The sequence below is a fragment of the Lentzea alba genome, from assembly GCF_047445655.1.
Classification (GTDB): Bacteria; Actinomycetota; Actinomycetes; order Mycobacteriales; family Pseudonocardiaceae; genus Lentzea; species Lentzea alba_A.
This window is the reverse complement of sequence record NZ_JAJAEG010000003.1, coordinates 158,625-203,385: the sequence shown is the minus strand read 5'-3', so window position 1 is coordinate 203,385 and position 44,761 is coordinate 158,625. Positions and strand designations below refer to the sequence as shown.

The 44,761-nt window shown below is 69.3% G+C and carries 41 protein-coding genes; 11 read left to right on the top strand and 30 right to left on the bottom strand.

Going from position 1 to position 44,761, the window contains the following annotated elements:
* Positions 1-31 precede the first annotated feature (31 nt).
* The 9 genes from LFM09_RS06475 to mptB all read right to left on the bottom strand — a co-directional run bounded on the left by LFM09_RS06475 (position 32) and on the right by mptB (position 11,467).
* Positions 32-1,255: an ATP-grasp domain-containing protein gene (locus LFM09_RS06475; protein ID WP_414095353.1), complete on the bottom strand. Its 1,224-nt coding sequence runs from the start codon at positions 1,253-1,255 to the stop codon at positions 32-34.
* Positions 1,256-1,266: 11 nt separating this feature from the next.
* Positions 1,267-2,265 (bottom strand): EamA family transporter, encoded by a 999-nt coding sequence (locus tag LFM09_RS06470; RefSeq protein ID WP_414095352.1) that lies wholly within the window; start codon positions 2,263-2,265, stop codon positions 1,267-1,269.
* Positions 2,266-2,338: 73 nt separating this feature from the next.
* On the bottom strand, positions 2,339-3,487 hold the full coding sequence (locus tag LFM09_RS06465) for a saccharopine dehydrogenase family protein (RefSeq protein ID WP_414095351.1): 1,149 nt from the start codon (positions 3,485-3,487) through the stop codon (positions 2,339-2,341).
* 9 nt (positions 3,488-3,496) lie between these two features.
* Complete coding sequence (locus LFM09_RS06460; protein WP_414095350.1) at positions 3,497-4,531, bottom strand: saccharopine dehydrogenase; 1,035 nt, start codon at positions 4,529-4,531, stop codon at positions 3,497-3,499.
* 28 nt (positions 4,532-4,559) lie between these two features.
* A complete protein-coding gene (locus tag LFM09_RS06455) occupies positions 4,560-6,338 on the bottom strand; it encodes a thiamine pyrophosphate-binding protein (RefSeq protein ID WP_414095349.1) in 1,779 nt (592 codons plus the stop codon).
* The gene (locus tag LFM09_RS06450; RefSeq protein ID WP_414095348.1) at positions 6,338-7,021 is read right to left on the bottom strand and encodes a class I SAM-dependent methyltransferase; all 684 of its coding nucleotides are present in this window, start codon (positions 7,019-7,021) and stop codon (positions 6,338-6,340) included. Before LFM09_RS06450 ends, LFM09_RS06455 begins: the two co-directional genes overlap by 1 nt.
* A gap of 349 nt (positions 7,022-7,370) precedes the next feature.
* Positions 7,371-8,597 (bottom strand): glycosyltransferase 87 family protein, encoded by a 1,227-nt coding sequence (locus LFM09_RS06445; RefSeq protein WP_414095347.1) that lies wholly within the window; start codon positions 8,595-8,597, stop codon positions 7,371-7,373.
* A gap of 25 nt (positions 8,598-8,622) precedes the next feature.
* Positions 8,623-9,843 (bottom strand): glycosyltransferase 87 family protein, encoded by a 1,221-nt coding sequence (locus LFM09_RS06440; RefSeq protein ID WP_414095346.1) that lies wholly within the window; start codon positions 9,841-9,843, stop codon positions 8,623-8,625.
* Positions 9,836-11,467 (bottom strand): polyprenol phosphomannose-dependent alpha 1,6 mannosyltransferase MptB, encoded by a 1,632-nt coding sequence (gene mptB / locus LFM09_RS06435; protein ID WP_414095345.1) that lies wholly within the window; start codon positions 11,465-11,467, stop codon positions 9,836-9,838. Before mptB ends, LFM09_RS06440 begins: the two co-directional genes overlap by 8 nt.
* Before the next feature lie 222 nt (positions 11,468-11,689).
* Here mptB and LFM09_RS06430 point away from each other — a divergent pair, with 222 nt between their 5' ends.
* The 3 genes from LFM09_RS06430 to LFM09_RS06420 are packed head-to-tail and all read left to right on the top strand — an operon-like array spanning position 11,690 to position 14,062.
* A complete protein-coding gene (locus LFM09_RS06430) occupies positions 11,690-12,250 on the top strand; it encodes a VanZ family protein (RefSeq protein WP_414095344.1) in 561 nt (186 codons plus the stop codon).
* 10 nt (positions 12,251-12,260) lie between these two features.
* Positions 12,261-12,923, top strand: a complete 663-nt coding sequence (locus tag LFM09_RS06425) for a response regulator transcription factor (protein ID WP_414095343.1) — start codon at positions 12,261-12,263, stop codon at positions 12,921-12,923.
* A 20-nt stretch (positions 12,924-12,943) separates the two neighbouring features.
* A complete protein-coding gene (locus LFM09_RS06420; RefSeq protein WP_414095342.1) occupies positions 12,944-14,062 on the top strand; it encodes a sensor histidine kinase in 1,119 nt (372 codons plus the stop codon).
* A gap of 3 nt (positions 14,063-14,065) precedes the next feature.
* On the opposite strand, the gene LFM09_RS06415 is transcribed toward LFM09_RS06420, so the two are convergent.
* From LFM09_RS06415 to LFM09_RS06400, 4 genes are read right to left on the bottom strand one after another with little or no spacing between them, the layout of a single operon-like run.
* On the bottom strand, positions 14,066-14,731 hold the full coding sequence (locus tag LFM09_RS06415) for an ABC transporter ATP-binding protein (protein WP_414095341.1): 666 nt from the start codon (positions 14,729-14,731) through the stop codon (positions 14,066-14,068).
* Positions 14,728-15,864: an efflux RND transporter periplasmic adaptor subunit gene (locus tag LFM09_RS06410; protein WP_414095340.1), complete on the bottom strand. Its 1,137-nt coding sequence runs from the start codon at positions 15,862-15,864 to the stop codon at positions 14,728-14,730. Before LFM09_RS06410 ends, LFM09_RS06415 begins: the two co-directional genes overlap by 4 nt.
* Before the next feature lie 12 nt (positions 15,865-15,876).
* A complete protein-coding gene (locus tag LFM09_RS06405) occupies positions 15,877-16,737 on the bottom strand; it encodes a hypothetical protein (RefSeq protein ID WP_414095338.1) in 861 nt (286 codons plus the stop codon).
* Entirely contained in the window at positions 16,734-17,306 is a 573-nt protein-coding gene (locus LFM09_RS06400; protein WP_414095337.1) for an RNA polymerase sigma factor, read from the bottom strand. The genes LFM09_RS06405 and LFM09_RS06400 overlap by 4 nt, the downstream gene beginning before the upstream one ends.
* Before the next feature lie 152 nt (positions 17,307-17,458).
* Here LFM09_RS06400 and LFM09_RS06395 point away from each other — a divergent pair, with 152 nt between their 5' ends.
* On the top strand, positions 17,459-18,019 hold the full coding sequence (locus LFM09_RS06395; RefSeq protein WP_414095336.1) for a response regulator transcription factor: 561 nt from the start codon (positions 17,459-17,461) through the stop codon (positions 18,017-18,019).
* Positions 18,020-18,022: 3 nt separating this feature from the next.
* On the opposite strand, the gene LFM09_RS06390 is transcribed toward LFM09_RS06395, so the two are convergent.
* Together LFM09_RS06390 and LFM09_RS06385 are read right to left on the bottom strand one after the other, a co-directional pair.
* On the bottom strand, positions 18,023-19,216 hold the full coding sequence (locus tag LFM09_RS06390; protein ID WP_414095335.1) for an ABC transporter permease: 1,194 nt from the start codon (positions 19,214-19,216) through the stop codon (positions 18,023-18,025).
* The gene (locus LFM09_RS06385) at positions 19,213-19,719 is read right to left on the bottom strand and encodes a hypothetical protein (RefSeq protein WP_414095334.1); all 507 of its coding nucleotides are present in this window, start codon (positions 19,717-19,719) and stop codon (positions 19,213-19,215) included. The genes LFM09_RS06390 and LFM09_RS06385 overlap by 4 nt, the downstream gene beginning before the upstream one ends.
* Before the next feature lie 238 nt (positions 19,720-19,957).
* Between LFM09_RS06385 and LFM09_RS06380 the strand changes: the two genes are divergently transcribed.
* On the top strand, positions 19,958-20,215 hold the full coding sequence (locus tag LFM09_RS06380) for a hypothetical protein (RefSeq protein WP_414095333.1): 258 nt from the start codon (positions 19,958-19,960) through the stop codon (positions 20,213-20,215).
* A gap of 58 nt (positions 20,216-20,273) precedes the next feature.
* On the opposite strand, the gene LFM09_RS06375 is transcribed toward LFM09_RS06380, so the two are convergent.
* From LFM09_RS06375 to LFM09_RS06355, 5 genes are all read right to left on the bottom strand, one after another.
* The gene (locus LFM09_RS06375) at positions 20,274-21,506 is read right to left on the bottom strand and encodes a GDSL-type esterase/lipase family protein (RefSeq protein WP_414095332.1); all 1,233 of its coding nucleotides are present in this window, start codon (positions 21,504-21,506) and stop codon (positions 20,274-20,276) included.
* Between the two features lie 95 nt (positions 21,507-21,601).
* A complete protein-coding gene (locus LFM09_RS06370; protein ID WP_414095331.1) occupies positions 21,602-22,117 on the bottom strand; it encodes a hypothetical protein in 516 nt (171 codons plus the stop codon).
* Complete coding sequence (locus tag LFM09_RS06365; RefSeq protein ID WP_414095330.1) at positions 22,110-23,207, bottom strand: hypothetical protein; 1,098 nt, start codon at positions 23,205-23,207, stop codon at positions 22,110-22,112. Before LFM09_RS06365 ends, LFM09_RS06370 begins: the two co-directional genes overlap by 8 nt.
* A gap of 13 nt (positions 23,208-23,220) precedes the next feature.
* The gene (locus LFM09_RS06360; protein ID WP_414095329.1) at positions 23,221-23,607 is read right to left on the bottom strand and encodes a FixH family protein; all 387 of its coding nucleotides are present in this window, start codon (positions 23,605-23,607) and stop codon (positions 23,221-23,223) included.
* Positions 23,604-24,932, bottom strand: coding sequence for a hypothetical protein (locus LFM09_RS06355; RefSeq protein WP_414095328.1), 1,329 nt, complete (start codon positions 24,930-24,932; stop codon positions 23,604-23,606). The genes LFM09_RS06360 and LFM09_RS06355 overlap by 4 nt, the downstream gene beginning before the upstream one ends.
* A 136-nt stretch (positions 24,933-25,068) precedes the next feature.
* Here LFM09_RS06355 and LFM09_RS06350 point away from each other — a divergent pair, with 136 nt between their 5' ends.
* From LFM09_RS06350 to LFM09_RS06335, 4 genes are all read left to right on the top strand, one after another.
* A complete protein-coding gene (locus LFM09_RS06350; RefSeq protein ID WP_414095600.1) occupies positions 25,069-26,205 on the top strand; it encodes a sensor histidine kinase in 1,137 nt (378 codons plus the stop codon).
* On the top strand, positions 26,202-26,861 hold the full coding sequence (locus LFM09_RS06345) for a response regulator (protein ID WP_414095327.1): 660 nt from the start codon (positions 26,202-26,204) through the stop codon (positions 26,859-26,861). Before LFM09_RS06350 ends, LFM09_RS06345 begins: the two co-directional genes overlap by 4 nt.
* A 41-nt stretch (positions 26,862-26,902) precedes the next feature.
* Positions 26,903-27,952: a DUF4268 domain-containing protein gene (locus tag LFM09_RS06340; protein WP_414095326.1), complete on the top strand. Its 1,050-nt coding sequence runs from the start codon at positions 26,903-26,905 to the stop codon at positions 27,950-27,952.
* Between the two features lie 293 nt (positions 27,953-28,245).
* Positions 28,246-30,930, top strand: a complete 2,685-nt coding sequence (locus LFM09_RS06335; protein ID WP_414095325.1) for a BTAD domain-containing putative transcriptional regulator — start codon at positions 28,246-28,248, stop codon at positions 30,928-30,930.
* 101 nt (positions 30,931-31,031) lie between these two features.
* Here LFM09_RS06335 and LFM09_RS06330 read toward each other — a convergent pair whose 3' ends face one another.
* The 4 genes from LFM09_RS06330 to LFM09_RS06315 form a co-directional block, all read right to left on the bottom strand.
* Positions 31,032-31,562, bottom strand: a complete 531-nt coding sequence (locus tag LFM09_RS06330) for a DUF5317 family protein (RefSeq protein WP_414095324.1) — start codon at positions 31,560-31,562, stop codon at positions 31,032-31,034.
* A gap of 68 nt (positions 31,563-31,630) precedes the next feature.
* Positions 31,631-33,397 carry a CocE/NonD family hydrolase gene (locus LFM09_RS06325; protein WP_414095323.1) on the bottom strand — a complete coding sequence of 589 codons (1,767 nt, stop codon included), beginning with the start codon at positions 33,395-33,397 and terminating at the stop codon, positions 31,631-31,633.
* A 124-nt stretch (positions 33,398-33,521) separates the two neighbouring features.
* Positions 33,522-34,634: a fatty acid desaturase family protein gene (locus tag LFM09_RS06320; protein ID WP_414095322.1), complete on the bottom strand. Its 1,113-nt coding sequence runs from the start codon at positions 34,632-34,634 to the stop codon at positions 33,522-33,524.
* 75 nt (positions 34,635-34,709) lie between these two features.
* A complete protein-coding gene (locus LFM09_RS06315; RefSeq protein WP_414095321.1) occupies positions 34,710-35,765 on the bottom strand; it encodes a ferredoxin reductase in 1,056 nt (351 codons plus the stop codon).
* Positions 35,766-35,851: 86 nt separating this feature from the next.
* Between LFM09_RS06315 and LFM09_RS06310 the strand changes: the two genes are divergently transcribed.
* Positions 35,852-36,991 (top strand): PucR family transcriptional regulator, encoded by a 1,140-nt coding sequence (locus LFM09_RS06310; RefSeq protein ID WP_414095320.1) that lies wholly within the window; start codon positions 35,852-35,854, stop codon positions 36,989-36,991.
* Here the strand turns inward: LFM09_RS06310 and LFM09_RS06305 are convergent.
* The 6 genes from LFM09_RS06305 to LFM09_RS06280 form a co-directional block, all read right to left on the bottom strand.
* Positions 36,977-40,069, bottom strand: coding sequence for a PA14 domain-containing protein (locus tag LFM09_RS06305; protein ID WP_414095319.1), 3,093 nt, complete (start codon positions 40,067-40,069; stop codon positions 36,977-36,979). The two genes, LFM09_RS06310 and LFM09_RS06305, sit on opposite strands and share 15 nt — an antisense overlap.
* A 154-nt stretch (positions 40,070-40,223) precedes the next feature.
* The gene (locus tag LFM09_RS06300; RefSeq protein WP_414095318.1) at positions 40,224-40,715 is read right to left on the bottom strand and encodes a Pycsar system effector family protein; all 492 of its coding nucleotides are present in this window, start codon (positions 40,713-40,715) and stop codon (positions 40,224-40,226) included.
* 51 nt (positions 40,716-40,766) lie between these two features.
* Positions 40,767-41,033: a DUF6510 family protein gene (locus tag LFM09_RS06295; RefSeq protein ID WP_414095317.1), complete on the bottom strand. Its 267-nt coding sequence runs from the start codon at positions 41,031-41,033 to the stop codon at positions 40,767-40,769.
* 13 nt (positions 41,034-41,046) lie between these two features.
* Complete coding sequence (locus LFM09_RS06290; protein ID WP_414095316.1) at positions 41,047-41,787, bottom strand: ferredoxin reductase; 741 nt, start codon at positions 41,785-41,787, stop codon at positions 41,047-41,049.
* Positions 41,757-42,356, bottom strand: a complete 600-nt coding sequence (locus LFM09_RS06285; RefSeq protein WP_414095315.1) for a sulfite oxidase-like oxidoreductase — start codon at positions 42,354-42,356, stop codon at positions 41,757-41,759. The genes LFM09_RS06290 and LFM09_RS06285 overlap by 31 nt, the downstream gene beginning before the upstream one ends.
* A gap of 18 nt (positions 42,357-42,374) precedes the next feature.
* Entirely contained in the window at positions 42,375-43,898 is a 1,524-nt protein-coding gene (locus LFM09_RS06280; RefSeq protein ID WP_414095314.1) for an FAD-dependent oxidoreductase, read from the bottom strand.
* 136 nt (positions 43,899-44,034) lie between these two features.
* On the opposite strand from LFM09_RS06280, the gene LFM09_RS06275 reads away from it, so the two are divergent.
* Positions 44,035-44,724: a class I SAM-dependent methyltransferase gene (locus LFM09_RS06275; RefSeq protein WP_414095313.1), complete on the top strand. Its 690-nt coding sequence runs from the start codon at positions 44,035-44,037 to the stop codon at positions 44,722-44,724.
* The last annotated feature ends 37 nt before the right edge of the window (positions 44,725-44,761 follow it).

The following is a 44,761-nucleotide window of genomic DNA, read 5'->3' as shown; positions in this document are numbered from 1 at the left end:
GGCCGAGGTCCGCGGACCTCGCCCCACACCACTAGCCGTGGTAGAGCCCAGCCTCTTCCAGCGCGCGCAACGCCTGGTAGTCGGCCTCCAGCACCGCCGGCTCGTCGTGCGTCAGATACACCGTGCCAGGACAGGTCGCCATGTCGATCGTCCGCGAGAACCTCGTGCCCGCAGGCAGATTCACCACCAACGCGCCGAACGACGGCAGATCACGCACCTGCTGCCACCCGTCCTCATCCGGGATGACCCCGTCGGCGGGCGAGATCAGGTTGACGCACCGAAGCCGGCTCTTCAGCTGATACGGCGCCTCGGCCTCGGCGAGGAAGCTCGACGGGTCCGCCACCGAGAACGCCAGCGTGTCCACCTGATCCGAGCCGACGCACCGGGTCAGCAGCTCCGGCATCTGACCACCGCCGAGCCGGGCACCCGACTCGATCAGGTACGGACCGGCGGCGGTCAGCATGATCTCGGTGTGCCCGGCGCCGTTGCGGATGCCCAGCGCGTCGAGCACCGACCGGACGTACCCGACGACCTCCTGCGCGCCCGAGTCCTCCAGCGCCAGCAGGTCCTCGTAGTCGTAGACGGCCCGGCCGTCGATCACGCGCTTGTGGTAGCGCCACACCTCGACGACGCGGTGCACGCCGTCGCGGCTCACCGTGTTCACGTAGTGCTCGGCGCCGTGCAGGAACTGTTGTGCCAGCACGACATCATTGCTCTTGCCGTACCGGTCGACCGACGTCATGATCCGCTCGTGCGCGGCAGCGACCTCGGCCGCGCTGTGGCAGATGATCACGTTGTCGGTGCCCGCGCTCAACACCGGCTTGAGCACGACCGGCCAGTCGTCGCGGCGCGTCGCCCACGCGACGACCTCGTCAACCGACGCCGACTGGAAGTTGGCCGCCGTGGCGAGGCCCGCGGCGCGCACCGCGTCCTGCATCGCGAACTTGTCGCGGCGGGCGATCGAGCCCGTCAGGCCGTTGCCGGTCACTCCGAGCGCCGCCGACAGCTCGTCGGCGAGCAGCACCCCGGACTCGGCCGCGGCGACCACGACCGTGACGCCCAGCGAGCGCAGCCGGGCGGCGGTGGCCGTCACGTCACCGGTGTGCTCGATGTCCTCGGTGAAGTCCTCCGGCCGGTAGGCGAGCCGGGTGTCCGGGAACTGGGAGCGCACGTGCACGAACCCGACACCGCGCTGGCGCAGCGCCGCGGGCAGCAGTCTGCCCGCGCCGTACGCGTCGACAATGGCACACGTCATTTCTGGAAACCTCACGATTCGTTTGCGGCCACCGCGACCGGCTCAGGTGGGGCGGCCGCGGTGTGCCTGCTGCGCACCACCGCGCCCACCACGACCAGTGCCACCACGAGCAGCACACCGGCGAGGGTGAAGATCGAAAAACGCAGCCTGCCGTCCGCGAGCTGCATGACGAACGCGAACAACGGCGACAGCGCGACGAGCAGGGACGTGGTGATCGGCTCGGTGTGCTTGATGCCGATCTGCAGCACGTAGATCGGCAGTCCCACACCGATGATCGCGACGATCAGGCCCGGCAGGAACGCCGCCTGCAGGTCCGCGCCGTCCTCGAACGCGACCAGCACCCAGGCGATCCCGCTCATCAGGAAGAACCGGGTGGCGAGCACCTGCCCCGGCGCGCAGCCCGCGTCGCTGAGCCGCTTCATGTAGATGATGTTCACCGCGGACCCGACCGCGCACGCGACCGTGAACACCAATCCCGCCACCGCGTCACTGGTCGCCATGTCGCCCAGGCCGCTGCGGCCGGTGAACGACCCCCACACCAGGGCGCCGAGCAACGCGCAGATCGCAATGGACACAACGACTTCGGTGGCGAGCACGGTGCTGCCCCGGCGCAGCCAGCTGCCGGCGAACACGGTGATCACCGGCCCGAGCGCGAGCCCGACGACGTTCACGATCGCGGGCTCCAGGTACGCCAGCGCGTAGAACGTCGTCAGCCACGTGACGGCCGTGGTGATGTTGATGGCGATCAGGTCGCGGCGGTGCGTCCTCAGCTCGCCGAGGCTGCCGCCACCGCGGTGCCACTCGACGGCCAGGAAGAAGACCATGGTGAGGGTGAACGACACCGCGGCGATGCTCGCCGGGCTCAGCTCCTCGAACCGGTTTCCCGCGTACACGTCCATGGCCGCGGTGAGAATCGCGTACGCCAGAAGTGGCACCACTCCACGACGCATCCCACCGAGCACGTTCTGACTCACGATGCTCCCCCGCATCTCGACTGCCTCGTCCCGCATCGCGGGTCCCCACCCGCCGGACTCGGCCAGGCCGCAACCGTAGCGAAGGCCCGGCCGAGTCCGCAGGCGAATCTCACGTACCGGACGTGAACGACGCCGTGATGCCCTGTGCCGCCAGCAGATCCAGCCAGCGGCGCACCAGCTCCGGGTCGTCCGTCGCCTGGTGCAGACCGGGAGCGACGCGTCCACCGAGGACGTCGAGGATCGCGAGTCCGAGCGGGACGGACACCGTTCGCGGGGTCGCCGCCTCGGTCGCGTCACCGGTGACGTCGAGCGCGTACTCGCCGGCCCACGTGTCGCCGTCGTCGGTGCGCACTTCGAGCTTCACCGACATGACAACGCGGTCGTGGTCCTCGGCCGTGGTCGGGTACCGCTGCGCCAGCTCGTTCGCCAGCTCCGTGATCCGGGCGTCGTCGCCGGTGGCGAGCTCGGCGAAGACCGGCTGCCACGCCTCGCGCCAGCCGGCGATGCGCAGCGTGCCGCGCACGAACTTCGCCAGCCGCCAGGTCTCCGGGAACGCGTACGTGCGCACGAACGGCACGCTGTCGCGGTTCGGGTAGACCTCGAACTCCTCGCCGCCAACGGTTTCGGTCGTGACGGCCTCCCACGGGCGTGCCACGTCCTTCGGCTCGTCGTCCTCGATCAGCCGCGCCGGCGACAGCAACGCGGTGAGCACACCGCGCGGCGCCCAGCTGAACCGGTAGCGGAAGTCGTTCGGCACGGCCGGGTTGCTGCCGCAGTACGACGTGAACCGCACGGTCGCCGGCCGGTCACCGGCGAAGGCCTTGGCCTGGCGCACCAGCTCGTGGCCGAGCAGGTGGTCGATGCCGGGGTCGAGCCCGCACTCCGTGAGCACGACGAGCCCGCGATCCGTTGCGGCGTCGGCGTGTTCGGCGATGCCCGGGCTGAGGTAGCTGGAGCACGTGAAGTGCGCGCCGCGTTCGACGGCCAGCCGCACCAGCGCGGGGTGCTCGGTCGCGGGCAACATCGACACGACCACGTCACCTTGCGTGAGCTCGGCAGCGAGTGCCTCCGGCGTGAACGCGGCCGTCTTCGCCTTGCCGGTCAGGCCGAGTTTCGCAAGACAGTCCGCGGCTTTCTGCTCGGTGCGTCCCCATAGGACAGTGTTCGCGCCCTCGCAGACGAGGCCGAGTCCACTGCCTGTGGACATGCCGGTGCCGATCCAGTGCACACGGCCGGTGGGGGTGGTCAGGTCAGGCATTTCTTCCTCTCACAGCGAACTTTTCGCCCGGTCGAAGTGCTCCAGCGCACGAGTCCACACCGCACCGTTGTGGGACCACGTCCGCAGGTGCGGCAGCAACCCCGCCGAGAAGTCCGTGCTGGACTCCCGCGGCAGCAACGAGGGCAGGTTGTCGACCGCGATCACGTCGAGCACCGGTTCGTCGTGCAGCCGGCGCGACGGACTCGCCCAGTCGGTCACCGCGTCGTTGACCGGCAGACGGTTCGCGTTCGACGTGACATCGCACGTGACGTCCGAGACGGTCGCCAGCACGCGATCGGCGCGCGGCAGGTCGGCCGCGGTGAGGAACGGCGTGCCGGGCGCGTCCGCGAAGACCGTGTTCACCAGGATGTCGTGGGCCAGGATCGCTGCCTGGTCGAGGTTTCGGGTTTCCTCGATGTCCCACTTGGTCGTGGGGATGCCCGCGACTTCGAGCGCCTCGACCGCGCCCCGGCCCGAGCGGCCGAGCGCGCCGATGACCAGTGCTTTGGCGTCGTCCTTCGCAGCGCGGAGCTGTGCGTCCAGCTCCGCCCGCGTCATGGACGTCAGCGGTGCTTTCAGCTGACCGCGGTGGTGCAGCGCGGCGAGCGCCGCGCCGACATACCCGGCCCAGAAGCCGAACGCGACAACGCGCCGCCCGTCCTCGTGCGTCAGGTACTCCAGGTCGTACAGCTCACCGCCGCCCTCGACGAACCGGCGCAGCAGCGCGGGTCCGCCGTCCTGGCCCTTGTAGGCGTGTCCGAAGAAGATGTGCCGGTGCGTCAACGGCTGGACGTGCCCCGACGGCTCCTTGAGCCCGAGGATCACCTCACCCGCGGGTGCGTCCGGCCAGGTGTCGCCCGGCACGATCGTTGCACCCGCCGCCGCGTACTCCTCGATCGCGAAGACCCGGTTGTCCGCCTCCTCGACGGTGACCCGCACGCCCTCTGCGATCAGCGCCGCGGCGTCGGCCGGGACGAGCACGGTGCGTTCTTCGGTGGGAGAGGTCTCCCTGCGCAGCCAGATACCGTTGCTGCTGCTCGTCATTTTCTCCTGCTGTCTGTCTCTTGTGGACCTAGTGGATGGGACGGCTCTTGGCTTCGCCGGAGAGCGCGGCCTGCCACACCGGTACCGGTGGTGGGACGTCCATGTGCTCCGGCACGGCGACGTGGATGACCGTCGGGCCCTCCGCGTTCGCCGCTTCCTTGGCCATGGTCGCAAGTTCGTCCAGCGTCCGCGCGCGGGCGCCGGGCACGCCCATGCCCGCGGCGAGCAGAACCGGGTCGATCGGTCCCGGATCGACCGCGAAGTAGCGGCTGCCGCTGTAGAGGTGCTGGATCATCTTGATCCACGCGAGCGAGGTGTTGTCGAGCACCACGTACGTGATCGGCAGCCCGAGCCGTTTCGCGGTCTCCCACTCCGAGACCGCCATGGCGACGCTGTTCTCCGTGGTCACGCACAGCACCCGCTCGCCGGGATGCCCGACGGCGACACCGACCGACGCGGCCACCGCGAACCCGAGCGGACCGTGGCCGCGTGGGATCGTCACCCGCCAGCCGTCGCCCGGTGCCTCCCAGAAGCTGGAGAGGTACGGCGTCGGCGTGCCCGCGTCCGCCACCACCCAGGTGTCCGGCCCGAACGCGTCGCGCAGGGCGTTGACGATCTCGCGCGGGTCGAGCACCTCGCCGGGCAGTTCGACAGGAGCCAGACTCTCGGCCCAGAGCTTCCGGGCCTCGGCCAGTTCCTCGGCCACCTCGGTGGTCTTGGCCTCGACGCGGGCTTTGAGCTGGGCGAGGACGGTCGTCGCGTCGCCCACCAGCGCCGTGCTGCCTGGGTAGTTGCGGCCGGCGCGGTGCTCGTCGGTCTCGATGTGGAGCACGACGGTCTCGCCGCGCTTCGGTGCGGTGAAGCCGAGTGTGTCGGTCGCGTTCGCCCTGGTGCCGACGAACAGCACCAGGTCGGCCTCCGCGAGGTACCGGTTCGCGTACGGCCGGGCACCGTTGCCGCCGATCACGCCCAGCGCCAGCGGGTGCGCCTCGTCGACGACTCCCTTGCCGTGGATGCTGGTGGCGACCGGCAGGCCGAGGTGCTCGGCCAGTGCGGTGAGCTCGCTGCCCGCACCGGAGAAGTGCGCGCCGCCGCCCGCGACGATCACGGGGCGCGTGGCGGCGGAGAGCTTGGCTGCCGCCTCGGCGATGGCGGTCTCCGGGGCCGCAACGCGTCGGCCAGGCAGGTCGGCGGTGACGGCTGGCGCTGTGGGAAGGCCGGCGGTGACGGCCGCACCCTCCGATGCCGGTGCGGCGAGGTCGGCGGTGACGGCCGCACCCTGCACCTCCACAACGCCTTCGATGACGTCCTCGGGCAGGATCAGCACGACCGGCCCCGGACGGCCCGAGGTCGCCGCGACGATCGCCTCCTCGACGAGTGCCGGGATGTCCTCGGTGCGTTCCGCGCTGCGCCGCCACTTCGTGCACGCGCTGAACAAGGCCTCCTGGTCGACCTCGCTGATCGGCGCGGTGCCGAAACTGCGGCGGTTGTTGTCCGTGGTGATCGCGAGCAGCGGCACGCTGGCCGCGAACGCCTCGGCCATCCCGCTCGCCAGGTAGACCGCGCCGGCACCGCTCGGTGCCTCGCACACCCCGAGCCGCCGGGTCGTGCGGCTGTAGGCGTCGGCCATGAAGCCCGCGTGCCGCTCGTCGCGGGCCAGCACGTGCCGGATCTCGTCCGCGCGGCGCAGCAGGACGTCGTAGAAGGCGATGCTCGTGTCGCCGGGGAACCCGAACACGGTGTCCACACCGTGCCGGACCAGGGCGTCGACGAGCAGCTCCGCGCCGTTGTTCATCTGCTTTCCCATCAGAGCTGCGCGGCCACCACGGCACGCACCCGGCCGCCGGAGATCGGCCTCGTGTACCGGAACTCGCCGACGTCGGCAGAAGTGAATCCGGCCTTCATCGCCTGTTCACCGATGTACTCACCGGAGAGCCAGCTGAAACCGTTTACACCCGGCGCTTTCTGCACCTTTTCGTCGTTCTTCGGTGCGTCGTTGGACGCGAGCAGGGTCGCCCTGCCGTTCAACGGCGAGAGCCACGTGCGAATGCGAGAAAGTACCGGGACAAGCCCTTCCGCATCATCGTTGAGGTGACCGAGAACGCCGTCGATGTAAATGACCGAGAACGGCTCAGAAGGCTGCCACGAGTAGATGTCGGCACAGATCGCCTCGATGCCCTTCTGCCGGGCGAGGTCGACCGCGTCCTGCATCGCGTCGATCGCGAGGACCCGGAACCCGCGGCGCTGGACCTCCGCCTCCACCGCGGCGTTCCCGCAGCCCAGGCTGAGCAGAGCCCCACCGTTGAGCTGCAGTTCCGAGGTCAGGCGGTCGGCCATCCAGGCCCGGTACTCCGGGCTGTAGGTCGACGGCGTCACCGAGTCGCCGTGACTGCCGCCGTTCTCCCACACCTCGAAGATGTTGGATTTACCGGACTTGTCACCGATGTAGAACTTCACCAGGTCTTCGTGGTTTTTCGCGTGCACGCTCACGCCATTCCCCCATAACCGCACTTGCAGTTCACGTCGATTTAATGTGTTTCTCACACATTGAGACGTCCGACTCCCCCCGGAGTCGACAGTTGCCAAGTATTGGTAACCGTCACGGCACACCGTACCGCCGACAGAGTGAACTGTAGCGACTACTTACCGGCACTCGCAGCAATCAGTGCGAAAGATTGCCGCATGACCCACGTCACACAAAAAGAAGGGGAAATACCGGCGCTTTCTGGTATCCGCCCGACATGAGCAACGCTCGGAAAGAATTAATTCATTCTTTCCGAGCGCCGAACGGAACTCTTTCTGGCGAGAACAGCCTTACCGCGTAGATCTTGCGGAGCCCCTAGACCGTGCTCATGGGCTGCGCGGGCTCCTCGGTCGCACGAGCCCGCGCCACAGCACCGACCACGACGGCGATCACGACCAGCGTCACCAGAGCGAACGCGGGATAGGCCCAGCCGATCGCCGACAGCCAGCCCGGCCGGCTGATGGTCCAGATCGTCGGCTGGCGGTGCAGCTGGAACGCGATCACGTCCAGGAACATGACCGGGACCCACAACACCAGCAGCGTGGCACGCGCCCACGTCGGGATCCGCGTGTACACCAGCCAGATCAGCAGTGGAGCGATCCACACCCAGTGGTGGTCCCAGGAGATCGGCGAGAGCAGCAACCCGAGGAACTGCACCGTCAGCACGCCGATCAGCACGTCGCCCGCGCGCACCGCCGCCCGCAGCGCGAACCCGGCCAGCACCACCGCCACCACCGCGGCGATGATCCACGGCCAGGACATGCCCACGTCGTAACCCAAGGTCCGGGACAACGCACCGCGCAACGACTGGTTGTGCGCGGTCGCGATCGGACCGACCCGATCAGCGGCGCCGAGCAGTTCGAACCAGTAGTACTTGGCCTGCTCGAAGTTCACCAGGAACCCGAGCCCGACGCTCACCACGAAGGCGACGAACGACCACACTGCCGCCGCCCACCTGCGGGTGGCCAGGAAGTACAGGCCGGAGATCGCGGGCACGAGCTTCACCCCGGCGGTGAAGCCGATGCCGGCACCGGCGACCTTCGAGTTCTGCGCCACCATCGCGGCCAGCACGACGCCCGCCAGCACCAGGTTGATCTGCCCGAACTCGAACGTGTGGAAGACCGGCATCATCCAGATCAGCACCGCGGTCCACAGGATCGCGCGCCGCCGCCACAACTTCGCGTCAGTCGTCCAGGCCTCACCGGCGACGAACCGCAGCGCCACCCGCACCATCCAGTACAGGCACAGCAGCGTCAGCAGGCGGAAGCTCCACTGGGCCAGGCCCCAGAACATCCACGTCATCGGCAGGAACACCAGCGCGCCGAAGGGCGGGTAGGTGAACGGCAGCGGGAAGTCCGGCGGTGAGTTCGGCGACGTCACCTGGTAGAGGTCGCCTTCGAGCACGTGCGGCGCCAGTGCCCAGTACACGTACAGGTCGATCGTCTCGTTGCCGAACCCGGTGACGATGGTCCACGTGCGCACCGCTGCGGAGAGCACCAGCAGCAACGGTGCGACCTTCAACAGCCGCTGTTCCAGTTTCATCAAGCCTTGCAACGCGGACTTCCCTCTAGTTCGTGCGAACGAGTGCCGCGTCCGCGCGCGACTCGGCGCGGAGCAGCTTCGGCACAGCCGCGAGCGTGAGCAGTCCGAGCGCCGGGTACACCCAGCCGAGCACGGCCAGCGGCCACGGCCTCGGAATCTCCCAAATGGACGGTTGCTGGTCGATCAGGAACGTGATGACGTCCACGCCGGTCACGACCACCCACGCCGCGGCGATCGCCAGACGGCCTCGGCCCGTTGCGCCATAAGCCACCCAGAGCACCAGCGGGATGACCCACAACCAGTGGTGGCTCCACGAGATCGGCGAGACGAGCAGCCCGAAGAACTGCACCACGAGCACGGCCGCCAGCGTGTCGCCCGCCCGCACCGCAGCGCGCAACGCGAACCACGTCAGCGCGGCGGACACCGCGACGGCGAGCAGCCACGGCCAGGACATCTCGACGTCGTAGCCGAGCGTGCGGGACAACGCGCCGCGCAGAGACTGGTTGATCGCCGAGCCCACCGGGCCCACGCGGTCGGCCGCGCCGAGCAGCTCGAACCAGTAGCGCCACGAGTCGGACGCCGACACGACGAAGCCCAGCGCCACCGTGATCGCGAAGCCGACCGCCGACCAGACCGCCGCGGCGAACTTGCGGGTGGCCAGGAAGTACAGCACCGAGATGCCGGGCGTCAGCTTCAGCCCGATGCCGGCACCGACACCGAGTCCGGCGACGGACTGCCGCGTCGCCACCATCGCGGCGAACACCCCGGCGACCAGGACGAGGTTGATCTGCCCGAAGTCGAGGGTCTTGCGGACCGGCTCACACCACAGGGCCAGCGCCGTCCACAGCAACGCCCGGCGCGACCACGTCACGTCGAACGGCCGCCCGGCCCTGGTCGCCAGCAGCTTCAGCGCCGTCCTGATCAGCCACCACAGGCAGACCAGCGACAGCACCTGCCACACGATCCGCGCGGCGATCCACGGGAGCGCCGAGATCGGCAGGAACGTGAGCGCCGCGAACGGCGGGTAGGTGAACGGCAGCGGGAAGTCCGCCGTGAACGGCATGTTGATCGTGTAGAGCTGATCGGTGAGCACGTTCGGAGCAAGGCTCCAGTACACCTTCAGGTCGATCATGCCCCAGTTCGCGGGGTTGCCCAGCTTCCAGGCGTAGATGCCCAGCGACAGGACGAGCACGAGCGGAGCGAACCTCAGCACGCGGCCTTCGGCGGCACGCAACTGCTCAACCACCGGTTCCCCCCACGACTCGCGTCGGCTCGGGGACGGCGGCCGCCTTCGGAGCGGGCTCCGGAGCGTGGATCACGTCCGTGACCGTGACCCCGTCCACGACGGGCTCCAGGTCCGGCGGCGCCTCGGGCTTGAGCAGGCTCTTCCCGACCCACACGCCGGCTGCGACGGTCGCGGCCAGGTACGGCCACCACACCCAGCCGTTCATGTCGCCGTAGGTCCAGCGGGCCACGATCGTGCCGTCGGGCAGCGTGACCAGCACCATCCAGACGGAGACGCCGGCCAGGGTGGCGATCCAGCGGTCGCTCCACGCGAACGCGGCGGCCAGCGCCAGCGCCCAGGTGAAGTACCAGGGCAGCACGGACGGCGCGAGCAGCGAGGCGGCCAGCAGCGCGATGGTGGCGCGTCGAACCGCGTCGACGCCGCCTTCCCGCGCGAGCCACCACTGGCGGACGAGCACGCCGAGGAGCACGACCATGCCCGCCGCGCGGAAGAAGCCCAGGAAGCCGTCGTGCGTCCAGCCCGGGATGTGCCGGCCGAGCGTGTAGAAGAGGATCTCTGCGGCCGCGCACGGCAGCGACATCCACGTGAGCAGCGGGCCCTGCGACTTCAGCACGCCGATCCAGCCCAGGTCGACGCCCGCGACCATGGTGGCGGCGGTGAAGACCACGATGAACGCCGCTCCACCGGCCGCGGTCGCGACCAGGAAGCGGTGCCGTGCCGGACCGGACAGCCGGGCGGCCCACACCCACACGAGGAAGGGCACGACCAGGAACGCGGTCGCCTTCACGGCCGTGGCCAGGGCTATCAGCGCGAATCCGCTGAGATGCTTGCGGTCGAGGACCTTCACGACGCCGAGGGCCATCAGGCCGACCATCAGGATGTCGTTGTGCGCGCCGCCGATACCCAGCGCCAGGACCAGCGGGTTCGCGACGGTGAGCCACATCGCGACCGGGGCACGGCCACCGAGGTGGCGGGTGAGGCCGGGGATCGCGAGGACGAGCAGCGCCAGGCCGCCGAGCACCGCGATGCGCATCAGGATCGCACCGAGGATGACGTTGTCGCCGGTCAGGAAGACCGTTCCCTTGCCGAGCAGCAGGAACAGCGGCCCGTACGGTGACGGTGTCTCCTGCCACAGGCCGGCGACATTGCCCCGCAGCGGCAGGTCCAGGACGGACGCGCCCTCGGCGTACGGGTCGAAGCCGCGCAACGCGACCGCGCCCTGTGCCAGGTAGCTGTAGACGTCCCGGCTGTACAGCGGCGGGGCGATGATCAGCGGTGTGGTCCACGCCGCGGCGGCCAGCGCCACCGTGCGGCCGCCGACCGTGCCGACGCGCACCAGGCGGCCGAGTCGCACCCACGACAGGACCATGAGGAACAGGCCCACGAACAAGACCATGAACGCGAGGTCGTGGCCGTGGCCATACCTGATCGCGTTCATGAACGTCCCGCTCAGCAGCGGGTCTCTTCGCACGATCGCGCCGGCGCCCAGCCCACCTGCGGCGAGCATCGCGGCACCGATAACGCCAGGCCACAGGATTCGCGGCGGAATGCGCCGGAGCAGTCCCAGCCATCCGTCCCTGCCAGTGGCGAGCGGCGCTGTAATTCCGCCCACAACAGCGGTCACAACCGGGTCCACCCTCTTGAAATACAGGCAAGGTCCGCCATCGGACCGCCACGGCGCCGACCGTGTTGCCAGCGCAAGATCAGCTTTCAATCAATCATAGCGGAAGGCCGCGAGCCGTGCAGAAGGCCCCGCCGGAAACGCTTCTGCCAGTGCGTTCCCATATCGCGGGTGTATTAAAAACCGAATACGCCCGGGCAACAGGCGTGAGTCTTCAGTGGGAACATGCCCAACACGTGGTACGGGTGGGTCGGCACGTTCACCGGTGTGGTCGCCATCACAGTCCTGTCGACCCCGGTGGCCGCGCTGACGGTGTGCGGCCTCGCGCTGGCACGCCGCCGCGCCGGCGCCGAAAAGCCGTGGCAGAGGTCACTTGCCGAGGTCGCGATGGTCTACGGGACGGTGCCGTGGGTGTGGATGATCCTGCTACCCGGTGATCGGCCCTTCGCAGAGCTCGGCCCGCTGAACCTCGTACCGCTGCGGGACCTGCTGGAGATGGACGCGGGACAGGTCGTCGGCAACCTGGCGGCGTTCGCGGTGTTCGGGTTCTTCGCTCCCCTGCGCTTCCCGGAACTGGCTTCGGTGCGGCGGGTCGTCACCCTCGTCGCGGGCTTCACGGCACTGCTGGAGACCGCGCAGTACCTGTGGCTCGACCGGGTGTCCTCCGTGGACGACGTGCTGCTCAACACGACCGGTGCCGGGCTGGCAGCGCTTTTGTCCTCACCATTGTGGCAACGCGCCGGTGACCGGCGTTCGGATATGCGGGCGATATCCCGTTCTGCCTAGGCTGCGAAACGTGCGCGTGTTGATCGTGGAGGACGAACCGTACCTGGCCGAGGCCGTCCGGGACGGTCTCCGGCTGGAGGCGATCGCCGCCGACATCGCCGCGGACGGTCACGTCGCGCTGGAGATGCTCAGCGTCAACTCCTACGACCTCGCCGTGCTGGACCGCGACATCCCCGGCCCGACCGGCGACGAGATCGCCCGGCGGATCGTCGCGTCCGGCAGCGGAATGCCGATCATCATGCTCACCGCGGCCGACCGGATCGACGACAAGGCCTCCGGGTTCGAGATCGGCGCCGACGACTACCTGACCAAACCGTTCGAGCTGCGCGAGCTCGTGCTGCGGCTGCGGGCCCTCGACCGCAGGCGGGCCCACGTCCGGCCGCCGGTGCGCGAGATCGCGGGCCTGCGGCTCGACCCGTTCCGCCGCGAGGTCTTCCGCGACGAGCGCTACGTCGCGCTCACCCGCAAGCAGTTCGCCGTGCTGGAAGTCCTCGTCGCGGCGGAGGGTGGTGTCGTGAGCGCCGAGGAGCTGCTGGAACGGGCCTGGGACGAGAACGCCGACCCGTTCACCAACGCCGTCCGCATCACCGTCTCCGCGCTGCGCAAGCGGCTGGGTGAACCGTGGCTCATCGCGACCGTGCCCGGCGTCGGCTACCGGATCGACACCCCGTGACCAGGCCCGCAGCGCACCCCGTGACCAGGCGCCCGGGACACCCCGTCCGCCTCAAGCTCACCGTCAGCTACGCGGGCCTCGTCCTGCTCACCGGTCTCGTGCTGATCGGCGTGGCGTGGATGTACCTGCTGCGATACGTGCCCAACACCGACCAGGGCCTGCTCTACCTCTCGCCCAACCAGTACCTGCTGTCACGGATCTTCGCCCGCGCCGCCGGTGTCGCGCTGGCGATCTTGCTCTTGTTCGGGCTGGTGGGCGGCTGGATCCTCTCCGGCCGGGTGCTCGCGCCCCTCGACCAGATCGCCGACGCGGCGCGGAAGGCCTCGCAGGGGTCGCTCTCCCACCGGATCCGCATGGAGGGCGCCGAGGACGAGTTCCGCGAGCTCTCCGACGTCTTCGACACCATGCTCGACCAGCTGGAATCGCACGTGGCCGAACAACAGCGGTTCGCCGCGAACGCCTCCCACGAGCTGCGCACCCCGTTGTCGATCTCGAAGGCGATCATCGACCTCGCCCGCAGGGACCCGGCGCAGGACCGCGGAGAGCTGCTCGAACGCCTCCACGAGGTGAACACGCGGGCGATCGAGCTCACCGAAGCGCTTCTCCTGCTCAGCAAGACCGACCGCGGCACCTTCACCCGCGAACCGGTCGACCTCTCGCTCGTCGCGGAGGAGGCCGTGGAGACCCTGTTGCCGTTCGCCGAGCGGCGCCGGATCACGCTCGACGTCACCGGTGAGCCGGTGCAGACCAGCGGGTCATCCGCGTTGCTGCTGCGGATGGTGACGAACCTCGTCCAGAACGCCATCGCCCACAACCTGCCTGCCGACGGGGCCGTCACGGTCCACCTCTCGTCGCGGCAGGGCGTGTGCGTGCTGGAGGTCGAGAACACCGGTCCGCAGGTCCCGCCGGAGCTGGTGCCGACCCTCGTCGAACCGTTTCAACGCGCCACGGAACGCGTGCGCACCGAGGAGCACGCCGGCGTCGGCCTCGGGCTGGCCATCGTGCACAGCATCGTCCGGGCTCACGACGGGAGGCTCGACCTCGAACCCCGTCCGGCCGGCGGGCTGCTCGTCCGGGTCCGGCTGCCTGGTCAGCGGAAGAACTCGCCGAGCGCGGCGGCCGCCTCCTCCGGCAGGTAGTCGTCAGACCACCGCGCCGTCACGCATCACGATCCGCCGGTGCGACCGCGCGGCCACCTCTTCGTCGTGCGTCACCACGACCACCGCCGCGCCGTCCGAGGCGACCTGGTCGAGCAACGCCAGCAGCCGCTGGGAGTTCTCCGTGTCGAGGTTGCCGGTCGGCTCGTCGGCGAGGATCAGCGCCGGCGAGGTGACCAGCGCGCGGGCGATCGCGACGCGCTGCTGTTCGCCACCGGACAGGCGGGCCGGCTGGTGGTCGAACCGGTGCACGAGGCCCACGCGGTCGAGAGCCGTCATGGCCAGGCGGCGGCGTTGGTCGGCACGAAGGCCCCGGTAGCGCAGCGCCGCCTCGACGTTGCCGAGCGCGTCGAGGTGCGGGAGCAGGTGGAACTGCTGGAAGACGAAGCCCAGCAGGCGGGCCCGCAACGCCGTGCGCTGCCGGTCGGACAGACCGGCGGCGGGTTCGCCGAGCACGCGCACCTGGCCCGCCGTCGGGGTGTCGAGCAGCCCGAGCAGGCCGAGCAGCGTGGTCTTGCCCGAACCTGACGGCCCGGTCAGCGCCACCAGTTCGCCGGAGCGCACGGTGATCGTCACGTCCTGCACCGCGGTCACGGGCACCTCGCCGGAATACACCTTCGTGAGGTTCTCGGTGGCGAGCACGGCGGTCACCCCGCACCGCCCAGCACCACGGTCTCGTCACCCGTCAGTCCTTTTCGGACGGCCACGTAGGCGCCGCTCTGAGTGCCGAGCTCGACCGGCACCTGCCGGCTGCCACCTGCCTCCGCCACGCGCACCACGGGCTTGCCCTGGCCGTCCTGGATCACCGCACCCACCGGCACGGTGAGCACGTCTGCTTCCTCGGACAGCACGACCAGAGCGCTGAGCTGCGTGCCGTCGACGACGTCGAGAGGTGCGTCGAGTGCGACCGTGGCCTTGTACACCGGCGATGACGAACCTTGGTTCGACGAAGAACCGTCGCCACCCGACTGGTTGTTCTGCGAGTTGCTCGTCGTCGGCGTGGCGTCGATCTCGGCGACCGTGCCGGTGGCCTTGGCCCTGCTCGACGTCACCTGGATCTCGACCTTCTGGCCCTTCAGGGCGCGCAGGCGTTGCCCGGGATCGAGATCGATCGACACGGCGGCGTTCGGCTCGGTCAGTGCGGCGACCTGCCCGCCCGGCGAGACCTGGTCGCCGACCTTGACGTCGACCTTGCCGACGCGCGCGGGCCACGGCGCTGTGATCACCTCGTCGGCCTTGATCGCCCCGGTTTGCTTGACCCCCACGGCTTTCTGCCAGTTCTTGACCGCCCGCTCGGTGGCCGCCGTGAAGGTTTCGTCGACCGGGCCCGGGTTCTGCCCCGCCGCCTTCAGGAACGACTCGAGCTGCTTCACGTCGATGCCCGTGGCACCCCGGCCGACATCGCGCCAGAACGGGAAGGCCCCGGTCATCGCGACGACCGGAGTGCCGGCCACCCGGTAGACCACGGCACCGGGCTGGACTACTTGCCCGGTGGTCAGGCCGAGCTCGGTCACCACACCGGAACCGACGGCGCGCACGGTGGCGGTGTCGCGATAGCGAGCCACCCCGCGGACCGTGAACGTGTCGCGCAGCGTCTGCCGTTCCACGCGAGCCGTGGCCAGCGGAGGTGCCGCGGAAGCGGGTTCGGAACGCGAAGCGCAGGCGTACCAGGCACCGGTGGCCGCACCGCCGATCACCACCACGACGACCACAGCGACGACGAGCCCGCGCCGGGACCGCTTGCGTTCCCGGCCGAGCAGCACGTCGAGGTCAGGTTCGGCCATGGCACAAGCCCTTCAGCACTCGGAGCCGTCGATGGACAGCGATGGTTTGTCGTGCACGGGCAGTTCGTCGGGCCGCACGCCGGCCAGCAGCTGGGAGAGCACGAACTCCGTGCCGTCGGCCGGATCCGGGTCAGGAGCGGGTGTCTGACCCGGCGCGGCCACGAACACGCGCACCTGACCACCCGACTCCATCTCAGCCCCGACGACGGTTCCCGCGGGCACGCTGTCGGTCGGCGTCAGCACGGCCGCAGGACCGTCCGGAACGACGACCCAGCGCACCTTCAACCCGCGGTCGGCCAGCAGTCGCGCGGCCTGCGAGGTCTCGGCACCGCCGATTCCGCTGCAGTGCAACGGTTCTCCGGACCCGAAGGCGTTGGCGCTGATCGTGTAGCGCCCGTCGCCACCGTCGGACCCCAGGAACAGCACCACTTCGCTGCTCTCGTCGAGCCGCAGCACGATGCGGCTGCGGCCTTCCGGGTGCTGGTTCGCGGAGTGTTGCTGGTCGACCACCGGTGCGCCGGTCAGCAACAGTGCGCCGATCCAGCGTCCGGACAGCGACGGCGACACCGGAACACGGCGGACCTGGCTGTCGATCCCGGCGGCGGCCAGTTCCCGTTCCATCGCGGCCGCCGACGCGTTCGGATCGCGCAGGTCCACGACGACACGTCCGTCCTGCACGCTGACCGCCAGCGCGGGAGCCGGATCGGACAGGTTCGTCACGGCCAGCACGGCCCCGGCGACCAGGCTCGCGGCCGCCGCGACGACCGCGATCCGGAGCGCGGGAAGGCGCCAGGAAGGCCGGCGCTGACGGGCCGCGATCGCGTCGACGAGCTCACGGCGCAGCCGCGTCTCGAAGGCGGTGGGATCGCTCATCCGCTCACCTCCAGTAGTTCCTCGAGCCGCGCGAGCCCTCTGGCCACGCGCACCCGTGCCGCCCCCTCACTGCACCCCAGCCGGGCCGCGACCTCCTCGTACGGGAGGTCGTGGGCGACCCGCAGCAGCACCGCGTCGGCGAGCTTCGGCGACATGCTGCTCAGCGCCTGTTTCACCGCCGTGACCAGCGGTGTCACGTCCACCAGCTCCTCGATGCGCTCCAGCGACTGGTCGTCCACCTCCAGCCTCGGCAGCCCCAGTCGTTCGCGTGCCCTCGTCTCCACCCGCTGTTTGCGCAGCGCCCGGCTCAGCTCCCGACGTCCGATACCGAGGAGCCATGCGCGAGTAGGTGCCCCTGTGTCCCGGTATCTGCGCCGGTTGATGAACGCGGCCGCGAAGGTTTCGGCGGTCAGGTCGGCCGCCATCTCGGCGCACAGCGTGCGCCGGTAGAAGAACCCGAGCAGTACCCGGACGTGCCGGTCGTAGAAGACCCCGAACGCCTCCGCGTCCTCGCCTGCGGCGGCGAGCAGCTGGGCGTCCGATCTCAGGTCCTCGTCTGGTGCCGGCACCGTTTCCCCCTTTGGTGTCCCCTCACCAGGAAAAGCCACGAGCGTCCGCTCGTGTTACATGCGGTGAAACTCGACCCGATCCGGCTAATCGCGGTGTTAGCCTTGATCGGCGCGAGCTAGGTGCCCCCGGTCTGCGGAAACGAGGGGGCAGCATGGGGAACAACGGGGAGGGCCACAGACAACCGATCAGGGTCCACATCGCCTGCAGCGACGAAGCCCTGCGCGAGGTTGTCCGGTTCACCGCCGAACGGCGTGGCTGGACCGTGGTCGAGAGTGCCGAACGTGCCGTCGTCGTGACCGACCACGGTGACCGGACAGGCCGCAACGTCGTCGTGGTGGTGGATCCCGCGAAACCGGCGCACGCGTCACGGGTCCTGCGCCGCATCTCGTCCGGCGACATCGGCGGTGCGCTCAGCGCCGACCGGCTGGTGAGCGATCTGCCCGTGGTGATCGGCGCGGCGGGCACGGAGGTGGTGGCGTTCTCCGCCACGTTGTCGGCGTACGCGGACAAGTGCCCGGCGTTGACCGATCGCCAGGAACGCGTGCTGCGCCTGATCGCGTTCGGGCTGTCCTACACCACGATCGCGCAACGGCTGCGCGTGTCCCTGGCGACGGTCAAACGTGAGGTGTCGAGCCTGTTCGAACTGTTCGAGTGCACCAACCAGTCGCAGCTCGTCGCGGTGGCGATCGACGCCGGGTTCCTGCAGTCCTAGTGCTCAGCCGAGCCGCAGGACCCGCATCGGATCGAGACGCGACGCGGTCGCCGCCGGGTAGACGGCGGCGATCATCGTGATCACGACGGCGATCCCCAGCGCGGCCGCCACCAGGAGCGGATCGACGGCCACCGGCCACCCGCGGCTGCTGACGAACACGCCGACACCGGCCACGGCCGCCGCGACCCCGGCGAGTCCGCCGATCACCCCGATCAGCGCCGCCTCCCCCAGGAACTGCAGCGCGACGTGGAACCTGCGGTGCCCCAACGCCCGGCGCACACCGATCTCCGAGCTCCGCTCCAGCACGGACATCGTCAGCACGTTCGCGATCCCGAGCCCGCCGACCAGCAACGCGAGCCCGCCCATGCCGGCCACGACCCACTGCAGCGTCTGGTCGATCTTCATGCCCGCCGCGAGCAGCTCCGCGGGTACCCGGACCTCCGGCGGCGCACCGTCCCCGTACGTCACCGCGACGTCCAGCATCGGCACCGTGCGCTCGGTGGTGCCCGGCTCGACCTCCAGCAGCAGCTGGCTCGGTCTGCGGTCGGCGCCGAACAGGGTCACCGAGGTCGAGACCGGGATCAGCACGCTGTCGTTCAGCTCGCTGGCGAGCGTGGTCGAGCCGATCGACCCGACGACCCCGAACACCTCGCCACCGAGCCTGATGGTCTGCGGCTGGCCCGCGGTGTAGCCGATCGTTTCAGCCACGGCGGCACCGACGACGGCGACCCGCGCACCGCGTTCCTCGTCCAACGGCAGCAGGAAACGTCCTTGTGCCAGTTGGAGATCCGCCACGTCCGCCAGCTCGGCGCTGGTGGACTGCACGCCGTAGCCCGCAGTGGCCTGCGTGCCGGCGCCCAGTTCGTTGGCCCCCACCCGGATCCCGGCCACGCGGCTCAGCGGCGCGGCGGCGAGCACCGTGCGCACGTTCCTCGCCCGTTCCGCCGCTTCGAGGGGCAGCGTGCTCGTGCTGCCCGGCGTGCTCTGGGCGGCCGCGACGACGATCAGGTCGCTGCCCACCGACCGCAACGTCTCCTGCACCTCCGCGGAAGCGCTCTGCGAGTAGGTGACCGCTCCGACGATCGCCGCGACGCCCAGCGCGGGGCCGAGCATCGCGAGCAACGTCCTGCCCTTGCGCGCGGTCAGGGCGCGGGCGGACAGGTAGGCGGTGTCCCGCAAGGAACCCGTGGTCGTCACTTGGTCGGGTGTCCCTCGATGGCCCCGCCCTGGGTTTTCTCGACGCACTGGTTGAAGTCGTCGTTGTACGCGGACTGCCGGTCGGCGGGCAGGTTCTCGTCCGGCGACGGCGGGAGCAGCACGCCGCGAGCGTCCATCTTCGGGTCCGCCACCTGCCAGCCCCGGTCGCGGATGCAGCGCACCAGTGCCAGCGTGCGTTCGTTCTGCTTGGCCGCGTCGGGTTTCGCGTCCTCCTTCGGCCGTGCTTTGTCCAAACCGGACTCGCGCTGGCAGCGTTGCATGTCGGCCTCGAACTTCGGGTCCTTGGGCAGCGGGTTCGAGGTGGCCTGGGCGCCGCCCAGCTGTTCGGGATTCCACCCGGCCGTCTTCATGCACTCGGTGTACTTCGCCCCGGCGTCCTTCGCCGCGGTGGCAGCACCGTCCGTGGTCGCGTTCGGAGCGGACGCACAGCCGGCGACGGCCAGCGCGCTCACCACGGCCGCGATCAACCGCCATGTGGTCATCGGAACTCCTCACTCGTGGGTCCTGTCGAACAGGAACGCCACGAGGGGTCCTCGCTTGTTACATCGCGGTCCGCTGGTTCACGCGATGACACCAGCGGCTCAGGGCCTGCACCCGCGCGGCCATGGTGGGTGATACCGCCTGGCGAGGACTGTGTCCGTGAGATCGACGTGAGTTCTCAAGTCTGCCGGGGATCGCGCCTGGGGACTGCTTTCCCTTCCACGAGGGGGCCAAGATTCGATGCTGAAGAGCAAACTGGTTCGCGTGGCCGCCGCCGCGGCACTGAGCCTGGGTGCCGCCGTCGGCCTTTCGGTCGCGACAGCACCCGCCGCCAGTGCTTCCGGCTGCGGCACCGCGGACCACTACCACTGGATTCCGGCACACGGGCACTACCACCTGCAGGTGTACCTGCACGACGACTACATCTCGCCGTACTGGTACCACCACTGGCAGGACGCTGCTGACGGGTCGGACTACCTCAGCGGGCCCTGTCACTGATCCCTCCCCCTGGGACGGGGCCGCACCGCGTCGCGCCGGTGCGGCCCTGTTCCCGTGATCAGACCAGTGCCTTCAACGCGATGTAGTCCGCGATCGCCTGCTGTCCCTTGATGTTCGAGTGCACGCCGTCACCGGTGTCGTAGGGCGGGTTGATGCTGTTCGGCCTGATCGGGTCCTCCAGCACCTGGTCGAAGTCCATCAGCGACGTGCAGCTGTCCGAGCAGTCGCTGCCGCGCTTCACGAAGTCGTTGACGGCGTGGCGGTCGACGTTGTTCTGGTCGCTGTAGCCGAGCCGGGACGTGATCGGGGTGACGTGCACGGCGATCCCGGCAGCCCGCAGCCGCCCGAACACGGTGCGGTAGCTGGCGAGGATGTCGTTGGCGGTGCAGCCGTTCGCCAGGTCGTTCGTGCCGTAGTAGTAGATGACGTCCGTGACGCCGTGCAGTGCGAGGACGTCTCTTTCCAGGCGTGACAACGCATCCAGCCCGACGAACGCGGCAGGTGTGCGCGGGCAGATGGCACTCGTCGTGCCGCTGATGCCGGCGTTGGCCACGGCGAGCTGCGAGTCGCGCGGCAGCTCGGCGACGATCCGACGCGCCAGCACGTCCGTCCAGCGCTTGCTCGTACCCAGTTCGGTGCAGCCCGGCCCGCAGTTGGTGCTGCCCACCCCGTCGACCACCGAGCTGCCGAACGGCACGACGGTCCCGCGCAACCGCGGGTTGTACACGTCGACGGCGCTGACCACGTAGGTCGACTGGACCTTCTGCGTGTAGGCCGCGCCGGAGTCCGTCGTGTGTTCGCCCGAACCCGGTGGCGTGAGGTAGTTGTCGCGGAAGGCCGATTCGTGCCGTCCAGGGACGACGTCGCCCGCGACGTGCATGCTCACCGCGATGTCGTTGCCTGGCACGGTGTTCAGCGTGGTCCGGTCGCTCCACGTCTCACCGCCGGCCGGGATCGTGACCGCGCGCCGGCCGCCGAACGTGAGGTCGCGCGTCGACTCCACCGCGGCCCAGCCCGCGCTGATCGCGACGGTGGTGCGGTCGATCGTCAACGGCTGCTTGCCGAAGGTGTTCTGCACGCGGATCCGGACCGCGCTGCCGCCCTGGCTGAGGCGCGTGATCATCCGCAGTGACTGGTCGTGCAACGTGACCGGGGCGAGGTTCTGCTGCGACTGCGCCCAGGAGGTGAACCAGCCTGTTCCCGGTCTTTCGGCTTCGGCGGCGGGAGTGAGGAGTGCGGCGACGGCGAGCACGGCCGTCGCGATTGCCGGGGTGCGCAGGCGATCACTCATGGTTGCTGTCTAACAGCTCCGGTGGTCGGCCGGGGATTACGGAAATCTTTCAGCCTGCGCCGCGAGAGCGCTCTCCTCTCGCGGCGCAGGCCGTGTCACACAGCAGCCCGGGTCCGCCGCCACGCGATCACGATGAGCGCGATCAGGCCGAACAACGGGATGGTGCTGATCGCCCAGGACAGTCCCATCGGCGGGCCGGGCTGTTCCATCACCTGGAGGTTCTTCAGCTCGCCGGTCGCGGGACCGGACGGGCCGTCGATGTCGAACTTGAGCGTCCACGTGCCCTGCTCGGGCATGGCGTGGATGTCCAGGCCCCAGACCTCGCGCTTGCGGGGGTGCCGGGCCAGCGGGGCGTCCTCCATCTCCTCGCCGCCGTGGAGCATCGTCAGGGTGCCCTTCTTGTCCGCGATGCCGTCCTCGGGCGCGAACGTGAAGTCCAGTGACTGCATGGCTTTGACGGGCCACGTGCTGAAGCCGACGGTCAGGTTGTACGGCCCTGCCTGGACTTTCTCGGTGTGCACGACGTTCACCGGTTCGAAGGCGAGCGACGGGGACGCCAGACCGAGCAGCAGGGCCGCGGTGCCCAGAAGTGCGAGCAACGGCTTACGCATGGCGGTTCTCCTTCACCGGTGCGAGGTGGCGCAGCATCTGGCCGAACCGCCGGCCGAGCGTCGCGGCGAGAGCGCCGAACGCCGCCGCGACGACGATGGTGGCGATGTACCTGGCGTTGATCGGGAAGGGTCCTCCCCAGACGATGAGCCGCTGCACGGGCACGCAGGCCGCGATCAGCGCGCCGCCGGCAGCGCCGGGCACCCAGGCGGGCAGCCGGTGCAGCAGTTCCGCGGCGACCGCGACGATCACCAGGCACATCGGGATCATGTTGGGGAGCCCGGGAACGCCGTCGGTGTAGTCACGCAGGGGCAGGCCCGAGGCGTCCGCGTAGACCCTGGCCGCCCACGGCGAGAACCACCAGAACACCGCCTGCAGCACGGCGACCGACACACCGACGGCGAGCGCGCTACCCCTCCGGTTGAGGGCGCCGGCGGCCGTGAACAGGATCATCACCGAGAAGAACGCCGTGCCCACGGAGACCGGGCTGAAGAGCGCGCCGGGCACGGCGCGCAGGCCCAGCACCGTCACCATGCTGAACACGAGCAGGACCGCGGCGGTCCCGATCACGCCGTACGTTCCCCAGCGCTGGTCGCGCGCGACCGCGAAGATCATGACCGCGCCGACCATCGTGATGGAGATCGACAGCAGCAGGCCGATGTGCGGCGGTGAGTCGATCACGGCGTCGAACCCGTACAGGCCGTGCCACCACTGGTCCCACAGGCCGTACACCAGGAACAGGGCCGCGCCGATGCCGGAGACCAGGTAGCCGACGGGTGCCGCGAACGTGCGGCCGAAGACGCCGACCGCGCGGCCGCCGACCACCGGGTCGATCGCGCGGTCACGCTTCTCGGCCGCCGTCGTCAGCAGCACGACGACGAGGCTCGCGATGCCGGAGACCGCGCTGCCCGCGTACAGGAACAGGTGCGGCATCGTGAAGAACGTGTCCGGCCCGACGTCCGAATGCCACTGGATGTCCCACGTCAGGCCGATCAACGAGAGCAGCGTGCCGCCGAGCACGACGCTCGCCGGGACCAACCCCCTCGGGACAGCGACTTTGGCTGACGCTGTAGTCGTCGCCGTGATGTCCACTGATCCTCCCCCTTCAGGTGAGCAGCAGCGGGATGACCACCCGCTCCGCACTGAGTGACACGGTGATTTCCCATTGCCCGGCCATGAACAGGTCGACCCCGCCGACCTGGTAGTGACCGGGTTCGCGCGGCCCCGCGGTGATCGGTGCGATCGCGTGGCCCATCTGCGGCATGGCCGGTTCGACCGTCACCTCGCCGTGTGCGGGGTTGCCCGCGCGATCGGTGATCTTGAGATCGAACTCGTTGACGCCGCTCTTCGTGCTCGCCGGGGTGAGCACGAACCTGAGTTGCTGGCTCTCGGCGAGATGTGGTTGTGCCTCAACGCTTCGCGGCCACAGCACTATCGCCGCGGCCAGCACGGCGATGATTCCGGCTGCGGCGGCCAGAACTCTGCCTTTCACCTGTCCCCCTTCGGTGTCGGGACCTCGACCGTCGTGGGCACCGTGACGATCTCGTAGTTCCGTTCGACCTGGATCCACACGAGGTACGTGCCAGGCAACGGGAACGAGTAGGTGAACGGCACGTTCGGCCCGTAGGCGGCGACGCTCTCGTCGGGTTTGCCGGGCATGCCCGGGGTCGGCGGGATCATCGAGTGCACGTGCGCCCAGATCTGGGCGTTGACCGGGCTGTTCGTGATCGGGCCGACGACGATCATGTGGCCGAGCATGCCCAGCCATGGTTGCAGGTCGCGTTTCCCGAACCGGGCGGTGATCGTGCTCGGCCTGCCCGCTTCCCGGATTTCCGTTGCCAGGTCGGCTTTTCCGTCTTTGCGTGCGTTGGACGTGCCCGCGATGTCGATGCTTGATCGCAGCAGCTGCACTCCCCCGCCGCGCCTGGCGATCTCCGCGGCGATCGCGTGCGTGCCCTGTTCCGAGGATTTGATCCGGGCGCGGTACTCACCGGGTGCCGTGCGGATCGGGTGCAGGTGCTGGAGGCTCGCGGACGGCGACACGACAACGAGGTGGATGAACGCGTTGTCGTGCACCAGCAGGTCGTCCACCGGGCGGCCCGACGACCCGTCGGTCAGGCTGAGCACGAGGTCGTTGCCCTGCATGCTCGGCACCAGGTTCACCGGCGGCCTGGAGAAGTCCGCTATGGACGTTCGCTGGTACGGATCGTTGATGTTGTCGTAGGTCGGGTCGAGCTGGGTGCCGGGTTGCGGTGGCTGTGGAATGCTCGGCGCCAGCAACGCCGCGGTGGCCGCGACGGCGACCGCTGCGACCACGCCAGCCGTGGGGACCAGTGTGAGACCGGGCCTGCCCGCGACGGCCGCCAGCAGTGCCACGAACAGCAGCACGCCGGCCGCTATGAACCCGCCGTAGGTCGCGTTCTCCCACGGTGACGCGACTTTGGCCGGCACGACGAACGGGATCTTGGCCTCGTCGACCGCCAGCTCCCACGGACCGGGGCGGTCGACGTGGAGGACGCCGCTGTAGAAGCCCGGCGTGGTACCGAGAACGACCTTGGCCGTGCTGGTCGCGGCACCGGCGGCGTTGAGTGTCAGCGTGATCTCGCCCGGCGGTGAACCGACGTGCGTCACCACGTCGACGTGCACAGGTCCCGGCACCTCCGCGACCCGGCGGATGATGATCGTGAGGTCGCGGTCGCCGAGGGTCTGCGCGACGTGGACGTCCGCGCCGGTCTCGGCACCGTCGGCCAGCGCCGGGCCCGCGATCCCCAGGATCGCCCCCAGCGTGAGCAGCAAGATCGAAACGCTTCGCTTCATCGTGGCCGAACGTAACGATCACGGCCCTGGGAAAGCGTCACTGCCGCGACGGAAACCGGGTCCCCCGCACGGGGGAGATCCGACCCCTGCGAAGTAGGACGAACTCAGGGTCGTGATGCGGCAAGATTCCGTCTTGATGTATCCGATCAAGCTGTCACTGAAGCACCAGTCGTGGCTGGTCGCGGCCACGTGCATGGTCGCGGACGGCGGCTTCGTGCTGTACTCCGGCGGCCCGCCGTGGCAGATCGGCGTCGTCCTCGCGATCACCCTGGCGGTGAACGCGATGCTGGCGGGCCCCGCCAAGTACTCGGGCTGGGTCGCCGTGACCCAGGCGGCCGTCCCGTTGCTCGTCCTGGCGACCCTGGGCGAACGGGTGCACTCCAACGAGGCGGGCGTGCTGATCGCCGGCTACCGCGCCGGCGCCTGGCTGCGCGGCGCCCCGGCGTGGGCCTCACTGGGCATCCTCGCGTCGAGCGGTTTCGCCTGCGCGCTGGCGATGGGCGCGGACCCCCTGCGAGCACTGCTGGTGGTGGCCAAGATCGCGGTGCTCCCCTGGCTGGTCGGCCGCTACACCACAGCCCGCCGCGCCTACCTCGCCGAACTGGAAAAGCGCACCGCCGTCGAGCAAGCCGACGCCGCGGCCGCGGTCACCAAAGCGATCACCGAGGAACGCAGCGCGATCGCCCGCGACCTGCACGACGTGATCGTGCACCACGTGAGCGCCATCGGCCTGCACGCCGGCGCCGCCCGCCTGGGCCTGGTCGACGGCAACACGCGCCTGGCGACCTCTTTGCGTTCCGTCGAGACCTCCAGCCGCGCCGCCATGGTCGACCTGCGCCACCTGCTGGACCTGCTGCACGGCGACAAGCCTCCCGGCGCCCGCCAACCGGGCCTGTCCAATGTGGACGAGCTGCTGGACGGCGTGCGCGCCGCCGGTACTCCCGCCCGCCTGGAGGTGCGTGGTTCTCAACGTGACGTGCCCGAGTCCTTGGACATCACCGTCTACCGCATCATCCAGGAGATGCTGACGAACGCCCTGCGGCACGGCGACTCGTCCGGCGTGACCGTGACGCTGTGCTATTCGGCGGAGTCGCTGACCATCACCGCCTCGAACGTGACGGGAACCGGCGGCAGCTCCAACGGCGCGGTACGCCGAGGCCTGGTGGGCATCCGCAACCGCGCGGGCATGTTCGCCGGCATCACCAAGTCCGGCCTGGAACCGGACGGCCGCACCTGGCGCACCGTCGTCACGTTCCCGCTGGAGGCGACATGACCCTGACGGTGCTGCTGGCCGACGACCACGCCATGCTGCGCTCCGGCATGCGCGCGATCTTCGAAACCCAGCCGGATCTCCGCTGCGTGGCCGAGGTGGCCGACGGCCGCGCCGCCGTGGCCGAGGTGGCCCGCCTGCGTCCCGACGTCGCCGTGCTCGACATCCGCATGCCCAAGCTGGACGGGCTCGGCGCCACCGAGATGATCCTGTCCGATCCCGCTAACCGAACCAAAGTGTTGCTGCTGACCACTTACGACACCGATGAGTACGTCTATCGGGCGTTGACCGCTGGGGCTAGCGGGTTCCTGTTGAAGTCGCTGCCGCCGGAGGAGTTGATCTCGGCGGTTCGAGTGGCGGCTCGGGGGGATGCGTTGATCGATCCTTCGGTGACTCAGCGGCTGATCGCTCGGTTCGCGGTCAGTCTTGCGCCGCCTGCTGCGCCGCCTGAGCTGGAGCTGCTGACCGCGCGGGAGCGGGAGGTGTTGCAGTTGGTGGCGGCGGCTCACAGCAATGCGGAGATCGCGGCTCAGCTGCACGTCGGGGACGAGACCGTGAAGACTCATGTGTCGCGGGTGCTGGCCAAGCTGGGGTTGCGGGATCGGGTGCACGCGGTGGCTTACGCGCACATCAACGGCCTCGTTCAGCCACGCAGGTGAACCGCCTTTCGTTCCAGGCGGGCGCAGGTAGCCTGCTTGCCATGTCTGAGGACGCCGCCGCACACGCAGACGAATCAGCCGATGATGAGCCAGGGTTATCCAAGGCCGAGCCACCGACGGTGAACCTGACGCGCCTCAAACCGGTGGACATCAGAGCGGCATGGCCTACCGAGGCACACCACTTCACTCCCTGGCTGCTGACCAACGCTGACCTACTCAGCGAAGTCCTCGGACTCGACGTGGAACTGGAGTCCCGGGAGTACAAGGTCGGGAAGTTCTCGCTCGACATCATCGGACGTGAACTGACGACCGGAACACCCGTGATCGTCGAGAACCAGTACGGGCCAACAGATCACCGTCATCTGGGCCAGATCCTGACGTACGCGGGCGGCACCAAACCCACGATGATCGTGTGGATCGCGGAGCACTTCCAGGAAGAACACCGCGCCGCGCTGGAGTGGCTCAACACGCACACCGACCCCGCCATCCGCTTCTTCGGCGTGCGGCTCAAGGCGGTCACGCTTCACGGAGCACCTGGCGACCTCATCGCTCCGTCGTTGGAGTTGGTCGTCAAACCGAACGACTGGGAGAAGCTCGCCATTGCGGCGACGTCGGCCGCATCGGCGGGCCCGACCGCTACTCAGCAGCTCTACCAAGAGTTCTGGTCGCGATTCGAGCCACTGGTCAAGAAAGAGGGGTGGACCAACGCCACCGCTCCGGCACAGAACTGGTGGAACATGCCCACCGGCGTCAGCGGGGCGATCTGGGGTGTGTCGTACGCGAGGTTCGGTTGCCGTTCCGAGCTGTACCTCGGCGATCAGGACGCCGCCGTCAACCTTCAGCGGTGGCAGGTGCTCAACGACCGCAAGGACGAGATCCTCCTGGAGTTCGGCGGCGAGCTGATCTTCGACGACCTGCCGGGCAACAAGGGGTGTCGCATCGAAACCAGGCTCCTCGGCCCGAAGATCGGTGAACAGGACCGATGGGCCGAAGTCATCGAGTGGATGTTCGACACGCAAACTCGCCTTCGACGTGCGATAGGCAGTGTGGGCGGAATTCCTGTCGCGTCAGGAGTGACCGTCACCAGCTGAGCTGAGCACCTCAGACTTCTTCGCCGCCGCATCTTCCGGCTTCAAGTGTGCATCGGACACGAGCGACTCGTGCTCCGCCACCCACTCTCACCGATCCGAGACAACGTGTCGGTGTAAGCGACCACCACGCCCCTGACACTCCGCGATCAACCCGTTCGCGGCCTGGTCGAGCGCCGCGGCGGACATCGGTGACGCGCCGACCCGCCGGGGCTGACCCGGCTGCGATGACCACCAGGGCGTGGTCATGTGGTTACCTTGCGTAGAAGCTGCAATGCGCTGGTAGGGGGAGCGGAGTGCTGCGTTTGCTGGGTGAGGTGGCCGGGTTCGCCGACGGGAAGCGGGTGGACCTCGGGCCTCCGAAGCAGCGGTGCGTGCTGGCGGTGCTCGCGGTCGAGGCCGGGCGGGTGGTGCCGGTGGAACGGCTCGTCGACCGCGTGTGGGGTGAGCGTGCACCGAGGCGTGGGCGGGAGACGGTGCACAGCTATGTGTCGCGGTTGCGGAGTGCGCTGAGCGGGTGCGGGGTGGATCTCGTGCACCGGTCGGGCGGGTACGTGCTGTTCGGGCAGGTCGACCTGCAGGCGTTTCGCGACCTGTGTGCCAAGGGTCGTGCCGACGAGTCGGTGGCAGTCAGTGCGTTCACCGAGGCGATGGCGTTGTGGCGGGGTGAGGCGCTGACCGGGCTCGACAACGAGTGGGTGCGAGCCGAACGCGAGTTGCTCGAGCTTGAACGCGCGGCCGCGGAGCACGATCTGACCGGTGCGCGGCTGAGGGCCGGTGAGGGGCGGGAGCTGGTCGCCGACCTGTACGAACGGGCCGGCAAGCGGCCGCTCGACGAGGCGGTGCACGGGCAGTACCTGTTGGCGTTGCACCAGGCCGGGCGCACCGGCGACGCGCTGGAGCACTACCGGAACTTCCGCGCGCGGCTGGTCGACGAGCTGGGTGCCGAGCCCGGTGCCGCGTTGCGGGACCTGCACCAGCAGATCCTCACCGCCGACCCGCGACTGACAGCGACGCCGCCGACGAGCCGGGTGCCGCGTCAGCTGCCCGCCGCGCCCACGCCGTTCATCGGCCGCCTCGATGCGCTGCGCAGCCTCGACGCGCTCCTCGACACGACGGACACCGTGGTCATCTCCGCGGTCTCCGGCACGGGCGGCATGGGCAAGACGTCGCTGGCACTGCATTGGGCCCACAGTCACGCCGACCGCTTTCCCGACGGGCACCTGTTCGTCGACCTGCGCGGGTTCTCCCCCGCCGGGCAACCGATGCGCGCGCAGGACGCGCTGCTGGGGTTCGTCCACGCGCTCGGCGTAGCGCCGGCCGAGATCCCGGACGAACAGGAAGCCCGCGCAGCCCTGTTCCGGACGCTCGTCAGCGATCGGCGCATGCTGCTGGTGCTCGACAACGCCGCCGACACCGACCAGGTCGTTCCGCTGCTGCCCGGCAGCAGGTCGTGTACGGTGGTGGTGACGAGCCGCAACCAGCTGCCCGGCCTCGTGGCCAGGTTCTCGGCCGACCACCTGCCGCTGGACACGCTCGACGTCACCGAGGCGCGAGCGCTGCTGCGGGCACGCCTTGGTGCCGAACGCGTCGAGGCCGAGCAGGCCGCCGCCGAAGGACTGATCTCCCTGTGCGACGGGTTCCCGCTGGCGTTGAACATCATCGCCGCGCAGGCTCGCACCCGGCCGTCGCTGTCGCTCGCCACCCTGGAGAACGAACTGCGCGCCGGCGACCTCGACGTGCTCGACACCGGCGAACCGTCCGCCAGCCTGCCGGCAGTGTTGTCCTGGTCGCTGCGCGCGCTGACGGCCGCGGATCGTGGGGTGTTCGCCCTGCTCGGTGTGGCGCCCGGACCGAGCATCGGGCTCGCCACCGCCGCGAGCCTCACCGCCGTGCCGGAGATCCGGCGGGTGCTGCAGTCACTGGAAGCGGCATCGCTGCTCATCCGTGACGGCCACGACCGGTACCGCATGCACGACCTCGTTCGCGCGTATGCCGGAAACGTCGCGCGTGAACTGCCAGAGCACGTGGTCGACACGGCGCTGCGGCGGGCCATCGACCACTACGTGCACACCGCGCACGCCTCCGATCTCCACCTCGAACCACACCGCGAGCGCCTCCGGTTCGACCCTCCCGCCGCAGGTGTTCGCCCCGAGCCGATCGCCGGCTACACCGCGGCGATGGACTGGTTCGACGCCGAGCACGCCTGCTTGCTGGCGGCTCAGCAACTCGCGCTGGCCCAGGGGTGGCACGAAAGCGTGCGGCAACTGGCCTGGGCCACGGACACCTACCACCACCGCAGGGGTCACCGGCACGCGCGACTCGACGTGTGGCAGGCCGCCGAGCTCTCGGACCCGCTCCCCCACGCCGTCACGCAGGCGTTCCTCGGCCGCGCCCACACCGTGCTCGGCAACCACGACGAAGCGCTCGACCACCTGCACCGAGCGCTCGCCATGGACGCCTCCGCAGCACAGACCCACTTCATGCTCGCGAGGGCGCAGGCGGCCAGAGGCGACGACAAGGCGGCCCTGGACCACGCGCAGCAGGCCCTCGAACTGCACCGCGGTCGCGGCCAGCCCGCGCGAGAAGCCCGCGCTGCCAGCGAAGTCGGCTGGTACGCCGCACAGCTCGGCGAGTACGACATGGCCCGCGACCACTACCGGGAGGCGCTGGAGATGTTCCGGCGCCAGCACGACCCGAGCGGTGTCACCGCCGCCCTGTACGGACTCGGCTACGTCGAACACCACAGCGGCGAGCACCAGGAAGCGGTCGGCCACTACCGCGAGGCTCTCGCGCTGTGCCGCGAGCTCGGCAACGCCCACGCGGCGGCGGACACGCTGACCAAGCTCGGGCACCCGCTGGTGGCGATCGGTGAACGGGAGCAGGCCAGGGGTGTGTGGGAGCAGGCCCTGCTCCAGTACCAGCAGGCCGGCCTCGACAACCGCGCCGCGGACGTGCGGCGCCTGCTGGACGAGGTCTGATCAGCTGGCCTCCCAGGGAGCGCCGACCGTGTACAGCAACGTCGCCAGCGTCGCCGCCGCGTACACGGCCATCACCAGACGAGAACGCAGTCTCGAACGCATCACCCCATCACCTCCTTCCGGGACTTCACGGGCTGCATCGCCAGTGCCAGCAGGAGCACGACACCGAGCGCGATGAGCACGTCGCCCACGCTCACGATCTTGTGCAGCGCCGGCACCGGGATGACGTCGCCCAGGAACAACAGCCGGGTGTCGGAGTCCGCCGGGGCGTTCTTGGAGGTGGCAGCGCCAGGCGGTACCCCGACCAGCTCAGCGGCAGCGCGCGAGTACGGCATCCGGCCGTTGAGCGCGATGGCGATTCCGTTGCACGTCGCACCGGTGAGCGCCACGAATCCCGCCCACCGCAACGAAGACGGCCATGCCCGCAGGTTCACCACCAGCCAGGCCAGGCCGATCGCGAAGACGACGGGCAGCAGCGCCCGCATCTGCAGCGCCTGCACAGCGCAGGCCAGCCACAGCAACCAGAGCGCGCGGAAACGCCCGGCCACCTCGACGAGCCGACCGCCCGTGAGGTGGCCGAGCGCGATCCCGAAGACCACGGGAAGCAAGGCCAGCACCAGAAACTCCGCCATCACGACGAAAGCTAGCTCCGGTGCGGTTGTTCAGGTTCGAAGGCCGATCAGGAAACAATCAACCGCCGTCAGGTGATCACCACTCCCCCGACGATCGGCAGCACCACCGAGCTGGCACCGAGCGACACGTCCAGCGAGATCCCGGCCGCCCCGGTGTCCGTGGCCACATAGCCGCTGTGGTTCGTCACGATCACGATCCCGATCCGGTGCCCGGCCGGAATCAGCGCGTCCCGAGCGTGCAACCGCCAGCTCACGTCCGCGGAACCATTGGTGGGCAAAGGCACCGACGACTCCAGCGACTGCCGGTTCTTGGCGTCGATCGACCCGCGGGTCAGCATCGTCGCGGTCACCGCCTGCACCGAGACGTCCGGCGGCCGCGCGCATCCGGTGCGGTCACGCAGGTCCGTTCGCGTGCAGGTCTCGGTCGACAACTGGATCGGCGACCGATCGGTGAGCACGGCCTGCGTCGAAGGTCCGTAGTCCACGAGCAACGCGGTGAGCGGCGTCGAGGGCCGGTTCGACGAGACCCGCGCGGTCACGCGGACCTCGCCGGACAACCGGGCGGCCTGCTTCAACGGCGCCGTCACGTAGACGAGCCGGCGCGAGTCGGTCAGTTCGGGGTTCGCCATCATGGCCGACTCGCTGAGGTTCGCGTTGTCCCCCAACCGTTGCGTTCCGGCACCAGGCACACTCGTCAAGGAGCCCGCGAAACCGCCCGCCGCCGGACCGAAGTACAGCTTGGTGTCCGCGACACCGGGCTGCGGCCAGGCGGCGTGCTGTTCCCAGCTGCCGTCCGGCTTCTGCACGTCGGCTTGAGGCTCGCGCATGATGCCGTTGTCGACGCCCTTGAGCCAGTGGTCCATCCACAGCCCCATGACGCGCTGCCACTCGGCCTGGCGGAACGAGATCGGGTCCAGGTGACCGCCGCGGTGCAGCCAGATCTTGCGCGCCACCCCGCGGTCGGCGAGTGACTGCCACCAGCGACCGAACTGCGAGGGCTTGACGTTCCAGTCGCTCTGGCCGTGCACGACGAACACCGACGCGGAGACTTTCGAAGCCGTCGGCCGGTAGTCGCGCGCCTTCCAGAACGACGTGTAGTCGTACGACTCGTCGCCGTCCTCGCGGGCCAGGCGGTCCATCACCGGCTTGCACCGGGCCTTCTGCGCGGCGCTGACCACGTAGTTGGCGAGGTAGGTCGGGTAGTCCTTGGAATGGGCGCCGCGGTAGGCGATGCCCTGGTCGCGGGAGTACTCGTACCAGCTGGAGATCGCCGCGATCGGCACGATCGTCTTGACGCCGGGGATCGCGGCCGCGGCGGCGGCGTTGGGCAGGGTGCCGTTGTACGACACGCCCAGCATGCCCACGTTGCCGGTGCTCCACGAAGCGACAGCCGGGCGGCCGTCGGCGTAGAAGGCCTTGGCACGGCCGTTTAGCCAGTCCACGACCGCGCGGACGCTCGCGGTGTCCTCGGGGCCGCCGGTGGTCGGGCAGCCGCTCGAACGCGAGGTGCCTTGCATCTCCATCTCGACGACGGCGTAACCACGGGGCACGAAGTACTCGTCGTACCAGCGTTTGAAGCCGCGCGGCACGTTCGAGACCATTTCCGCGCCCAGCCCGTAGTAGGGGCTGGCCTCCATCACGATCGGCACCTTCTCGGCGGTGTCCGGTCGCATGACGTCCGCGGCGATCCGGTCGAGCTTGCCGTCCGCGTCACTGTCGATTGTGGACTCGACGTACACCGTCTCGGTGACCGCGGCAGGGGCTGCGTTCGAGACGGGAGTGATGACTGTTCCGGTCGCGAGCAGTATCGCCGCGACCACGTTGACCCTTCGCATGGGCTCCTCCGTCTGAGGGCCCGTTCGCCTGCAGGGGTGTGGCGAATCGGGCCCTTCAAACGGATCTCACCGCGACCGGCGGCTACGCCGGTACGGCCGAAGGATCTAAACGGTTACCGGAACTTCAGGCGGCGACCAGCTCGCGCTCGCGGTCGGGCGTCTTGGTCTTCTTGTTCGGCAGCGAAAGGCGGAACACCTTGCGCCACGCGGAGAAGACCTGCTTGGGCAGCGGGCCGGTGACGTACTCCAGCTCGTACTTCTCGAACAGCGCGCGCACCTTGACCGCGACCTCGGCGTACCGGTTGCTCGGCAGGTCCGGGAACAGGTGGTGCTCGATCTGGTGCGACAGGTTGCCGGTCATGAAGTGCATGGCCTTGCTGCCGCTGATGTTCGCGGAGCCCATCATCTGGCGCAGGTACCACTGGCCGCGGGTCTCGCCCTTGATCGAACGGCGCTCGAAGACCTGCACGCCCTCGGGGAAGTGCCCGCACATGATCACCGAGTGGGACCACAGGTTGCGGATGATGTTCGCGGTGAAGGTCGCCGCGAGCGTCGTGAGGAACGACGGGCCGGACAGCAGCGGGTGGATCACGTAGTCCTTGAGCACCTGCTTGCGGATCTTGCGGCCCACAGCCTTGGCCCGCGCGCGGAACTCGGGGTTCTTGCGGCGGCGCTTGTGCAGGTTCTTGCCGAGCTCCAGGTCGTACGCGGCGATGCCGTACTCGAAGAAACAGGCGTTGATGAAGTTCCACAGCGGCTGGCCGAGGTGGATCGGGTGCCACTTCTGGTCCTCGTCGACGCGCATGATGCCGTAGCCGAGGTCGTTGTCCTTGCCGATCACGTTGGTGTACTTGTGGTGCAGCTCGTTGTGCGAGTGCTTCCACTGGTCGGCGGGCGAGACGTGGTCCCAGTCCCAGGTGGAGGAGTGGATCTTCGGATCGCGCATCCAGTCCCACTGGCCGTGCAGGATGTTGTGGCCGATCTCCATGTTGTCCATGATCTTCGCCACGGACAGGCCGGCGGTGCCGACCAGCCACGCGGGCGGGAAGAACGAGAACAGCAGGATGCCTCGGCTGACCAGCTCGAGCTTGCGCTGCGTCGCGATCACCTTGCGGATGTAGGCGGCGTCTTTCTCGCCGCGGCTCGCGATCACCTCGTCGCGGATGGCGTCGAGCTCGCGGCCGAGCTCTTCGATCTGCTCAGCGGTCAGGTGGGCGGTGGGGTCGATGGCGGTCATGAAGCTCGCTTTCCAAGGCAGTGGCTGGGGGTGGGGCCACTTCGTGGGGGAGGAGAAAGTTCGGGTGAGGGCTGGCTAGCGTTCGAGTTCGCAGGGGCCCGCCGCGGCGGACACGCAGGTCTGGATCAGCACGTTGGTGTCGCCTTCGGTGATCTCACCGGTGCGCAGATCGCGGACGGCTCCGGACTTCAGCGGCGCGACGCAGCCGTAGCAGATGCCCATGCGGCAGCCCGACTTCATCAGCACGCCGGCCGCCTCGCCGACGTCCAGCAACGGCGTGGCGCCGTCCGCGTCGACGGTCTTGCCGGTGGTGCTGAACGTGACCTCGCCACCCTCGCCGGCGACGACGACGGTGGGCCGGAAGCGCTCGGTGTGCAGGCGGTCCGACTGGCCGTGCTCGGCCCAGTGCGCCTCGGCGGCGTCGAGCAGGCCCGCGGGCCCGCAGGCCCAGGTCTCGCGCTCGGCCCAGTCGGGCACGAGCTCGTGGAGACGGGCGATGTCGAGCATCCCGTCGGTGTCGGTGTGCAGCTCGACCAGGCGCAGCTTCTCGTCCGCGACCAGGTCGTGCAGGTCGTTGCGGAAGATCACGTCTTGTTCGCGGGGCGCGGAGTGGACCATCACGACGTCGTCGAACTCGGTGTCGCGCAGCATGCCCATCGCGGGCGTGATGCCGCTGCCGGCCGTCAGGTACAGCACCTTGGCAGGCTTGGCCGCGGGTAGCACGAACTCACCGCACGCCTGGTCGAGGTGGATCAGCGTGCCGGGCTTGACCCGGCGGACCAGGTAGTTGCTGACCTTGCCGTCGGGGATCGCCTTCGCGGTGATCGTGATGCGGCCGTCGGTGCGGTTCGTCGGCGATGTCACCGAGTAGGCACGCCACAGGCGCACACCGTCGACGTCGACGCCGATCCGGATGTACTGGCCCGCGGTGTGACCGCGCCAGCCCTTGCCGGGCCTGATCACGATGGTCGCGGCGTCGTCTGTCTCGGGGTGCACGGCCTCGATGCGCCCGCGCAGGTCGGCACCCGCACGAAGCGGGCTGACCAGGTCGAGGTAGTCCGACGGCAGCAGCGGCGTCGTGACCAGCTCCAGCAGTTTCCACGCCCTGCTGCGGAGGGCGGCACTCGTCATGACTCCAGCTTGATGCGCCTCAGGGCGTAAAGTCCTGTCCGTAGGACGTGAATCTGCCGGGCTGAATTGTTCGCAGGGAACAAATCGTGACTCACGCAATACGGCGGGCCACCGAACTGGCCCTGGATGAGACGACGGTCACCGCGCTGCGGGCCGCGCTGAAGACCACGGCCGACGAGGTCGTCGAGGCGATCATCGACGAGGTGCCGAGCTACGCCAACGCGCTGTCCGGGCGGATGGGCGGCACGATCCGCCGCGCCGTCCGCACGGCGCTCGGACACTACCTCGACCTCGCGGGCGGCATCGGCGGGGGCGGTGACGCCGGCGACGCGGCGTACGAGCTGGGCCGCGGCGAGGTGCGGGACGGCCGGTCGATGGACGCGCTGCTCAGCGCCTACCGGGTCGGCGCGCGCGTGGCGTGGCGAGGGCTGGCCGCGGGCGCGGTGTCAGCGGGGCTTCCGGCCGCGACGGTGGCCAAGTTCGCCGAGCTGACCTTCGCCTACATCGACGAGCTGTCCGCCGCCAGCGCCGCGGGCCACGCCGACGAACTCGCGGCTCGCGGTCTCGCCCACGAGCGCCACCTGGAACAGCTCGCCCGTGAGCTGCTCGCGAACGCGGGCACCGAGGTGCTGCTCGCCGCCGCTCAGCGGGCCGGCTGGACACCTCCCGGTTCGTTGACCGCGGTCCTGCTGCCCGCCGCGCAGACCCGCCCGGCGTACCGGCTGCTCGATCCCTCGACCCTGGTGCTGGACGACCTGCCGGACGCCACCGGCGTGCTGCTGGTGCCCGACGCCGACCGCTCGCACCTGCTGAGGCAGCTTGCCGGCCGTACGGCCGTTGTCGGCCCGGCGCGGCCATGGGTGCGTGCGTCCGCCTCCTACGCACGAGCGGTGCGCGCGCGTTCGCTGCCTACTGACATCCGCGACACCGAGGAACATCTGGCCGAGCTGGTGCTCAGCGCCGATGTCGACGCGTACGCAGACCTGCGGACGCGCGCGCTCGCGCCGTTGCGGACGTTGCCGGCCGGCACTGCGCGAAAGCTCGAGGAGACGTTGCGGGCGTGGCTGCTGCACCACGGCCGGCGCGACGACGTGGCGGCGGCGTTGTTCGTGCATCCGCAGACCGTGCGCTACCGGATGGGGCAGCTGCGTGATCTGTTCCCGGATCTCACTTCCCCGCAACGAATCCTCGAGCTGACGCTGGCGGTCGGACTACCGCGCTCCTGAGACCACCTCGACGTCGTCGATGGCGCCGGGCCAGAAGTCGACGTTCTGGCCGCCGAACTTGGCCCGTCCGATCGTGAACGCCCCGGTGCTCAGGATCGCGGGCCCGGCAGGCGCTGTCGCGACCAGCACGCCGTCGACGTGGAGCCGGATCTCGTTGCCGGCGCGCACTCCCTTCAGTTCGTACCAGCGGCCGAGTTCTGGAGTGAGTTCGTGCCGGGCGCGGTTGCCGCCCGGCGTGCTGAACGCGAACGCACCCTGCCCGTACTGCAGGTAGAACGGGTTCTCCCGCTCCCGGCCGTCCTGGCTCACCGCAGTCGCGTAGTTGCCGGGCAGCTCGTCCAGCCGCACCCGTGCGGACACCGTGTAGTCACCGGTCGTGTCGACCACCGGGCCGTAGGTGTCCGCGGAGCCGTTGTCGAACTCCAGCGCGCCGTCTTTCCACGTGGCACCGGTCGGGCTCAGCGTGAGCGGATTGCCTCCGCCGCTGGAGTCCTCGGCCGTGGTTCCCCGGCGTTCGTCGAGCTTCCACTCGCCGCGCGCCGCGTACGGGTACGGCTTGCCGGAGTTGGCGCCCGCTTCGATCACCCGCCGGTTGATCTCGCGGACCGGGCCGGGATCGACCTTGATGCGCTTGCGGTCGTAGGTCCAGAACCCGTTCAGCTCGTTCTCCAGGTCGGTGACCTGCGTGTAGACCGACGCGGACAGCTCGTCCCGCGCCTGCCCGAGGTAGAACGTGCGGGTGTTGTCGACGTACTTCGCGGTCAGCGCGGCCTTGTCCTTCACACCGCTGTAGATGTTCGCCGGCGCGCCCGGCCACTGGTGGCCCGGCGTCCTGAGGGTGAAGCCGCCGTGCTCGCCGTCCATCACCACGCGCTTGCCGTCCGGGCGTGGCGGGTCGGTGTTGTTGTAGTCGTGGTGGTCGATGACGTCGCCCTTGCCGGAATCCCCCTTGGAGGCACAGCAGTTCACGCCGCTGTGCGCGCTGACGATCCGGCTCGGGTCAGCTTGTTTCACGCTGTCGGTGATCTGGCCGGTGACCGTGCGGTCCCACTCGCCCCAGCCCTCGTTGAACACGATCCACGCGTAGATCGACGGGTAGTTGTGCAGCTGCTTCATCAGCTCGCGGTTCTCGTTGAGGAACGCCTGCTGCGCTTCGACGTCGTTACCGTCCTCAACGGACACGAAGTCCTGCCACACCAGCAGTCCCAGCCGGTCGGCGTGGTAGTACCAGCGGGCGGGTTCGGCCTTGATGTGCTTGCGGACGGAGTTGAAGCCGAGGTCCTTCTGCGCCTTCAGGTCGAACACCAGCGCGTCGTCGCTCGGCGCGGTGTTCAGGCCATCCGGGTAGAAGCCCTGGTCCAGCATCATGAGGCCGAAGATCGGCTGGCCGTTGAGCGTGAGCTTGGGGTGGCCGCCGACGTTCGCGACACCGATGGACCGCATGCCGAAGTAGCTCTTGACCTTGTCCGCGCCCAGCCTGATCTTCAGCTGGTACAGGTACGGGTCGTCCGGCGTCCACAGGTGCGGGTTCGGCACCGGCAGTCGGAGTTTCGTGTTCGCGGGTCCGGTGACCGTGCCGACCTGCTTGCCCCTGGCGTCCTTCGCTGTCGCAGTGACGGTGCCGGTCCCGGCGACGTCGAGTTCGAGCGTGTTGGTGGCGAGGTCCGGGGTCATCTTGATGTCGCTGATCGCCTTGTCCGGCACCGGTTCCAGCCACACCGTCTGCCAGATGCCCGACGACGGCGTGTAGAAGATGCCGCTGGGGTTGCGCGACTGCTTGCCCTTCGGCTGGTGCGGCCCGGTCGTGTCGGTGACCGCGACGACGATCTCCTGCTCACCGCCGCGTTGCAGGGCATCGGTGATGTCCGCGCTGAACGCCGTGTAGCCGCCGGAGTGCTCGGCGACCAGCTTGCCGTTCACCCACACCTTCGCCTCGTGGTCGACCGCGCCGAAGTTGAGCTTCACCCGTTGTCCTGACCAGTCGCGCGGAACGGTGACCGTGCGGCGGTAGAACATGTGGTCCTCGTGCCGCTCCAGCCCGGACAACTGCGACTCGATCGGGAACGGCACGATGACCTTTTCTGGCAGTCGTTGCCCGAACTTCGGCTGCTCGCCCGCCTTCGCCCCCGCGAACTCCCACGGACCGTTGAGGTTGAGCCACTTCTCACGTTCCAGCTGCGGCCGCGGGTACTCCGGCAACGGGTTGCGCGGGTCTGCCTTCTCACCCCACGGCGTCCTGAGCCGTTCTTTTGAGGCGTTCGCTGTGGTGCGCGCCGTCTTCCCGACCTTCTTGCCGCCGACCGTGAGCTGCCCCGCGCCGTCGTAGAACAGCCGGACACGTTGGCTCTTCAGGACTTTCTCTTTGAGCCTCAGCGTGAGGCGGTTGCGGCTCGCCGTGATCAGGTCTATCGGCATCTCCGTCGCGTCCACGTCGATCCTGAGGTGGTCCTTCAGGTCCGCGACGTTCGTGACGCGGCCGTCGAACTCCGCCGTCAGGGTCCGTCCGTCGTCGGAGATCTTCGCTGTGCGCGGCACGACCTGGAAGTCCGACGGCGGCGTGAACGCGGACTCCGGCACGACCTGCTTGGGCGTTCCCGGCGCCGACCAGCGCAGGAACATGTTGGCACCACCGGTGTCCTGGAACATCTCCAGCCGGAAGTCGTACTGCCGCCCCGCGACCAGCGGAACCGGCGCGCTGGTCTGCTCGCGATCCCAGTCCCCCACCCAGTGGTCGATCACCGGCTTGCCGTCGATCAGCAACCGGAACCCGTTGTCCCCGATGGCGTGGAACGTGAAGTCGCCGGTCTGCGGCGCCGTGATGCTCCCCGTCCAGCGCGCCGTGGTGTGTTCGGTGCGCCCGGCCAGGAACCCGAACACCCCGGTCAGATCCGGATGGTTCACCTCGGCGTCCAGCACGGTGCCCGCGAGGTTCGCGAAGTCCCGCGCACCCGGCGCCGACATGCTGAAGTACTCGCCCTTCAGGCCGTGCACGGGCTCGGCGGCACCCGCGGGCGGCGTGCCGGGCGCGACACCCAACGCCAGCAGCGCGGCGACGAGTACGGGGGCGGCTTTTCTCATCGGCGAGGTCCCCTTCGTTTTTACAACGTTGTAAGAGCGCTCCCATCTATCCAGGCACAGGGTTCGGAGGGCGGTCTACGGCCGAACGGAGGTATCCGCCATGTCAAACAGGACAAAAACCCGCGAGGTGTGAGAGCGCGTCCACGGCTGGCGGTCAGCCGAGGAGCACGCCGAGCAGCCCCACCGCCAACGCTCCGGCGAGAAGCCGCACGGATGTGCCGACGAGTTTGTACTTGCGGTCGGCGGCACGGGACAGCGTCCAGATCTGGGTGGTCAGCACGCTGATCATCTCGTCCGGGTCGGCCAGTTTCGCCTTGAAGGCGGCGGTGCAGGCCTCGGCGGTGTCGAACGACGCGAGCGTGCCGTAGTGGATCATCGCGCTGGCGCCGAGCCGCTTCATCCTCGGCACGACCGTCCACACCGCGGCCAGTGCGCTGACAGCCGCCAACGCGAGTGCGGCGGAGAGGATCACGGCCACGAACGCCCCAGGAGCCGGCGTCCGGGTCAGCCGTCCGGCCAGCAGCACCACCATCACGCCGTCGACCGCGAGTGCCGCACCGGCCTTGGCGTCGGCGAACCTCACCCAGTCGGAGACACCACCCAGGGTCCGCCAGAGGAAGTCGATCAGGTCCGCTCGCTCATCCACACGTTGTACATCGGTTGCGCGGCGAGCGTCGGACAGAGCCAGACGCACCAGTCAGGACTCCAGCGGGATCTCCAGGCTCACCGTGCCGCGCAGGTCCAGCCACACCCGCCCAGGCGCCCGAACCAGCCGCAGCACCACTTCCTCGCAGTGCGGACACCGAGCCACCACCCCAGGAGCGTGCGAGTAGACCCGCAACGTAGCCACCGACCCGCGATAGCCGCACCCGGCGCACTGCCCGGTCGCCACCGTCAGGTCCACCGCGAAGATCTCCCGCAGGTCGCCCGCGAGCGCGTTGCCGTCAACATGCGAGTCGCTCATCGCAGGTCTCCTGTCAGCCGAAGCGTTCCGTGCGAACGCGGCGCGGGTCGTGGCCCAGCGCCACGAGGATGTCGGACACCGTCTCGACGAAGCCGGTCGGCCCGCACACGAAGCACTGCGGACTGAACTCGGCGGGCCAGGCGTACGTGTTCACGGTGGCCACACCCAGCCGGCCCGGCGGCTCCGGAGCACCTTCCGGGGCCTGCCGGGTGTAGACCAGATGGACGTCCAGGCCGGGGTCCGAAAGGGCGCGCCGGCGCAGTTCGTCGGCGAACATCACGTCGTCGGGTGTGCGCACCGAGTAGATCAGGCGGAACGGCACGCGGCTGCCCTCAAGAGCGCGGACCCGGATCATCGCCATCAGCGGCACGATGCCGGACCCGCCCGCCACCAGCGTAACCGGCGCGGGATCCGAAGCACGCCAGACGAACCAGCCACCGACAGGCCCGCGCAGCTCGATCGAAGCGCCCACCGGTAGCACGTCGCACAGGTACGGCGACACCTCGCCGTCCTCCACGCGCTGCACGCCCAGCTCCACCTGCGTGCCGGAAGGTGCCGAGGCGATCGAGTAGCTGCGCTGCACCGAGTAGCCGTCCGGAGCGGTCAGCCGCAGGTCGACGTGCTGGCCCGGCAGATGCCCAGGCCAGTCCGGCACGTCGAACACGAGGCTCCGCGAGCTGGAAGTGAGATCAGCGGAAGAGGCCAGGGAGGCCACCCGCCAGGTCAGTCGCCCTGATACCGCTGCTCGCGCCATGGGTCTCCGTAGTCGTGGTAACCGGCGGTCTCCCAGAAACCCGGTTCGTCCTCGAGCAGCAACTGGATGCCGCGCACCCACTTGGCCGACTTCCAGAAGTACAGGTGCGGCACCAGCAGACGGGCCGGGCCACCGTGCTCGGGGGTGAGGTCATCGTCGTCGTAGCGGTAGGCGATCCACGCCTGGCCGTCGAGCAGGTCCTCCAGCGGCAGGTTGGTCGTGTAGCCGCCGTAGGAGTGGACCAGCGCGAAGTCCGCGGCGGTTTCCACGTCCTCCAGCAGCACGTCCAGGGAGACGCCCTTCCAGCGGGTGCGCAGCTTGGACCACTTGGTCACGCAGTGGATGTCGGTCGTGATCTTCTCGGCCGGCAGCTCGATCAGTTGCTGCCACGACCACGTGTGCTTGGTGCCGACCTCCGTGCTGACGGTGAGTTCCCAGCGGTCGGTCGGCACGCGCGGTGTCGGGCCCGCGGTGAGCACCGGGAAGTCCTCGGTGAGGTACTGGCCGGGCGGTAGTTGCACGTCCGGTGACTGACGCCGCCCGGTGAAGCCGGGAGAGACGATGGCCATGGCGCCCAGTACACAGCACTAACCGCGAACGCGCACGCGTACCAGCACGGTGTCCAGGAAAGACGTCATGTCCTCCACCGAGTCGGTGACCGCGGCGACGTGCCCGTCCGGCCTGATCAGCACCAGCCGGGGTCCGTCCACCTGGTACGCCCGGAAAGCAGCGACATCGGACGGCGGGATCACGTGCGTGGTCACGGGACCCTCGAACCTCACTGCTGGAACCGAGAACAGCAGCACGTGGTACCCAGGACCGTGCGTGCGGTCGAGCACGCCCGGCGAATACGGCGCGCGGGCGCCGGGCTTCAGCTGGCCGACACCGCGGCCGACGGCACGGCTGCCGCGATAGCCGATCCACAGCTGCGAGAACATGTGGAAGAACATCCGCCGCACGAAAGCCAGCCGCGACACGACGCCGACGAGTCGAGTCGCCACGTGCGTGCGCATCCAGACAGCCACAGCGCTGTTCCCGGTCTCCAGCTTGAAGCCGAGGTCGGTCCGCTTCAGCACGGTCCGCGCGACCGGGCGCCGTTCGGCCTCGTAGGTGTCGAGCAGCCACTCCGGTGCCTCGCCGCGGACGACCTGCGCGAGCTTCCACGCCAGGTTGACCGCGTCGCCCACGCCCAGGTTCAGGCCCTGACCGCCGGCCGGGTTGTGGATGTGGGCGGCGTCGCCGACGAGGAAGGCGTTGCCCACCCGGAACCTCGCCGCGAGCCTGCTGTGGAACCGGAACATCGACGCCCAGACGACCTCGTCCAGCCTGGCGTCGACCTTGAAGTAGTCGTCGAACCACCGCTGGAGAACCGCGTGGTCCAGCGGCGCGTACGACTCGTGCGTCACGGCACCCTGTGGCGCGTTGTGCAGCTCCGGTGGCACCACACCGAACAGCCGGTAGCGACCACTCCGAAGCGGAAGAACGCCCACGAACCCACCAGGGGTCAGGTTGAGCCGCATGCCCTGAACGCCGAGCGACACGTCCAGCGTGACATCGGCGAGCATGCCGGACTGTTCGTACGTCTCGCCGTCGAACTCCTGCCCGAGGAACTTCCTGATCGTGCTCGACGCGCCGTCAGCACCGACCAGCCAGCGCGCGGTGATCACACCCACGGAGGTCTCCACCGAGACTCCGGATCCGGTGTCGGTCAGCCCTACGACCTCGGTCCCCCACTCGATCGGCACGTCGAGGGCATCGGCCAGCACGCGTTCGGTCTCGAACTGCTCCAGCGCGAGTGCGTACGGGAACCGCGTCTGGTCGGCAGCACCGGCACCGGCCAACGGCATTTCACCAGCAGGCCGACCGGACGAGTGGATCTGCACGTCGGTGATCGGCAGGCCCCGTGCGACGGCGGCCTCCGCGACCCCGAGGCGGTCCAGGCACTCCAGGGTCCGCGCGTGCACGATCGCCGCCCGCGACTGCTCCACCGGACCGTGCCTGCGGTCCACGATCCGGACGCGGATGCCGTGCTGCGCCAGCATCAAAGCCGTGCACAGACCGGTGGGGCCTGCCCCCACCACGAGTACGTCGCAGTCGTGTTCGTCGCGCATGCCCAGAGTGTCGCGAGAGAACCGCGCCCTCCACATCGCCCGGCACGGGCACGAACAGCGCGATCACCCCGCACGTGTGCGCAGGTTTCGCGCGCGACCCTGTTCGAGCTGGTCCCCGACGTCGAAGGTGCGGAGCATGAGTGCTCCGGAAGCCTATTTCGACGACCTGGCCGAGCTGTACGAGCGGTTCACCGGCATCCGTGATGCCGCGACGAGCCCGGTGCGCTCCTGGCTGACCGACCAGCTGCCCGGTGGCCGGCGCGCCATGGACGTCGGCTGCGGCGGCGGCAACAACTGCGGCATGCTCGCCGACCGCTACGACGAGGTCGTCGGCGTCGACATCTCGCAGAAGATGCTCGACATCGCCGCCACCAAGCCCACCCGCGTGCCGGTGCGCTACGAGTGCCGCGAGGCCCTGAGCCTGTCGCCCGAACGCGACGGCCTCTTCGACCTCGTCATGTCGGTCAACGCCGTCTTCCACATGGGCCCCGTGGACCAGGTGCTGGCCGTGTTGCGCTCGGTGGTCGCTCCCGGCGGACGGCTGGTGATCGTCGACGTCACCCAGCCCGACGGTGCCGCCGCGCCGGCCGAGCAGAGCGCCTACGCGTTCGAGACCGGCAAGATCGTCTACGACGTGTCGGGTGACGTCGAGGCCGCGTGCGACTCGGTCCGGATGATGCTGCACCCCCGCTGGCTGGAGATGAGCAAGCAGGCGATGCCGCTCACCGACACGGAGTTCGAGCTGCAGTACGCCAAAGCGCTGCCGGGAGTGCGCATCACCCGTGACCTGATCCCCACGATGAGCGCGGCCGTCTGGGACGCCTAGCCGAACGTCGTGCGCCGGTCACACCGACCGGCGCACG

What these genes read in the sequence shown, in the direction of transcription:
- LFM09_RS06295 (WP_414095317.1), bottom strand. Translation starts at nt 41,033, where the DNA reads ATGAGCGACTCGCATGTTGACGGCAACGCGCTCGCGGGCGACCTGCGG.
- LFM09_RS06320 (WP_414095322.1), bottom strand. Translation starts at nt 34,634, where the DNA reads ATGACCGCCATCGACCCCACCGCCCACCTGACCGCTGAGCAGATCGAA.
- LFM09_RS06290 (WP_414095316.1), bottom strand. Translation starts at nt 41,787, where the DNA reads ATGGCGCGAGCAGCGGTATCAGGGCGACTGACCTGGCGGGTGGCCTCC.
- LFM09_RS06385 (WP_414095334.1), bottom strand. Translation starts at nt 19,719, where the DNA reads ATGACCACATGGCGGTTGATCGCGGCCGTGGTGAGCGCGCTGGCCGTC.
- LFM09_RS06275 (WP_414095313.1), top strand. Translation starts at nt 44,035, where the DNA reads ATGAGTGCTCCGGAAGCCTATTTCGACGACCTGGCCGAGCTGTACGAG.
- LFM09_RS06410 (WP_414095340.1), bottom strand. Translation starts at nt 15,864, where the DNA reads ATGGCCGAACCTGACCTCGACGTGCTGCTCGGCCGGGAACGCAAGCGG.
- LFM09_RS06325 (WP_414095323.1), bottom strand. Translation starts at nt 33,397, where the DNA reads ATGCGAAGGGTCAACGTGGTCGCGGCGATACTGCTCGCGACCGGAACA.
- LFM09_RS06405 (WP_414095338.1), bottom strand. Translation starts at nt 16,737, where the DNA reads ATGAGCGATCCCACCGCCTTCGAGACGCGGCTGCGCCGTGAGCTCGTC.
- LFM09_RS06465 (WP_414095351.1), bottom strand. Translation starts at nt 3,487, where the DNA reads ATGCCTGACCTGACCACCCCCACCGGCCGTGTGCACTGGATCGGCACC.
- LFM09_RS06445 (WP_414095347.1), bottom strand. Translation starts at nt 8,597, where the DNA reads ATGAAACTGGAACAGCGGCTGTTGAAGGTCGCACCGTTGCTGCTGGTG.
- LFM09_RS06280 (WP_414095314.1), bottom strand. Translation starts at nt 43,898, where the DNA reads ATGCGCGACGAACACGACTGCGACGTACTCGTGGTGGGGGCAGGCCCC.
- LFM09_RS06470 (WP_414095352.1), bottom strand. Translation starts at nt 2,265, where the DNA reads ATGCGGGACGAGGCAGTCGAGATGCGGGGGAGCATCGTGAGTCAGAAC.
- LFM09_RS06330 (WP_414095324.1), bottom strand. Translation starts at nt 31,562, where the DNA reads ATGGCGGAGTTTCTGGTGCTGGCCTTGCTTCCCGTGGTCTTCGGGATC.
- LFM09_RS06355 (WP_414095328.1), bottom strand. Translation starts at nt 24,932, where the DNA reads ATGAAGCGAAGCGTTTCGATCTTGCTGCTCACGCTGGGGGCGATCCTG.
- LFM09_RS06375 (WP_414095332.1), bottom strand. Translation starts at nt 21,506, where the DNA reads ATGAGTGATCGCCTGCGCACCCCGGCAATCGCGACGGCCGTGCTCGCC.
- LFM09_RS06340 (WP_414095326.1), top strand. Translation starts at nt 26,903, where the DNA reads ATGTCTGAGGACGCCGCCGCACACGCAGACGAATCAGCCGATGATGAG.
- LFM09_RS06345 (WP_414095327.1), top strand. Translation starts at nt 26,202, where the DNA reads ATGACCCTGACGGTGCTGCTGGCCGACGACCACGCCATGCTGCGCTCC.
- LFM09_RS06315 (WP_414095321.1), bottom strand. Translation starts at nt 35,765, where the DNA reads ATGACGAGTGCCGCCCTCCGCAGCAGGGCGTGGAAACTGCTGGAGCTG.
- LFM09_RS06430 (WP_414095344.1), top strand. Translation starts at nt 11,690, where the DNA reads ATGCCCAACACGTGGTACGGGTGGGTCGGCACGTTCACCGGTGTGGTC.
- LFM09_RS06370 (WP_414095331.1), bottom strand. Translation starts at nt 22,117, where the DNA reads ATGCGTAAGCCGTTGCTCGCACTTCTGGGCACCGCGGCCCTGCTGCTC.
- LFM09_RS06395 (WP_414095336.1), top strand. Translation starts at nt 17,459, where the DNA reads ATGGGGAACAACGGGGAGGGCCACAGACAACCGATCAGGGTCCACATC.
- LFM09_RS06455 (WP_414095349.1), bottom strand. Translation starts at nt 6,338, where the DNA reads ATGGGAAAGCAGATGAACAACGGCGCGGAGCTGCTCGTCGACGCCCTG.
- LFM09_RS06285 (WP_414095315.1), bottom strand. Translation starts at nt 42,356, where the DNA reads ATGGCCATCGTCTCTCCCGGCTTCACCGGGCGGCGTCAGTCACCGGAC.
- LFM09_RS06350 (WP_414095600.1), top strand. Translation starts at nt 25,069, where the DNA reads ATGTATCCGATCAAGCTGTCACTGAAGCACCAGTCGTGGCTGGTCGCG.
- LFM09_RS06380 (WP_414095333.1), top strand. Translation starts at nt 19,958, where the DNA reads ATGCTGAAGAGCAAACTGGTTCGCGTGGCCGCCGCCGCGGCACTGAGC.
- LFM09_RS06305 (WP_414095319.1), bottom strand. Translation starts at nt 40,069, where the DNA reads ATGAGAAAAGCCGCCCCCGTACTCGTCGCCGCGCTGCTGGCGTTGGGT.
- LFM09_RS06460 (WP_414095350.1), bottom strand. Translation starts at nt 4,531, where the DNA reads ATGACGAGCAGCAGCAACGGTATCTGGCTGCGCAGGGAGACCTCTCCC.
- LFM09_RS06475 (WP_414095353.1), bottom strand. Translation starts at nt 1,255, where the DNA reads ATGACGTGTGCCATTGTCGACGCGTACGGCGCGGGCAGACTGCTGCCC.